The following is a 57082-nucleotide window of genomic DNA, read 5'->3' as shown; positions in this document are numbered from 1 at the left end:
ACAATTTCGGCAACGCTTTGCCAGCCAATTTCGGGATCCCGCATTCAATCCGCTGGGCGCCGAGCTCGAGCGTATCGCCTCAGCTGCTTGGGATGCTTATACTAACGCGCGCAAAAGTCCTCTGACAGTCAAGGCTGGCGAAGAGTTCGCCGACCCCGAATTTGAACTCGCCTCCGATTGGCTCGGAGCATACAGAGCAATCGAAGCCGCCCGCCTTCGCCACGATGACCCTTCCGGTCCGACGCGGCTGTTGCTTGTAAACGGCTCATCGCGCAGCGAACATACTTGTCCCGGCGAAATGTCGAAGAGCTGGCGGCTGGCTGAAATTGCCAAGGCGAGATTTGATGCAGCGGGGGCGCATACATGCGTGCTCGACCTCGCCCGCCTTGCATCCGAGTATGGCCGCCATATTCATCCCTGCAAGGCATGTTTCTCGACGGCGGCAGCGCTCTGCCATTGGCCATGTTCCTGTTATCCAAACTACGCGCTGGGCCAGACGCAGGATTGGATGAATGAAATCTATCCCATGTGGGTCGAAGCCCACGGGGTCATGATTATCGCGCCGGTGAATTGGTATCAGGCTCCGTCAGGATTGAAACTGATGATGGATCGTCTTGTCTGCGCCGATGGCGGCAACCCGGATCCGACCCGGACCAAAGGCAAGAACGTTTCGCTCGCCAAGGAGCTCGAACTGGCGGATTGGCCCTATCCGCGTCATTTAGCGGGCCGCGTATATTCCATCGTGGTGCATGGCGATGTCGAGGGCGCAGAAACCCTCCGGCGGATTCTCTCCGACTGGCTTAGCTCCATGCATCTCGAGGCGGCGGGCGCCGTCGCTGAGCTCGATCGCTACATTGGCTATTGGAAGCCGTATGCAACGAGCCACGAGGAACTCGACGCCGATACGGCCATGCAGGAAGAAGTGCGGCTTGCGGCGGATACTTTGATCGCCGCCGCCAGGACCCATAAAACAGCACCCCCGGCCAAATTCCTGGCAAGGGAGCCACGCCAGAAATAGCGACTGCGACGAATGCTTGGCCGACGCTCCCGTCTCGCGCATATAGGATTGATCAACCGGTCGACCGACAATAGGTTCTCACTTCGTTTCAGCCCGCGAGAACCGACGATCTGAACATACTGTTGCGTTCGGACAGTTCGATCCAGACCCAAGTCTCCAATGAAATGCCGTAAGTGGTGCCGAGCATTTCAGGTCTCGGATTGAACTGTCAATCGACACACCTCAAGGCCTCTATGTGCCAGACATGACCTTCGTCGACTTCCTCCTTGCCTACGAACCCCCGATCCGCCTGGGGGCTTTCGCCAGCGTCTTCGCCGCGATGGCGCTTTGGGAACTGCTGGCGCCGCGGCGACGCCAAGCCGTGGGCCGCCTCCAGCGCTGGCCCAGCAACCTCGGCATCGTCGTGATCGACACCTTGCTCGTTCGCTTCACCTTTCCGGTTGCCGCTGTCGGCGTGGCTCTGGTTGCCGACGACCGCGGCTGGGGGTTGTTCCGGGCGTTGGGAGCGCCAGCTTGGCTCTCGCTCATCGCTGCGATCATTCTCTTGGACCTCGCCATTTACCTGCAGCACGTACTGTTCCATGCCGTGCCGGCGCTGTGGCGGTTACACCGCATGCATCACTCCGATCTGGAATTCGATGTGACCACCGGCGCGCGTTTCCATCCGCTCGAAATCCTGCTGTCGATGGTGATCAAGATCGGCGTCGTCGCCGCGCTCGGGACGCCGGCGGTCGCCGTGCTACTTTTCGAAGTGCTCCTCAACGCTACCTCGATGTTCAATCACGGCAACGTCCGCCTTCCGAAGAGGTTTGACGAAGCGCTGCGCTGGATTCTCGTCACGCCCGACATGCATCGCGTTCATCACTCGGAGGCGCCACATGAAACCAACAGCAATTTCGGCTTCAACCTGCCCTGGTGGGATCGGCTGCTCGGGACCTATCGCGATCAGCCGGCGGCCGGTCACGAGGGCATGACAATCGGCATTGAGCAGTTCCGCGACCCGAGCGAACTGCGCCTCGACCGCATGCTTCTGCAGCCATTCCGAGATGACGACCGCAGCTATCCGTTGGGCCGGCGGGGCCCTGCCTCATGACGCCGCAGATTCACGTGCTGGTGTAGCGGCCGACGAGCTCGAATCGCCAACCGAATCCAAGAGCCCTCGATGGGCGCTCGAATGCGTGGTCGCCAATCTTCTCGACGAGGCGCTTCGAGCGGAGCCGGATGGCGGCGCCGTCCAGGTTCGCGTCCTTCCGACGGCCACAATTGAGGTGATCGATCATGGCCTGGCGTCGCGCATCGGATCGCGAAAAAATATGCGAACCTTTCTGACGGAGCGACAGGGAAGGAGCGGGCGTTGGTCTTGGGGTGTCGATTTCGAAGAGACCCATCGAACGGATGTGAGGATCGATCTTCGTCGGAGCCACGCCTGGCGGCGGCGCGACATTCAGGATTGAAGGGATGCGACGCTGGCAACTCCCGAGTTGACGGCTTCGGCGCTCAATCGCGCCTGATATCGGCGGCGTGCGCGAAGATCCCGACGGACGGACCGACCTTCACGTCTTAGGCGCTTCTCACCTTCGGCCGGCCGGCCCAAGCGCAAGCACGACGCCAAAAGGCGGTTACCGCCGCGATCATGAGGTGGACGACGGGAAGTCCGCATCATGGCCACAGGGGCGCCCTGCTGTAGACGCTGGTCGCCGCGTCAAGCGGACTGGCGTCCGCCACAGTTTTGCGGGCCGAGGAGTCCGTGATATCAATCGCGCAGAGGACGACAATGAAGCAGAACTGGCTGCGCCTAATCGTCTCCGCGATGGTTGTCGTCGCCGCGCTCTCGGGCGCGGCGTCCAGTTTTGCTGCGCCAGTCGCGAATTCATGTGTGGGAATGTCGGCGGCAGAGGATTGTCCGGACCATCCGGTCGACCACACGGCGGCGCTGCGACACTGCGATTCTCTCATCTGCGGGGCGATTCAGCTCGCGCCTCACGCGACTTTCACGCAAGCGCGCAGGGCGGAAGTCGGGCTGCGGATGCAGGTTCCTGACGACGCGACGCATCGAGGCGTCTCAAGCCCACCCAGCCTTCGTCCGCCGATCTTCTAAAGCAGTCCTAGCGCCAATTTTTCCAGCGCCTCGGCGCTTCGACGGCAATGTCGCCGAATCCCTTGCTTTGCGCTGTTTAATCGGCCCCCGCCGTCGTGCGCGCATTTGCGCAGCATCGTCGCGCGACAGCTATTCCAGCAGCACCAGCTTCCGAGAGGAAGCAAGAGATGACGCTAATGTCAAAGAACAACAGGCAGCTTGCCAGTGGCGTGCTGCTGGCGCTCCTCGTAATTGGCGTAGGACACGCCCGCGCAGCCATCGACGACTATGCTTTTGAGCTGATCCAGTCGACGCTCAAGAGGGGACAAGGAGTCATTGACGTGCGGTTGATTCACAAGCCGGACGGGAAACTCGTGTCCGACGCCGTCATCTTCGCCATGAGGCTCGACATGGCGCCGGACGACATGGAAGCGATGACAAGCGCCATTGAGTCGACAAGACCCCCGCAGCCTGGTCTCTATCGATTTAAGGTAGACCTAACCGACGAGGGACGTTGGCGCATCTCCCTTGCGGCGAAGCTTCAAGGAGAGATCGGAACGCTTCAGAACCGTCTTGTCTTTCGAGTTACGCGATGATGCAACGTCTCCGTTTGCCTCTAGTTGCAGCCCTGCTCTTGAACCTATCAATCGCGTCCGCTTCGGCGGCCGATCGTGACCTTCCCGGCGTAACGGCCGAGAGCGTCGTTGCTTTGGCAAAAAAACTCAGCCCCGAGGTGGCGGCCGCGGTTCTCGACGCGGACTCCGCCGCCCAGCGCGTCGGCGCCGCCGGCGTCCAGCCAGATCCCGTGGTCACGTTACAAGCTTGGGACGTGAACAGTCGTGGCGTGCGTGAGCGGTGGATCGGCGCCCAGCAGACGTTCAGGCTTTGGGGGAAGACTGATCTGGAGAGGGGCGTCGCAGAAGCGGACGCCGACGCCGCCTGGCATCGCAGTCATGCAATTGAGATTGACCTCGTCGCACGCGTCAAGACCGCTTTCGCTCAATACAACGCCGCGCAGCGCGCAGTCGCGTTGTCGAAGTCGCTGAAGCAACGGGTCGACCAACTGCTTGAGCTATTTCGCCTGCGCTATGGCGCAAGCTCAGTCGAGCAGGAGGATGTCATCAAGGCAGAACTCGAAGCCGCCAACGCGGCCGCAGATGTCGCGCGCCGCGAAGGGGAAGCGAAATCGACGGCCGCCAGGTTGAACGCTTTGATCGGGCGCGACGCGCGCTCGCCGCTTGGCGCGCCCAAGGGTTTTCCCTCTCTCAAAACAAAACTGACGCTTGCGGGCGTTCAGGACCTCGCACGCGCGTCCAACCCGCAGCTCGCCGCCACGCATGCTCAAGTGCGATCCGCAACGACGGCCAAGAAGCTCACCGATCTGAATTACTATCCGGACATCACCGCTGGCGCGAACTTCGTGCAACGCCAGACCGGCGAAAACAGCGGCATGTTTATGCTGGGTTTTACTGTGCCGCTGCAATATGAGGCGAAGGACGCCGAACAGCGGGCGGCGAGCGCCAGCGTTGGGGCCGCGCAGGCGCGCAACGAGGCGCTCCGCATCCGCCTAGACGGCGAAGTCGCTGAGGCATGGTTCCGGCTCGAGGCCGTCCGCAAGGCGATCAGGATATTCGAACAACGACAGCTCCCGCCGGCGAAACTGTCGATCGAAACGGCGCGCAGCGGATTCGACGCGGGCACGACGAGCTTGGCCGCGCTCCTCGACTCTGAGCGTCGCTTGCGCGCCATCGAGCTGGAGCTCCTCGGCTTGAAAATCGAGGAGCAGAGCAGATACGCCGACCTCGAACGCCTCGCGGGAGGTTCGCTATGAAGGGCGCGAAACTTCTTTTCGGGGCGGCCCTCGCTGTGGGGGCATTCGTCGGCGCTGGCGTCGTGCTTTGGCGCGCCAAGGAGCCGGTGCGCGCGCCTACCGAGATTCATGCCGGAACCGGGCCGGTGATCTACTACCGGGATCCGGACGGGCCCTTCTATTCCGCCGAGCCGAAGAAGAACGCAGCGGGCAACGACTATGTCGCCGTCCGCGCCAGCGAAGACGTCTCCTTCGAAGACAAGCCGACTGCGCCTGGCCATCAGGAAAGCCGCGGCCGTCGCATCCGTTATTACCGCAACCCGATGGGCCTCCCCGACACCTCGCCGGTTCCAAAGAAAGACCCGATGGGTATGGACTATGTGCCCGTCTATGAAGACGAGACGCAGGACGCCTCCACGGTCGTCATCAGCGCCACCAAGTTGCAAAAGACGGGCGTACGTTCGGAGCCTGTCCAGCGGCGGATGATCGCCGTTCCTGTTCGGGCGTCTGGCCGCGTGGACTTTGACCCGCGACGCATGTCGGTCGTGTCGCTTCGTTTCGAGGGATTCGTCGAATCTGTCGAGAAGTTCGCGGAAGGCGATTATGTGCGCAAGGGCCAGCCGCTCATGCGCATCTACGGGCCCGACCTCTCCAACGCCGCGGCCGAATATGTCGCGGTGCTGAACGCCCATTCCTCGGCGCGAATCGAAGGCGCACGGCGGCGACTCGTCAATCTTGGCCTCGACGACGCCATGATCGCCGCTATTGCACGGAGCCGCCGCGTTCCCCGCGTCATCACATGGCCGGCGCCGCAGGATGGCCACGTCATCGAACGCAAGGCCTTAAGCGGCATGCGCGCGGCGCCCGGAGAGATGCTGTTTCGTATTGTCGATCATAGCGTCGTGTGGTTGCTCGCGGATATTCCCGAGCGAGACGTGGAATCCGTCGCCGCGGGCCAGACGGCGATCATCCGCACGAGATCCTATCCGGATCGGCCCATCAAGGGACGGGTCGCGCTTATCTATCCCCATCTGAACATGGAAACGCGCACCGCGCGCGTGCGCATCGAGCTGCCGAATGCGGAAGGCTTGCTGCTCGGCGACATGTACGCCGACGTCGAGATCGAAACCGGCGGCAAGGGGAGGGTCCTCGCCGCTCCGGAAAGCGCGATTATCGATGCAGGCAAGCGACAGGTCGTGCTTCTCGACAAAGGCGAAGGCCGCTTCGAGCCGCGACAAGTCAAGATCGGCCGTCACGGAGACGGCTATGCGGAAATCAAAAGCGGCGTCGCCGAAGGAGACCGCGTCGTTACTTCCGCCAACTTCCTGATTGATGCGGAGAGCAATCTGAAAGCGGCGCTAGAGGCGCTCGATCATGGCGAGGCAGGCAAATGATCGGCCGGCTTATCTCCTGGTCGGCCCGCAATCTCGTGCTGGTGTCGGTTGGGACCTTCTTTGCGATCGCCGCCGGCCTCTATTCGCTGCGAACTCTGCCCCTAGACGCCATCCCGGATCTTTCGGACGTGCAGGCGATCGTCTTTACCGAATATCCGGGCCAGGCGCCACAAGTCGTGGAGGACCAAGTCACCTATCCATTGGCGAGCGCCATGTTGACGGTTCCGCGGTCGAAGGTGGTGCGCGGCTTCTCCTTTTTCGGCGTCTCCTTTGTCTATGTGATTTTCGAAGACGGGGTGGACGTCTATTGGGCGCGTTCGCGCGTGCTCGAATATCTGAGCGCCGTGACAAATCGCTTGCCGGCCGGCGCCTCGCCGGTTCTCGGTCCTGACGCGACGGGCGTCGGCTGGGTCTATCAATATGCGCTTGTCGCAAAGCAAATGACGCTTGCCGAATTGCGCTCGCTGCAGGACTGGACGCTGCGTTACGGCCTCGCGAAGGCCGAAGGGGTCGCCGAAGTGGCGAGCGTGGGCGGTTACGTGCGACAATATAATATTGTCGTCGATCCTAACCGGCTGCGCGCCCTCAACATTCCCCTTTCAAGGATTCGCCAAGCCGTTCGCGCCAGCAACGCGGATGTCGGCGGCCGAACGGTGGAGCTTTCGGAATTCGAGTTTATCGTTCGCGGACGAGGGTATCTGAAAAGCCTCGCCGATCTCGAAAATATCGTTTTGCGTGCCGGCGAGGGAACGCCGCTCCTTCTCAAGGATGTCGCGCGCGTTGAACTCGGACCGGATGAGCGGCGCGGCGTCTCCGAGCTCAACGGCGAAGGCGAGGTGGCGAGCGGAATCGCCTTGCAGCGTTATGGCGCCAACGCCCTGACCGTCATCGACAATGTTAAGGCGGCGCTGGCGCAGATCACGCCAAGCCTTCCCAAGGGCGTTGAGATTGTCCCGGTCTACGACCGTTCCGAACTTATCCACGCCGCGATCGAAACCCTTCGCGGCACGCTTGTCGAGGAAAGCGTCATCGTCGCGCTCGTTTGCGTTGTCTTCCTTTTGCATTTCCGCAGCGCGCTGATCGCGATCATCATGCTGCCGGTCGGCGTGCTCATGGCCTTTGCGGCGATGAAGACGCTCGGGCTCGGGTCCAACATCATGAGCCTGGGGGGCATCGCCATCGCCATCGGCGCGATGGTCGACGCCGCGATCGTGATGATCGAGAACGCTCACAAGCGGCTGGAGCGAGCCGCGCCCCATACGCCGCGCCTCGACATTTTGATCGATGCAGCGACTGAAGTCGGTCCGGCGTTGTTCTTCAGCTTGCTCATCATAACGGTCTCCTTCCTGCCAATCTTTACGCTGGAGTCTCAGGAAGGTCGGCTTTTCAGCCCGCTGGCCTTTACAAAGACCTTCGCCATGGCGTCAGCGGCGCTGCTATCCGTTACGCTCGTGCCGGCGTTGATGGTTGTTTTCATACGCGGCAAGATCGTCTCAGAGGAAAGAAACCCGATCAATCGGGCGCTGATATCTGTCTACCGGCCGATCATCCGCCTGGTCATGAACGCGAAGGTTCCAACGATCCTTCTGGCCGTCGGCGCTCTCGTCGTCACGATTCTTCCCGCGCGCCAGCTCGGTTCGGAGTTCATGCCGGCGCTCAACGAAGGCGCGCTGCTCTATATGCCGACGACCCTCCCAGGTATTTCCGTGACCAAGGCTGCGCAACTGCTGCAGACGCAGGATCGGATCATTAAATCCTTTGCCGAAGTGAGGTCAGTTTTCGGCAAGGCCGGCCGCGCATCGACGGCGACCGACCCCGCGCCGCTCGAAATGTTCGAGACCATCATCAATCTCAAGCCGAAGGATGAATGGCGGCCTGGCGTCACGATCGACAGCCTCGTCGCGGAGATGGACGCCGCATTGCAGTTCCCAGGCGTTTCCAACGCTTGGACCATGCCGATCCGCAACAGGATCGATATGCTCGCAACCGGCATCAAGACCCCGGTCGGCGTCAAAATCATGGGCAATGATCTTTCGAAGCTCGAAGGGCTCGCGCGGCAGGCGGAAAAAGTCATTAGGGGCGTGCGTGGCGCCGCGTCCGCCTATGCCGAGCGCGTGATGGGCGGGTATTATCTCGACATCGAGCCGGATCGCGGGGCGCTTGCGCGCTATGGACTGATGATCGACGACGTGCAGGCCACAATTACGACGGCGCTCGGCGGCGAAGTCGTGACCACCACGGTCGAAGGACGCGAGCGCTATGGCGTCAACATCCGCTACCCCAGGGACTTTCGTTCAAGCCCTCGAGCGATTGCGAGCGATGTCCTCATCTCGCTTCCCGGCGGCGGAACCATTCCGCTTGGCGAGGTCGCAAGGGTTGAGCTGGTCCGCGGCCCTACCTCCATCCGCACGGAGAATGGACAGCTCGCCGTCTATATCTTCGTCGATATCCGAGACCGTGACATCGGCAGTTTCGTGGCCGAGGCCCGCAAAGCGGTTAGTGACGCAATCGATTTTCCAGCGGGCTCCTATGCCGTCTGGAGCGGTCAGTTCGAATATCTGCAGCGCGCCGAGACACGCATGCGCATTGTCGTTCCGGTCACGCTCGCAATCATATTTTTGTTGCTCTATCTGAACTTCAGGCGAATTACCGAGACATTGATCGTCATGCTGTCCCTGCCTTTCGCCCTCGTCGGCGGCGTCTGGCTGATGTGGCTCATGAAATTCAACATGTCCGTCGCTGTGGGCGTGGGCTTCATCGCGCTCGCCGGCGTCGCCGCTGAAACCGGCGTCATCATGTTGATTTATCTTGACGCAGCCATGAATGAAGTCGCGGACGCGCGCGCCAATCAGGGTAAGGCGTTCACAAAGGCGGATCTTCGCGAAGCCATCATGCTCGGCGCCGTTGAACGGGTGCGCCCCAAGATGATGACGGTCGTCGCCATCATGGCGGGCCTCGTGCCGATATTGTGGAGCACGGGCGCCGGCTCTGAGGTGATGCAGCGTATCGCTGTCCCGATGATCGGCGGCATGGTCTCCTCCACATTTCTGACGCTCATCGTGATCCCGGCGATTTATGCGCTGATCAAAGGCATAGGATTGCCCGTAACCGGACTTGAAAAGAGCCAAGAAATGCTGGCTTTGAAATCCGAGTCGCCGCAAGCTGGGTTGAACGTCTGAGCTATTACGAAGGGCTGGACAAATCCGTGAAAGGAATTCGTCGGCCTCTCTGAGTCTGTCCGATCTTGACGCCTCTTCACGTTCCGACATCACTTGGCGCGCGCGGCCTTCGGCCGTGCGGCCGGGCCTCTTCACGCGAGCTCTACTTCAAATGCGGACTACGAAATCCCAGCCGGCGCAGGCCCCTGTGCACGTCGGAATCCTTCATGAAAAGGTTCCACAACAGGCCTGTGCGATAATTTTCGATCATCGCGACGATCGGCCCTTGATTGATCGCAGCATAGATTCCGGAGAACCAATTTGCGCCTTCACTGAATGCATCGGCAAAGCCGTACCGACCCCAGAGTCGTTCGCCGAGTCCATCGTAAAAATAGCGCGTCGCGCGCATTGCAGGTTCAGGCGTATAGGGAAAGCTTGATAAAGCCGCAGTGGGCGCAATCACACCATTGTCCTCATCGGGAGCATGACGTTTGCAACAACGCCCGGCGACGTTTGTATCGCAGCAACCAACAATGCGGACGTCTATACCTGGCGCATGCACATTGTAGCCCTCAGGATCGTCACTCGCCGTGAGGCCCCAGCTCGATGGCCCATAACCCTGATGATTTTCGGGATTTTCGATCGTATGTTCATAATTGATCCGGACATGATGCAGGTTCTGCCGCCAATAATCAGCATAGCCGTCTACGAGCCCACGCGGGTCGAGGCCGCAAAACGAATAATGACTGAAGAACAGCGGTCCGCCATAAGGAGGGCCAAGCGGCAGTTTGATGCCATAGTAGCTGCGACCATTTAGAAAGCTGCGGCTCTGCGCCCATCCGTCGTGATAAACTGAAGCATCTATCGCGTAGCTCGGTGAGGCGGCGGCGAGGACATAAGTTATCAGGCATTCATTCCAGCCACGTATTTCATGAGCAAGGCTGAAGCCGTTATTGGGACTCCAATGCCAGGTCAGCACCCGACATCCCTCTCGGCTGTGCCAGTTCCATTCCACGTCGAGCCACAGGCGGGTGATGCGCGCCCGCAAGCCCTTCTCCGCAGCCGACTCACAATCAAAATATTGCCGAGCGCACAGCAGACCCTGAAAAAGCAGGGAGGTCTCGACGATATCGCCGCCATCATCCTTTCGGCTGAAGGGCACTACCTCGCCGCTACGACCATTCATGAAATGCGGAAAATGGCCATGATAGCAAGTTACTCGTTCGAGGAAGTTGACCATGAGTGCGAGCCGAGCAACAGCCTCCTCTCGTTCGATCCAGCCGTGCTCCGCCGCGACGATGATGGCCATGATCCCGAAGCCCGAACCGCCAGTGGCTATTATATCGTCATCACGATTCGAGGAAACGCCGATGTTGTCGCGCGCCAGCCCGCTGACGGGATGACCTCCGTCCCAAAAATAACGAAAGGTTTGTCGCTGCACGAGTTCAAGGAGCTCCACATCTGAAAGCAGCTCCCGAGGTCGCAGGGCGTCTTGACGCTTAGCCATAGTTGGCATGCTCAAAGGTTCCGTTCAGCGCATCAGAAGATGTGGTTCGCGTCCGAGAACAAAAAAAATGTGAATGCTGAACATCGAACGACGGATTGCTCATTGATCGCTACTATCTGACAAAGCTCAGGGAGACGCGGCGATTCTTCCTTCGTCCGTCTTCGGTGTCGTTGCTCGCGATAGGATGCTCCTCTCCATACCCCTTCGCCTCGACGCGTGAATTGTCTGTCCCCATGCGAATCAGTTCCCGGCGTACGAATTCGGCGCGCGCCTGTGAAATTTTCTGGTTAGCTTTTGCGTTGCCAACGTCGTCGGTAAAGCCGCCAATAATGGCGTGCGCCTGAGGATAGGCGGCGAGAATCTTGGCGATGTTGCGCAGCTGCTCTTGAGAACCCGGTCGGGGCGACTTCCGACCCGAGTTGAAAACAACATGGTCGAGGTCGAACCAGGTGACTTTCTTTGATTGAGCGGTTCGATTCTCGAGAAAATCAAGCAATCTTGCCTCGACGTCGCTTTCAGAAAGCGTCAACTCGACCCCATTGGGAAGAACTTTCGCGACGCGTTCGCCAACAGCGGCATTCTTATTCGCCGCCTCGGCCTCATGCTCTTTCGTCGGCTCGTGAGGCGTCGAGATCTGCGCCTCTGTTTCGCGAGACGATGACGGAGCCTCTGTTGGCTGAGGCTTTGCCGCCTGAGGCGCTGGAGCAGTTTCGAGGGTGTCGGTTCCCTTAGGCTCAACCAACTGTGGACCGTGAAGCTGAGGCGCATAGGCGAAGAGCAGGGCGCCGAAGACGATGAGCGCGGCGATCGACGCGACCCATGCGGCGACCCAGCGAGACCGCCTGGGTGCAGGCAAACGCGACGAGGTAAGTTGCTCGTCAGGATTAACGTTGCGCAAGCGAAGTGAGTTGAGGATGACACTGAGCGATGAAAGCGTCATGGCGGCGGCGGCGATGATTGGGGACAGCAACACGCCAAAAAATGGGTAAAGCGCGCCAGCCGCGACCGGCACGCCCGCAGCATTATAGATGAAAGCGAAAAAGAGATTCTGTCGGATATTTCGCATCGTCGCCGTCGACAGACGCCGCCCTCGAACGATACCTCGAAGATCGCCCTTCAGCAGGGTTACGCCGGCGCTTTCGATCGCCACGTCAGTTCCGGTCCCCATCGCGACGCCTATGTCTGCCGCCGCCAGCGCTGGAGCGTCATTAACGCCGTCGCCCGCCATGGCCACGATGCGTCCCTGCTCGCGCAGGCGCGTCACAACCTTGCTCTTGTCCTCTGGCAGAATCTCGGCCTCGACTTCCTCTATGCCAAGGCGTTTTGCGATGGCGCGGGCAGTCGTCCAATTGTCGCCAGTGAGCATGACGACCGAAACGCCGTCATCTCTCAATGCGTGCAACGCGGTTGGGGTTGTCGCTTTGACGGGATCTGCGATTGCAAGGACTCCCGCCGCCTTGCCATCGATCGCGACGAAGATTGCGGTGGCCCCGTCTTCGCGGAATCTTTCTGCTTCCTCAACGAGATCAGTCGCATCGATCCCATTTTCATCGAGAAATCGTCGAGTGCCGATGACAAGCGACCGTCCTTCGACCTTTCCGATCACCCCCTTGCCGACCGGCGCGTCAAAGCCGTCCGTATCCGCAAGTTTCAGATTTTTTTGGATGGCCGATTGAACGATGGCCATCGCCAGCGGATGTTCGCTGCCGCGCTCGACACTCGCCGCCAATCTCAAGAGATCGTTCTCTGTAATCCCCGCAACTGGATGGATGGCGATTACCCGCGGATGGCCTTCGGTGAGCGTACCGGTCTTGTCGACGACGAGCGTGTCAACCTTTTCGAGACGCTCCAACGCTTCGGCGTCCTTGATGAGAACGCCAGACTGCGCGCCGCGTCCGACGCCGACCATGATCGACATGGGCGTCGCCAAGCCAAGCGCGCAGGGACAGGCGATGATGAGGACGGAAACGGCCGCGACAAGGCCGTAGCTCATCCGCGGCTCAGGGCCAAGAGCAGCCCATGCTATGAAAGCGACCGCCGCCACGGCGATGACCAGCGGCACGAACCAACCCGAGACCTGGTCGGCAAGCCGTTGAATCGGTGCGCGACTTCTCTGCGCGGCGGCGACCATCTCGATAATGCGCGAGAGCATCGTGTCGCGACCGACTTTGTCCGCGCGCATGACAAAGGCGCCAGTCTGATTCATCGTTCCGCCTACGAGTCGATCGCCGACGGTCTTCGTAACGGGCATCGATTCGCCGGTGACCATGGACTCGTCGACGGAGCTGCGTCCTTCGAGCAGCTCGCCATCGACGGGGATCTTTTCGCCCGGTCGCACCCGCAGGCGATCGCCCACGACGACCGTTTCGAGCGGCACGTCCTCGTCGGAGCCGTCCGGCGCTATTCGCCGCGCGAATTTCGGCGCGAGGTCGAGCAACGCACGAATAGCTCCTCCCGTTTGCTCACGGGCGCGCAGCTCTAATACCTGTCCGAGCAGAACCAGAACGGTGATGACCGCAGCCGCCTCGAAATAGATCGCGACAGAACCGTCCGCAGCCCGAAACGCGGCCGGAAAGACAGACGGGGCAATCGTTGCGATGGCGCTGTAAAGCCAAGCGACGCCCGTGCCCATCGCGATGAGCGTGAACATGTTCAATTTGCGGGTAATCAGCGACCGCGCCGCGCGGACGAAAAATGGCCAACCCGCCCAAAGAACCACCGGCGTCGCCAGAGCAAATTGAATCCAGTTGGAAAGCTGTGGCTCAATAAAACGATGCAGTCCAAAAAAATGTCCGCCCATTTCAAGTACGAGAATCGGCGCGGTAAGAGCGAGACCGATCCAGAAGCGACGCGTCATGTCCACAAGTTCGTGGCTCTGCCCAGTTTCGGCCGACGCCACAATGGGTTCGAGGGTCATTCCACAGATGGGACAAGCGCCGGGGGCAAGCTGACGAATTTGGGGATGCATGGGGCAGGTGTAAATCGTCCCCGAAGCTGCAATCTGCTGAGCTGGAGGATAAGTATGAGCTTGGTCACGGTCTTGTCTCGCCGCCTCACGCGAGCCATGGTCGTGATGATGAGGGTGATCCATAGAATTATATCTATTCAGGCCCATGAACTGCTCAAGGCGGCAACCATTGAGAAGCCGCGCTTGCCCCCGTATCTCGAATTAGAGACGTCGTTCTATTTGCCCAAAAAATGGGAGCTATATACGAGTTTGACCTAACCAAAAAAGTAGGCTAGTATCTCCAAATCGACGGAGACGAGCCGTGCTTACGAATTTCGATAGCCTCTACAGCCTCTTTGATGCCTTCCCCGATGAGCAGTCTTGCGTCGATCATTTGCGGTCGATCCGATGGCGCGATGGGGAATTTTGCCCCTACTGCGGCGGCCATAAAATCTACCATTTCAGCGACCGCAAGACGCATAAGTGCGGCGAGTGCGGTCAGCGCTTTTCGATCAAAGTGGGCACGATCTTCGAAGACACCAAGCTGCCGCTGCGCAAGTGGTTTGCGGCCATTTGGATGATCACCAACCATCCGAAGGGCATTGCGTCTGTCACGCTCGCCAAGGATTTGAAGATCACGCAAAAGAGCGCGTGGTTTATGCTGCATCGCCTGCGCCATGCGGCGCGCACGCCTTCATTCAACGCGCCTCTGAAGGGCGACGTTGAGGCCGACACTACGTTTGTCGGCGGCAAGGAAAAGAACAAGCACGCCAAGGACCGCAAGGGCGGCAAGCAGGGCGGCGCCGGCAAGGCGGTTGTGCTCGGCATTGTCGAGCGCGACGGCGAGCTACGCGCCGAGCACGTCGCCGATCACAAGGCCAAGACGCTTCAGGGGAAGGTCCGCCAGAATGTCGCCAAGGGGTCGGCTGTGCTGACTGACGAAGACATGGCTTTTGTCGGGCTCGACAAGGATTACAACCATCTCGCCGTCAATCACTCGGCTGGCGAATATGTGCGCCTCGGCGGCTTCGTCCATACGAACAACATCGAAGGCGTCTGGGCGCTCCTGAAGCGCCAGATCGTCGGCGTTCATCATTGGGTGTCGCCCAAGCACCTTCAGCGCTATGTGGACGAAATGACGTGGCGCTATAACCGCCGCGATATGAAGCCGTCGCCGCGCATGAATGACATTTTCACCTGCGTCGAAGGCCGCCTGCGCTATCGCGAGTTGATCGCATGACGAACAAGGGCAAGAAGCTGGAGCCGCCCCTCAAGCTCAATATGAGCTTTGGGGAAACTCTGGCTCGCGCGCTCCAGACCGCCCCCCAAGAAGTCGAAGAGAGCATCGAGCGGGCGAAAACGAAAAAACCGCTGGAGCCTAAGCCCCAGCGGCGAGTTACTAGTCCACGGTCCAAGGTCCGGGATTAGCCGTAGCACCTCCAGTACTCGCGGACGCTGTGAAGGTTTCCATTTTTGGAAACTCTCACGTGGGCGCGGACCTTATGGCACTTTTTCAGTCTTCTCATTCGATCTCTCCAGATGGAGAAATCCTTGAGTCGAGAGGGAAGAGCCGCTATAATACTCAACGCAACTATGAGGGCGGACTCTGCCCTCCTCCCGTGCGAGGATCGGTAATCTGACACGGGGGCTGCGACAGGCCCGGAGACGAGGATCAGTCGTCTGCCGGGCCTTTACGCGTCTACAGCCGGCCCAACTCAAAATTTATATTCATCACCGCATTCACGCAAGATGAATCTTGCTGGACAGCGCTTTTTGTATGATACTGCCCCTGAAAGAAGGGGCAGCCAATGGGGGATACAGCATTAAAGAATGCGCTTCAGCGCCTCAATGAGATTTCTATGATTATCGCATCGCTCGATGCTCGCATCTCAGCACTCCAGAGCGAAAAAGAACATATCGAGAAATTCATTGATGAGTGGCATAAGTTCGCTAGTCTCGGAGACGATACCGGAATGGGCAAGGTGCCGGGTATCGCGGAAATTGGCGAATTGCCGGAGATGAGTTTGGCTGTCGAAGCCAGAAAAAAGCGGACTGTTGGAAATCCGAAAAAGGAGGAGGTAGCAGAGGCTTCGCGTGAGATTATCAAAGAGCGAGGCCACCCCGTATCACGGTCCGACTTATTTTCCGCTCTTAGGGAGCGCGGCATAGAATTGCGGGGATCGGACCCAGAAATGGTTTTGAGCACAATGCTTTGGAGGATGAAAGACAAGGTAGTACGCCTCAAAAATGGCGGCTACTGGCTAACTGAATGTCCTTGGTTCGAATCCGGCTATGAGCCAGATTATGAGACTGTCAACTAGCCTACTGAAGGTGCGGGATTGCTGCCCCACAAATTTCTTTCACGTGAGCAATGGGAAGCAAAGCTTCGCCGGAACGGGTGCAATCCGCTTGACGGCAAACCCAAACTGGCAACCGCAGAATGGTGGCTTGCCCCCGGCAATGTTCCGTTCCTAGTCCCCGTCGAAGATGACGGGAGCAGCGAGTTTTGGGCGATTGATAGGCTGGTCAAAATGTTTTGTTGGGATGCAGACGAAACCAGACACTAGTTGCAATCAGCTAGTGCAAGATACGACTTCTCTGTGCGACTGAGGTGTTGCGCGGTTGACGCAGGGTCTATCACCCCCGCGTGCTGCAATTCTTCTCGCAAATCACCTATTAGAACCGCCCGCACCGGCTTGCCGTGGATATGAGACAGAATGCCCTCTAGAGCGGGCTGAACGTCACCTAGAAGCAATTCGGCGTCAGAATGGGAGAGCACAAATCCAGGAACATCGTCGCTGTACGCGCGAAGGCCACCGTCTTCACGGCGCTCAAACACCACAGTGATCTCACGGGCTCCACTACCCACTTGTTCCCCCAACTATCAACACAGCACGCTTGACATTTCGCGAATCTGGTACAGTCCAGATTCGGCATTATATGGGCGTGACGTGTCATAAGCAACAGCCGGGCCACTGTCAGCCTAAAATATGCGCATGGTCTCATATTAAACGATTCTGGCAGGGTGCGAGGCGTACGCGTAAATGAACGCGATCCTCGTCCGGCAAAGAGTGCCTTGCGCAAGCGCAGAGGGGGCGCCTTCCCCTGCCATTGGCCAGAATATGCCACGGTCACGCCGCTGGGTCAAACTCGTATATAGGCCCCCAAAAAATCGCGACCGTTTGGGTCAGCGCAAACATCCCCGCACCCAGGCTGGCCTTGGCCTAGGCAACACCCTTCTCCAAGGCGACGCCAAAGAGATCAAAACTGACAGCCTATTCGATTGCGGGTCAAGGAAAGGCCGAGAAAGCCGCGCAACCCTTGCTGAAGCCTTGCTGAAAAAATTTTATTTGGACAAACAATAGTAAAAACAAATTGTTAAATACATTTACGCCGCGACTGAAAATCGCAGTGTCGGTGGTTCGATTCCGCCCCTGGGCACCACCATAACTGACTAAAAGCAAAACATTTTCAGATCTACATGTTTTGTGGCGGGCGGGCTGCCCTGCGGGCCGGGGGCGCACTGGGGGCACAAAACCGCTCGGTTCTCCCCGGACTGTACCGGACTGAGCATCATCAAATAGTCAGGCTTTGTTCAACGTTCATTCTTAGCGAAGAACCGACTCGACGATAACTAGTGGTGAAAATCAATAGCGTCTTGCATCCGCGCTTCGGCGAACTGAGCTGCCTCTCCAACTCTCGATAAATTCCGAGTGCTCACCTAGTGTCCTGATTCAGAAGTTTCTATCCAGCTTTGGCTTGGAGGTCGAGGGTGCGACGGCAGAAGCGTTCGATGGAGGCCAGAATGTCGTCGGCTGACTTGGTCCAGCGCAGCGGCTTCGGATCAGCGTTCTGTTGGGCGAGGAAAGCCTTGATGGCGGCGATGAGGTCTTTGACGGACTTGTGCGCGCCTCGCTTGATCTGCTTTTCGGCCAGCAGCGCGAAGAAGCGTTCGACCTGATTGATCCACGACGACGATGTCGGCGTGAAATGCATGTGCCAGTGGGGCCGCTTGGCGAACCAGTTGCGGATCACTTGCGTCTTATGGCTCGAAGCGTTGTCCATCACGACGTGAATGTCGAGGCCGGCGGGAACGTTGCTCTCCACTTCGTCGAGAAACTTGCGGAACTCCTGCGCGCGATGGCGCGGCATGCATGTGCCGATCACACTGCCAGCCTTCACGGTCGTCTCAGCCGTGACAGCAGCGATGAAGCCGGCAAAGAGCGTCGTAGTGCCGTGGCGGTCGTAGTCGTGCGTGCGCCGCTCGACTTGTCCAGGGCGCATCGGCAGCAGCGGCTGCGTTCGATCAAGCGCTTGTATTTGGCTCTTTTCATCCACGCATATCACCAGCGCCTTGTCGGGCGGATCGAGATAGAGGCCAACGATGTCGCGCACTTTCTCGACGAACTGCGGGTCGGTCGAGAGCTTGAAAGTCTCGGTGCGATGCGGCTGTAGGGAGAATGCACGCCAAATGCGATGAACCGACGAAGTCGACACGCCCGATGCTTTCGCCATGCCGCGCGTGCTCCAGTGCGTCGCGTTCTTGGGCTGCGTTTCGAGTGTCCTGGTCACGATCTCCTCAACGCGGTCGTCGCCGATCTTGCGTGGCGCGCCACAGCGCGGCTCATCGTCGAGACCATCGAGACGGTGCTTGGCGAAACGCTCGCGCCATGTGCGCACGGTCTGCCGCGTTACACCGACCGCAGCCGCGATCTCGCAGTTGTTGAGCCCGTCAGCGGCCCGCAACACGATCTCCGCGCGTTGCGCATGCCCACGCGCCACCTTGCGTCGCCGGACGAGCCTTTTGAGGTATTCCCGTTCGTTCTCGCTGAGCTTGATCTTGCTCGCTTTGGTCGCTCCGTCCTTCGCCATGCCGCCCTCCCGAATCCCGCCTGGGCCGAAGGAATCACAATCGCGAAAACGTGGCTAGTAATTTCTGGGACAGGACACTAGCATGCAGCCTCCGTTCTAGCCGGAAGAGGAACCATCTGTGCTGGTTCGGCGTTCATCTGATGTTCCGGCTAACGTGCTACGAAGCGGCGGGGCATATGCTCGTTTCCGCAGCCTTGGAGGGGCATATGTTCATATCCTTAAAACAATTGCTGAGAATTGGGCTTTTGTTCACCGCCATTGACGTGGCATTGGTCCTCTTTCCGGTGACGGCTCATGCGGGTTCCGGCTTCCTGAGAGCGATGGTCGCGGGTGCGACCGGAGCCAACAGGGTCGCCGTCCTCGTCAACATCGACAAAACAAGACAACAAATGACAGTTTATGTGGATGGGGTAGAAAGATATGAATGGCCGGTATCAACTGGCCGAGCAGGATATTCAACTCCATCGGGAACCTATACTGCCACCTCGATGAACGAAATTTGGTATAGCAAACAGTGGGACAACGCCCCCATGCCCCATTCCATTTTCTTTATAAAGGACGGTCATGCCATCCACGGCAGCTTCGAAGTAAAGAATCTTGGCAAACCCGTCTCGCATGGCTGCGTGCGTATCTCGCCTAAGGATGCCGCCATTCTTTATGCGCTGGTGAAGGAGAATGGCCTGGAGAATACGCGGGTAGTGGTGACCGGCGTTACCCCGGGCGGCGAGTATAAAGTCGCTGAGGATGAGACAAGTCCGCGCGGCGCGTATAAGGTTGATAGGGGTCAGACACGTCCGCGCGGGGTCAAGCGCTCAGTTGGCGTTCCTTATTACGATGGATCCCAGGGTGACTATGGATCGCCATGGCCATGGACCTATTCACCTTGGTGAAGGCCAACGGCTTATAGGAGACGGCCTCGGAGGAGCGCGTTGGCGAACAAGCGACAATGCCGCTCACCGGGATCGGCGACTAACACTGGGCGCAGCGCCCAATAAAGCGTTCCGGGTTGATACGGTCCCAATACTCCCAGCGCAGAGGCGCATGGTGGCCTCGCGGTTTTTGCGTCTAAAGGTGTAGTTGCCAGCGCCGTCGAGCACGCCTGTCGTGCTCAGCGCCGTAACTAGAAAATTACCGTAAGAGGTAATCCGCCCAATCTGTCTCAAAGGCCCTGACGCCGGACATGAGTTGCCGGGAACGTCCTTTGGCGCAAAGCGGACGGGGCTGAGGGTGAACCCGCCAGATGACCTCGTGCCGGACAATTTTGGTCACGCGGGTTTTTGGCCCAAACGAGCTCGCCCGCACGTCGTCAGTGGCGGCAACGGCGGGTTTCTATGTCGCACTACTGCCATTGCTGCGTAGGATGTGTGTCGGACTCTATGGGCGTCGCTATGCCGGTGAGCTCAGCGCACAACGCGAAGAATTCTCCTTTTCGAGGTCATTCAAGCGCGCGCAGATACAGTCCTGCAAGTAGTAGCGCTTAAAGCTCGCCATACCGAAGGCTTTTTGTCCACACGCCTTTGGCCGACTCGCGGACGAACCAAAGGCTATCAAGATCGGTCATGGAATTTGGCGCGTGGTGATCTGGTCTTCATCCGAGGCGTTTCGAAGCTTTAACCAGACATTTGGGTTTCTTTCTGATTGTCGCTTGATGAAACGATAGCTGGTTCCGGCCCAAGGCAGCATTTCGTCAGTCAGGTTATCGAGAACGAAGTCGCCATGGTCGGTCCTAACCATCAACACTGCGTGAGCATCCCCCAACGGATTGCGCACGATGGTCAGCAACAGCGCTTGAAGAGGAAATCCCTCTTCAAGGAGCATTTTCCGCTTCAACAGCGCGTAGTCCTCGCAGTCCCCATTTCCGTTGTCGGGATAACTCCAATGTTCTTCCCGACTCCATTGTTTGAGATCCGACGTTGGAATGATCCAAGTGTTCACCCAGCGGTTTATTCGATTGATGACGCTCATGCTTTTTGATGTCAGGCGCAACGGCTCCGTCGACCCGCTCTTCTGGATGCACTCGCTTGGGTCATGGTGACAGAAGTCTTGCCACCCAATCGGGCTCGACGTCTCCGTGCGCGCCTCGGCAGGGGATGATTCCGGAGGCGTCATCGCCGCCAAATATGCGGTAGCTCCGAAAATTGCTAGGGCAGAGCCGGCGACGGCATTGCGGAGGACCTTGAACATCGCTGGAAGCAGCCTGAAAAGTGGATTACGGCTTCAAGGTACTCGCTGATGCTAAATAATCGCTTGTTCTCTGGCTCGATTTGTTGGCAGCGGCCGCGTCAGAATGTCGTTTTTGAAGGCGGGTTATCTCATGGCACATTTCCGCGGCCTATCGACTCCGCTCGGTGGCGCGCCGCAACAATTATAAAATGCTTGTAAACTCTTCCTGCCTCGACTCCACAACGTGATCCGTCAGGAAATCCGTTCGACACCTTCCGCACTTTTTCGACCAAACGATGAGTTGAACATGACCGAAGCCTCCCCTCTATACCGCGTCGTTCTGGTCACTGGCGCCTCAAAGGGAATCGGCCGGCTCTGCGCGGAAAGGCTTGTGGGCGAAAATTGGCGCGTCTTCGGAGGGGCGCGGACCAAGACATCTCTCGACAACGTCGAAATGATTCAAATGGACGTCAATGACGACGCATCCGTTAAACAAGGGATCGAACACGTTCTGGAAAAAGCCGGGAGAATAGACGCCATCATCAACAACGCCGGATTTTCGATGCGCGGTTCTGTCGAGGATGTTTCCTTGGATGAAGCGAAAACCATTTTCGAAACAAACTTTTTCGGGGCCCTGAGAGTGTGCCAAGCCGCAACACCCGCTCTGCGGGAAAGCCGTGGCTGCATTATTAACATGAGCTCCCTCGCGGGCCTGATTGGGTTGCCCTTTACCGCCCACTATTGTGCAAGCAAAGCCGCACTGGAGGCATTGAGTGAAAGCCTGCGTTTAGAACTGCGGCCTTCCGGCATCCGTGTCGTGCTTGTCGAGCCGGGAGACTTCAGAACCAACATTCAAAATGCGCGCCGGATCTCGGAAGCGACGAAAAAGGGCGTCTATGCGGGAGCGTTTGACGTCTTTCTGCAAAAAAGGCGCGCATTCGAAATTAAGGCCTCGACGGCAGAACCGGTCGCGATTCTGGTCCAGAAAATATTGGACGATCCAGATCCGAAATTACGCTATGTCGTCGCGATGCCGAGCCAGCGCATCCTGCCAATTCTCAAACGCTTCATGCCGCAAAACGCCTTTGAATGGGCTATGATAAAAATCCTCTCCCGATAAAATTATGGTTTAGCCGGAGAAACGCCGTGAATCGCGTGAGACCAACTCGCATTGTCGATCTCTCGAAGGAAATCGCTTACAATCATAAAGACCCCTTTTCATGCGTGTTAAGATTAAACATCACCGCCATTGGAAGGCGCGATGGCTCGTACGCGCTCTAGGGTTGCCGTTCAGGCTTTTCCCGAAGGAGTTCGCGGGGTGGGCCGACGACACGATTACACATATGGGCGTTCATTCCACAACGCATGTCGATGCGCCATGGCATTTCGGTCCGAAACTATTGGATGGTGGCAAGCCGGCTGCGATCCATGAAATGCCATTGGAGCTCTGCTTTGGGCCAGGGGTCAAATTCGACATGCGCCACAAGGCGAACGGGGAGGAGATCACCGTCGACGACATGGAGTCGAGCCTGAAGTCGAGCGGCGCGATGCTCGAGAAGGGTGCAATCGCACTGATTCAGACAGGCCGTGACCGCTTTCAGGGTTCCAGAGAATATTGGAAGACAGGCATGGGGATGAGCGCGCTCGCGACCGAATGGCTGATTGATCGGGGCGTTTCCGTTATGGGGATCGATCAGTGGGGATGGGATTTGCCGTTTCACCACCAGATCAGGAAATCGAAAGCGACGAACGACGCCACAGTCTTCTGGCAGGGACATCTCGTTGGTCGGCGAAAGCCGTATTGGCAGTTGGAGCAGCTGCGGGGGCTTGATCAGCTCCCGAGCCATGGCTTCGATATCGCGGTGTTTCCGCTCCGAATCAGAAACGCTTCGGCAGCGCCAGCTCGCGTCGTTGGATATCTCTATTAGGAACGGCCCGCTTGGGCGTCATAATCAGTCCGTTGCCGCCTTCGAAGACGTTCCGGCTATTTATGATTCTCGGCGGTGTCGTGCCGAGCGGAAAACATATTGCTCATTCAAGCTTCAATATGTGCCTTGTGTTATCTACGGACCAAGATTTAAAGTGGCTCAGAAAGCTCTGCCCCAACAGAATCTCCGCTTCACCGGACGCAATTGCGGCAGTGACATTTTCTACCGTTTTGCCGCCCACTTTCAGGGCGCGGATTCTGAACCGAGCAGAAGGAACCTTAGACCCATCAGCGAGGGCATAGGTCTGTTGTCCCAAGAAATCGTCGCTGGTGATTGTCCCGGTTCGTATTAACGTAGAGACAACGTCCGCAGGAACGCTCACTTCACTGGCGCCGCTATCAACGATAGCTTTAAGGGTAATCATGTCGTTGAAACGGACAGGGACGACAAAGACGCCTCCCTCTTTTATCATCGCGATTGACTCTAAGCCACCTTGCGGCCGGTATTGGTCCCTTGCGATTGAATTTCCTGAAGGGGAAGGCCTGTTGAGTAAGGAGGGTCCATGGCGAAAAATCGAAGGGTGCCTTCTCCCTCTCGGTCATAACTTGCCACCCAGACGAAGCCCTGTTCTCCTGAGACACTATAAACAGGCAAGCTCACCCGAGCTGATTTGTAAAGGTCCCCCAGAAAATCGATTAAAATCCCGCGATGCGGTGACTTGCCTTGCGCCAGCACCGAACGGTCATCAGAACAAAGACCGGTCGCGACAAGAGCGGAAAGAATAACCGTCGCTACGCCGTCAAGGTCAACATCGGAACCAAGCGCAAGTATTGCTGTGTGATCGATGCAAAGTTTTTCGACAGCTGATTATAGAATGATGCGCGGCCCACACACACTGAATGCTGGGCCGCGGCTTCTTCAACAAGAGGAGAGCTGCATATCTTTTAGCTAACGAGCCGCAACCGGATTTTCGATCCGGTGATTTGGTTGTGGGTATCATTTGGCGCGTTCGGCGAGGTGCGTGTATTCGGGGTAAGATGAAAATATTTAGGCAGGACTCCGAGGGCCAAGCCAATGAAAAAGTCCAAAACGGTTGCAAGCCCCGCGAAAAGAAAAGCCCGGACTAAAAAAGGGAGGGGCCAAATCGATCCAGCTTTGGATCTTTTCAAGGAACATGATGTCGATCTGTTAAAGATGCTCGCTTCCGGTCAAGGGGCGTTCGGCGCAGAGGATCCAGTCGATCTATTTTATGAATATTTGGAAGCTTGCAGACAGCGCAGCCTCGACGGCGATGAGGAAAGCGATTTATTGGCTGACCTCCTTGATAGCTTGTCCGAGCTTAAAATTGATTCCAACGGAGGAGACCCGGACGGCCGCGAAAAAATCCAGGCCGTTTACGGTCTGTTAGACGATGCGATTGAGGGCCATTTGCTGCAAGCGCCCGATTTGATGATGACAGGGAAAATTCTTTCTGACGCCGGATGGGATATTCCCGACAGCCTGAAGCAGGCCATGGCTGAGGCACTACAAGCTGCCCCGCCCGAAATGGAAGGCGGCACTGAAGCCAACCTCGTTTCGTCTTTGCTGGAAGTGGCCGATCAGGCAGGTCAAAATCCATTTGACGTCTACGAATATCTGAATTCCTTTTTAGCTTGTTTTCCGCCAGAGGCCGCTGCGATGATGCTGTCAGAAGTCATCGCCGCAAATAATGCCGTCATTAATCAGGCCGTCGCGGGGTTTCTCTTGCATCCTGACGCTGCCTTGGCGCAGTCAGTCGCTGAGGCCTTGGCTGCTTCCGCGAGCAAAAGTCCGGTTCAGAGTTCCCTGATTGAACGCCTTGTCCGTATGCGGCCTTGGCTGTTGCAGCACCGACAAGCACAGCTCGACACAGCCATAAAGGCTATGCGGTTGAACGCCCTCCCTCCGGAAAAAGCGGAGGCGCCAAAGATCATCAAATGTTATGCCTCGGTCTGCGATGGCTCGGGAACGAGAAGCGTGTTTGTCACGCAAAGGTTCGGCATTCGCTACCAAATTGCCACCGTGATGATGAAACCTTCTGGCGTTGCGGACGCGATGGTTATCTCGGAACTATCAAAGTCAGAAATGGACGCAATGGTTCGTGAATTGAAAACGTCTCTTCCGGTAATGGAAACAGAATTAGGCGGGATAAGTCGGTTGCTGGCCCTTGCAATTGCTGACAACCTCACTCACGGAAATCCGCCGCCGTTCAAGTTGGTCGAGGTGGTGGAGAGTCTCTGCATTGGCCCGCTGCACCCCGATCATGCTCAGGCCGCGGAAATCATAAACGGTCTCCTGGCAGATCTCCCGCCCGAGCAATCAAACCCGACAGCCGTGGCAAAAGCTCATGCAGATATTCTCGACAGCGAATTTGCTTATCAGTGGTTCGAAGCTGGCGAGGCGGTGGAAGACCTGCTCTACCCCGTGAAAGGCTTCAAACAGCGCGTCGAAAAACTTATGAAGGCTCATCTACCCGAACGACGGGCTTTTTGGGCGCGTCAGTGTGCGATTTCCGCCCTTGTGATGCACGGGGACAAAAAAAGTTGTCTTGCGTCTTGGAGGCAATTGGCTCTTGTTGGGCGTGACATTGCCTCGGACCTGCCGCTAGGTCACATACCGCTGATGAAGAAGATAGCCGAGCTCTCCGTGCAGGCTTTTGAACAGCGACGGTAGGGTGACTGGTTGACTTTAGGAAACGTAATCGCCGTAGCGATACGGAGCGCAGAGTTCTAGGGCGGTGCCGTTCAGGATCAAAGGGGATGTCCCGAAAAACATTGAAAATGGAGGAGCGGCGTTGCTCGCCTTGAGCTGCGAATAGTGGCGCTGCGGCAGATCGCGGGATTGCCAGACTTGAACGCCGTCCTATATTGACCGCGTCGCGAAGGCGCGACCTGCAAAGACTAAGGCAAACCTGAAGGAGAAAAAGAAAGGGGAAAGCCATGACGCAGGATTTCATCGTCACCGATCAAGCAAGCGTATGGTTGTTCGAGCCCCTTAGCGAAGCTGCGCAAAGGTTCGTACGCGAGAACGCGTACTTCGATGAGTGGCTATGGGAAGGTCAGCGCTACGCGGTTGATTTTCGCAGCGCAGGAGCCCTTGCCGAGGATCTAGTTGATGAGGGCTTCCAAGTGGTGACGAAGCACTAAGCCTCGCTGGCGGCGAATCGACAAGCCTCGCGCAAGAGATAACCACGCCTCGCGCCTCGCCCCTACGGACGGGGCGCTTTTGTATGGCTTTAAAATCAGCGGTTCAATCATTGCGTAACGGATGAGAGCCAAACGTCGCGGTTGGTTTCGTATGCATCCGGCGTGGGCCGCAGGGGCTGATCTCGCGCTGCGTCAGGCGTCCGCGCTCGATTTCAAGTCCTTGTGGATTTCGATGAGTTCGACGAGAGTTTCGATGCCGAAGTCGGTGAATGCGAGAACGCCGTCGTCTCCGATGCCGTAGACCCAGATGACGCCGTCCTCGGCATCCATTTCGAGAGCGACGTCGTGGATGAAGTCGACGCTCTCACCGAGACGTGCGGCGACGCGCTCGACGGTCGTGACGTGATCGACCTTGTTGACGTGCATGCTCAGGCCGCCAGCGCTGATGCCCGCTGAGCCGGCGGGCGCCAGTTCCACGGAAGCAGTTCATCAAGCCGGTGCGCGGGATGGGCGGCGATGCGCGCGAGGACATCGGCGAGCCATGCCTGCGGATCAACGCCATTCATCTTAGCCGTCACGATGAGGCCGTACATGGCCGCGGCGCGCTGTCCGCCGCGATCCGATCCGCAGAACAACCACGACTTTCTTCCCAAAGCGATGCCGCGCAATCCGCGCTCGGCGGCATTGTTGGACATGCAGACGCGCCCATCGTCGAGGAACAGCGTGAAGGCCGCCCAGCGCTTCAGCAAGTAGTTGATCGCCTTGGCCAGATCATGCCCGCGCGAGAGCCGGGCAAGCTGTTCGCGCATATAGGTCTCGAGTGCGTCGACAAGAGGGCGGCTCGAGGCATGTCGAACCGCAACGCGCTCCTGAGGGCTCCTGCCGTTGATCGCCCGCTCGATCGCAAACAGCGCGTCGATGCGACGAACAACCTCGATCGCGATCGGCGAGAGCGGTATCTCCTTCTTGCCGGAAGCCTTGCGACGCGCATTCTCCTCGAGATCAGCCATGGCGAAGAACGGTCGGCGTGCGTGAACCCAACAGGCCGCCTCCTGGATCGGACCCGGTTTGCGGTCCGCCAGATAAAGCTTGTTGTAGCCGTCATAGGCGTCGGCCTGCAGGATGCCGGCATAGCCCGCCAGATGGGTTTGCGGATGTTCGCCCTTCCGATCGCGCGAGTAGTAGAAGATCGCGGCCGGCGGCCCGGCGCCGCCGAACGGTCTGTCATCGCGAACATAAACCCAGCAACGCCCGGTGTCGGTCTTGCCCTTCGCCAGCACCGGCACTGTGGTGTCGTCCCCGTGCAACCGTTCGGCGGCCATTACATGGGCCTCGATGAGGCGACGGAGGGGATCGAGCGCCACGCAGACGGCGCCAACCGCGTCGGCCATTGTCGACAGCGCGATCGGCGCGCCCTCCAGCGCATAGCGCTCCGCCTGGCGGTTCAGCGGCTGGTGCTGTCCGAACTTCTCGAACACGATCATCGCCAGCAGGCTCGGCCCCGCCCACGCCCGCGGCACCGGATGGAACGGCGCCGGCGTCTGCGTGATCTTCTCGCAGTCCCGGCACGAGAACTTCTCCCGCACAGTCTCGATCACTTTCCATTGACGCGGGGTCGTCTCCAGCGTCCGCGTCACATCCTCGCCGAGCTTGCGCAAACGCGCGCCCCCACAGCATGCGCACGCGGTCGGTGGATCAATCACCACGCGCTCGCGTGGCAAATGCTCGGGGAATGTGTTGCGCTCCGGCCGCTTGCGCGTGAACCCCGCGACGGTGGTCGTTCTAGCGACAGCGTGCTCCGCGGCCAGTTCGTCTTCCGTCGCGTTTGCTTCCAGTTCTTCGAGTTCGAGCGACAACTGATCGAGCAGCCTTGCCGAGCGCTCCGACTTCTGCCCGTGAATCTGGCGCTGCAACTTTGCAATCTGAAGCCTCTGCGCGGCAATCAGCGCCATGTCTTCCGACGCTTTCGCCCGCGCCACGGCCAGCTCCGCTTTCAGCGCAGCGTTTTCGTCGAAAAGGGCTTTGGCCGCAGCATCCATGAAGCGAAGTGAATCACAAAACGCGTGATTTGTGGCGCCCCAAAATGCAGTCACCCCAGCTTTTTGCGCCTCACCCCGCGCTTTGCGGCCTGAAGGTGAGTTGCGGATTTCGCCAGTCGATCCCTTCCAGCATATAGGCCATCTGCCCGGCCGAGATCGACACCGCGCCCGCGCTCGCCGCAGGCCAGATGAACTTTCCCCGGTCGAGACGCTTGGCGTAGAGCGACAGGCCGATCCCGTCGTGCCAGAGGATTTTGGCGAGATCGCCACGGCGTCCTCGGAAGATATAGAGATCGCCAGCATGCGGATCGCGCTTCAGCTGCTCCTGAACCTGAAGCGCCAAGCCCTGCATGCCGCGGCGCATGTCCGTGTGGCCCGTCGCGATCCAGACCCGGCAGCCCGCCGGCAGCGGGATCATCGGCGCAGCGCCTTCACGACCCGCGACAGCGCGGCTGTCTCGACATCGGCCCACACAATGATCCGATCCCCCTCGGCGAGCACGATCTCCATCTGGCCGGTCGACCCTGGAGCGGAATATTCCGACGTCGCGTCCGGCGTGATCGTTACGGGCAGGATCGGTGCGCGTTCCTGCGGCGTGGCCAGCTCGACGCCAAACTGCCGACGCCAGGTGAAGAGCTGGTTCGTGTTGAGGTCGTGCCGTCGCGCAACCTCGGCGATCGAAGCTCCATCCTCGAGGCTCTCGTCGACGATCCGGCGCTTCTCATCGAGAGACCAGGACCGGCGCCTGCGCCGGAGAGCCGGCGAATCGGCATCGTTGCGCGACATCGGCGATAGTGTCCGCTTGTAACAGTAGTGGACACGATCGTCGCGCCACCCGTCACGCAGCTATCTCAAAAACCGCAATCAACGCCAGGCGGCCCCCCGCGGAGGCATACGGAAATTGTCATGATCCTGGAATTACATCGTCAGGGCGTCTCTGTGTCCGCGATCGCGCGCCAGCTCGGAATCGACCGGAAGACCGTCCGCAAGCACATCGCCGCGGGGCTGACGGCGCCCAGCTACAAGGCGCGGCCGCCGCGCGAACGCGCGATCGCAACTTTCGAGGCCTATCTGCGGGAGCGCCTCGTCGCCTATCCGGCGCTGAGCGGCCGCCGGCTATGGCGAGAGATCAAGGATCGCGGATATGCCGGCGGCTACACTGCGGTCACCGACTTCCTGCGCGAACTTCGGCCGCCGCGCTCGAAAGGCTTCGAGGTGCGCTTCGAGACGCCGCCTGGCGAACAGGCTCAGGTCGACTTCGCCCGCTTCGATGTCGAGTTCCTCGACGAGCTCGGCGTCAAGCGGATCGTCTGGCTCTTTTCCATGGTCCTGGGGCATTCCCGCTTCATCTGGGCGCGCTTCGTCCTGCACCAGGATATGCAAAGCGTCCTACGCTGCCATATGGCCGCCTTCGAGGCGCTCGGCGGCGTCCCGCGCGAGATCCTCTACGATCGCATGAAGACGGCCGTTATCGGGGAAGACCCGGATGGCCTCGTTGTCTACAATCGCGCGCTACTGGATCTGGCGCGCCATTACGGCTTTCAGCCGCGCGCCTGCAAACCCTACCGCGCCAAAACGAAGGGCAAGGTTGAGCGGCCCTTCCGCTACATCCGGGAAGACTTTTTCCTCGGCGGCGCCTTCCGCAATCTTGATGACCTGAACGCCCAGCTCCGAATCTGGCTCGATACGATCGCCAATCCGAGGGTCCACGCCACGACCAGGCGCGTCGTCGATGAGGCTTTCGCCGAAGAGAAGGCGTCGCTCAAGCCGGTGCCGTCGACGCCCTATCAGGCGGTGCTTCGGCTCGAGCGGCGCGCGTCGCATGAAGGCATGGTCAGCGTCGGCGGCAATCTCTACAGCGTCCCGGACACGACCCGGCGACGCGTCCTTGATGTCCATGTCTTCGCCGACGCCATCCGCATCTTCGAGGACGGCGAATTGATCGCCGCCCATGCGCCGCTCGAAGGCCGCGGCGAAAAACGTCTCGATCCGGCGCATCGCAGAATGCCGTTGCAAGCGTATCGTCGCCGGCCGCCCGACGCATTGCCGTCCCTCATGCTGCGCGCCGGCGATCACGCCGCGAGACGCCCGCTGGCCTTCTATGACGCGGTGGGGCGCCGGCTGGCGATGCAGGGAGGCTCACGATGAATGCAACGCCCTCCGCCGTCATCGACCGCGTCAAACGCAATCTCGTCGGCCTGAGAATGCCGCGCGCCCTCGAAATCCTCGACATCACCCTGCGCGGCATCGAGCGTGGCGAGACTACGGCGCTCGACGCGCTCGACATTCTGCTCACCGAAGAACTGACGCTACGCGAGAACCGCCGCGTCCGGATGGCGCTCCAGATGGCGCGCCTGTCCGCCGTCAAGACGCTCGCCGGCTTCGACTTCGCCTTCCAGCCGTCGCTCGACAAGAGCCGCGTCATGGCGCTCGCCGAATTGCAGTTCATCGATCGCGCCGAAGCGGTTCATCTCATCGGACCGCCCGGCACAGGCAAAACCCATCTCAGCCTGGCGCTCGGCGTCGAGGCGGTTAAAGCCGGCCGCAGCGTCTACTTCGCCTGCCTCGCCGACATCATCACAACATTGGCCAAGGCCGAACGCGAAGGGGCGCTGCGGGAGAAGATCCGTTACTTCTGCCGCTTCTCGCTGCTGATCGTCGACGAGATCGGCTATCTGCCGGTTACGCCCGGCGGCGGCAATCTGTTCTTCCAGCTCGTCAACGCCCGCTATGAAAGGGGCGCCATGATCCTCACCTCGAACCGCGGCTTCGCGGAATGGGGCGAGATCTTTGGCGATCCAGTCGTCGCCACGGCGCTCCTCGACCGTCTCCTGCATCACGCCGTCGTCTTCCAGATCGAAGGCTCGAGCTATCGCCTGCGCGAGCACGCCGACCTCTTGCCCGAACATGTTCGGACGAAAGCCAGCATCCAACCCGCGCCAATCCCGCCGACCCTGCGTCGTCGCGGACGCCCGCCAAAAAACGGAGGCGCCGATCAAGACCTCGGCTGATCGCCACGCCCGCCAACTGGGGAATTTTACTCCGGCGCTTCTGGGGAAATTAACATCGGCATTTACACCTGCGACTAATCCGCATCCTAATAATATCACAACTCCCGAGGCTTCCTTACTTCAGTTTCATTTTATCCGCGCCTTGGAAGGCCTCCATCAATATCCTGCTTTGACGAACAACCAGGAGCGCTGCTGCGATGTCTTCCTGTCTCGACGGTTATGACAGTTTCGCCTTCACCCATAAACCTTGGACCCGAACCGTATTCCGACGGGGAAAAGGGCCAGCAGTGATTGTGATCCATGAAATTTTTGGCCTTCACCCCCTTGTGGTGCGGCTTGCGGATCGCATCGCAGCGGCCGGACTGACCGTTTACTTGCCAACTCTCTTTGGAGAGCCTTGTCGGCCCTTTTCGACGCTGTATCAGATAAAAAGCACGGCAACGGTGCTCTGCATCCGACGCGAGTTCACTGTTTGGGCAAGCGACAGGTCGAGTCCCATCGTCGAGTGGTTACGCGCCCTGGCCCGTCACGCTCAGAACGAGAGCGGCGGGCGAGGCGTTGGCGCAATCGGCCTTTGTCTTACGGGTGGTTTCGCCCTTGCAATGATGACCGAGCCGGCAGTTGTTGCGCCGGTTCTCGGGGAACCGTCTCTGCCCGTGGCGATTTCACCTTCACTGCGACGCGCCATAGACGCATCACCTGAAGAGATTGCTTGCGCCCGACGAAGGCTTGCTGACGAAAATTTGTCCATGATCGGTTTGCGGTTTCGAGGCGACCCATTTGTTCCCGACGAAAGATTCGAAATGCTCCGGCGTGAATTTGGAGAGCGATTTGAAGCTATCGAACTCGACCCCACAGATGCTAACCCTGAAGGCCCGCGCCCGACTCACTCAGTTCTTACTCTTCATTTGCGAGACGACGATCCCGACGGCCCAACGCGAAAAGCCGAAGCGAAAGTCATCAGCTTTCTTCGAGAGCGCCTTGGCGTAAAATGATCCTTGCTGGCCTTGCTGGTAACGAATCAACATCGGATCTCGTGACTTGGTTACGACCCGATTTCGATTTCAGAGCATTTGTCCCCAATGTGCGCTGAAAGAGTCAACGAAGGAAAATTCGGAGTTGATCGTGGCCCAAGAATACCCTGACTTCATCCCAATGCTCCAACTCCAACTGCTCCACAGGGGTTTTCGAAAGAGATGAATTACTGGCTGGATTTATTCACTCCACACACGTGGGAGCGGTTTCAGGAGAACGGCTCAAATACCAGTGGGTTCCGTCCTCGGCAGCGAAAGACGGCTTTTGAACGTGTGCAGAAGGGCGATCTGTTTCTTTGTTACTTGGTAAAACTATCAAGGTGGTGCGGCGTTTTAGAAGTTATGAGCAACGCGTTCGAGGACACCAGTCCGATTTTCGCTGACCCAGACCCTTTCACGATCAGGGTTCAGGTAAAACCTCTGATTATCCTTGATTTTGAGCATTCTATACCAGTAGAACTTCCAGATCTTTGGAACAATCTATCATTTACACGTGAGCTTAAAGCAGGAAGTTTTGGCTGGGCGCAATCTGCTAAGCTTCGTCAATCGCTTGTAAGCATCTCTCACCCTGATGGTGATGTCATCAAAGCCGCCTTGGAAAACCAAAGAGCTAAATCGGTTTCCTATGCGTTGGACGCCGCCGATCTCCGCCACGTGAGAAATCGCGATGTCGTCCGCACAGAACGGGGTGAGATTGAGGTGGTCGTTCCTGAGCGAGAACAAGCCACCCCCCAACCAGGGGAACTGGTTTCTGAAGTTCGGACCTCGCACACTGTTCAGGCAAAGCTAGTGTCCTGTCCCAGAAATTACTAGCCACGTTTTCGCGATTGTGATTCCTTCGGCCCAGGCGGGATTCGGGAGGGCGGCATGGCGAGGGACGGAGCGACCAAAGCGAGCAAGATTGAGCTCAGCGAGAACGAACGGGAATACCTCAAAAGGCTCGTCCGGCGACGCAAGGTGGCGCGTGGGCATGCGCAACGCGCGGAGATCGTGTTGCGGGCCGCTGACGGGCTCAACAACTGCGAGATCGCGGCTGCGGTCGGTGTAACGCGGCAGACCGTGCGCACATGGCGCGAGCGTTTCGCCAAGCACCGTCTCGATGGTCTCGACGATGAGCCGCGCTGTGGCGCGCCACGCAAGATCGGCGACGACCGCGTTGAGGAGATCGTGACCAGGACACTCGAAACGCAGCCCAAGAACGCGACGCACTGGAGCACGCGCGGCATGGCGAAAGCATCGGGCGTGTCGACTTCGTCGGTTCATCGCATTTGGCGTGCATTCTCCCTACAGCCGCATCGCACCGAGACTTTCAAGCTCTCGACCGACCCGCAGTTCGTCGAGAAAGTGCGCGACATCGTTGGCCTCTATCTCGATCCGCCCGACAAGGCGCTGGTGATATGCGTGGATGAAAAGAGCCAAATACAAGCGCTTGATCGAACGCAGCCGCTGCTGCCGATGCGCCCTGGACAAGTCGAGCGGCGCACGCACGACTACGACCGCCACGGCACTACGACGCTCTTTGCCGGCTTCATCGCTGCTGTCACGGCTGAGACGACCGTGAAGGCTGGCAGTGTGATCGGCACATGCATGCCGCGCCATCGCGCGCAGGAGTTCCGCAAGTTTCTCGACGAAGTGGAGAGCAACGTTCCCGCCGGCCTCGACATTCACGTCGTGATGGACAACGCTTCGAGCCATAAGACGCAAGTGATCCGCAACTGGTTCGCCAAGCGGCCCCACTGGCACATGCATTTCACGCCGACATCGTCGTCGTGGATCAATCAGGTCGAACGCTTCTTCGCGCTGCTGGCCGAAAAGCAGATCAAGCGAGGCGCGCACAAGTCCGTCAAAGACCTCATCGCCGCCATCAAGGCTTTCCTCGCCCAACAGAACGCTGATCCGAAGCCGCTGCGCTGGACCAAGTCAGCCGACGACATTCTGGCCTCCATCGAACGCTTCTGCCGTCGCACCCTCGACCTCCAAGCCAAAGCTGGATAGAAACTTCTGAATCAGGACACTAGTTCAGCTCGGTGCGATTTTGGGCTTCACGGTCTGGGTTCCATCTGCGGACAGGGGCAAGATTTTTGAGCTTCTTTCGCAGAAGGTGCAGAGCAAAGTCGCAACGAACTTGCCGCTCAATTACGACAGCACAACTCTTAAAACCATCGAAAACATTGACGTGATTTGGCTGGAACGGCGCTCAGTTGCAAGAGCGTTTGAAGTAGAGCACACGACCTCAATCTACTCCGGCTTACTTCGCATGGCCGATCTGCTCGCTTTGCAGCCAAGAATTGATATCCGACTGCACGTCGTGGCTCCGGCTGAACGGCGCGACCAAGTTCGCCGGGAGATTTTGAGACCTGTTTTTTCCGTGATGGAGGGGGGAGCGATGGCCGATAAGTGCTCCTTCTTGTCATACCACGCGGTAGATCAGCTGTTGGCGTTAAAGGGTCTGTCTCATATGAATGAAAGCATTCTTGAGGAGTATGAAGAGTTTTTCGATGAAGCTTAGTTAAGGTTGAAATGCGCCTGGTACGACTAGCTTCGCTGAAAGAGGACCTCGCGTCCAAGTCCCTCTTTGGTCTGCACGATGGGCCGACAGCCATGGGGCAACTCTGCTCCGTGACTCAACCCGAGTTCCATCGCCAGCTCAGGATCGAGACAAACATGGCCTAGTGGATAAAATCTGACGATTGAGTCCTTTGAGGGATTCCTATCGCTTATTGCGCGTGCGAGTCTGGGTGATGCGCACGGGAATCTCCATCACGTTGTCGTCGGCCGATCGGAAGCGGCTTCAGACCATCGTTAAGGACCGGAACGCGGCTCAAAAGCATGTCTGGCGAGCCGGGATCGTTCTGCTTTCCGCCGACGGCGTCGGCACGAACGAGATCATGCGCCAGACCGGCACGTCGAAGACCTGCGTCTGGCGCTGGCAGGCGCGGTTCATGGAGGAAGGCGTTGACGGCCTTCTTCGCGACAAGACCCGCCCGTCTCGCGTTCGACCGCTCGGGCAGGACGTCGCCGAACGGATCGTCGCCTTGACGCAGCAAGAGCCGCCTTGCGAAGCGACGCATTGGACCGGCGCGATGATGGCGAAGGCCGTCGGCGTTTCCGTCAGCTCGGTTCAGCGCATCTGGCGCGCGCACGGGCTTCAGCCACACCGCCTGCGCCTGTTCAAGCTCTCCAACGATCCGGACTTCGTCACGAAATTGCGCGATGTCGTCGGGCTCTATGTCGATCCGCCGGCGCACGCCATCGTGCTCAGCGTCGACGAGAAGAGCCAGATACAAGCGCTTGATCGCACCCAGCCCGGTCTGCCGATGAAGAAGGGCCGCGCCGGAACCCTGACGCATGACTACAAAAGGAACGGAACGACCACGCTGTTCGCCGCGCTCAACGTGCTCGACGGCAAAGTGATTGGCCGCAACATGCAGCGTCACCGCCATCAGGAATTTATCCGCTTCCTCAACGCCATCGAGGCGGAGGTTCCCGCCGGCAAGCTCGTGCATGTGATCCTCGACAATTACGCCGCTCACAAGCACCCTAAGGTGCGCCGATGGCTCCAGCGCCACGAACGCTTCACCTTCCACTTCACGCCGACATCGTGCTCCTGGCTCAACGCTGTCGAAGGCTTTTTCGCCAAGCTCACAAAGCGTCGGTTGAAGCGCGGCGTCTTCCGATCGATCGTCGACCTACAGGCCGCCATCCATCGCTTTCTAGAAGAGCACAACGAACAGTCCAAACCCTTCACCTGGACCGCCGATCCTGACAAAATCATCGCCGCCGTCAGACGCGGGCATCAAGTGTTAGATTCGATCCACTAGTGTCCTGATTCAGAAGTTTCTATCCAGCTTTGGCTTGGAGGTCGAGGGTGCGACGGCAGAAGCGTTCGATGGAGGCCAGAATGTCGTCGGCTGACTTGGTCCAGCGCAGCGGCTTCGGATCAGCGTTCTGTTGGGCGAGGAAAGCCTTGATGGCGGCGATGAGGTCTTTGACGGACTTGTGCGCGCCTCGCTTGATCTGCTTTTCGGCCAGCAGCGCGAAGAAGCGTTCGACCTGATTGATCCACGACGACGATGTCGGCGTGAAATGCATGTGCCAGTGGGGCCGCTTGGCGAACCAGTTGCGGATCACTTGCGTCTTATGGCTCGAAGCGTTGTCCATCACGACGTGAATGTCGAGGCCGGCGGGAACGTTGCTCTCCACTTCGTCGAGAAACTTGCGGAACTCCTGCGCGCGATGGCGCGGCATGCATGTGCCGATCACACTGCCAGCCTTCACGGTCGTCTCAGCCGTGACAGCAGCGATGAAGCCGGCAAAGAGCGTCGTAGTGCCGTGGCGGTCGTAGTCGTGCGTGCGCCGCTCGACTTGTCCAGGGCGCATCGGCAGCAGCGGCTGCGTTCGATCAAGCGCTTGTATTTGGCTCTTTTCATCCACGCATATCACCAGCGCCTTGTCGGGCGGATCGAGATAGAGGCCAACGATGTCGCGCACTTTCTCGACGAACTGCGGGTCGGTCGAGAGCTTGAAAGTCTCGGTGCGATGCGGCTGTAGGGAGAATGCACGCCAAATGCGATGAACCGACGAAGTCGACACGCCCGATGCTTTCGCCATGCCGCGCGTGCTCCAGTGCGTCGCGTTCTTGGGCTGCGTTTCGAGTGTCCTGGTCACGATCTCCTCAACGCGGTCGTCGCCGATCTTGCGTGGCGCGCCACAGCGCGGCTCATCGTCGAGACCATCGAGACGGTGCTTGGCGAAACGCTCGCGCCATGTGCGCACGGTCTGCCGCGTTACACCGACCGCAGCCGCGATCTCGCAGTTGTTGAGCCCGTCAGCGGCCCGCAACACGATCTCCGCGCGTTGCGCATGCCCACGCGCCACCTTGCGTCGCCGGACGAGCCTTTTGAGGTATTCCCGTTCGTTCTCGCTGAGCTCAATCTTGCTCGCTTTGGTCGCTCCGTCCCTCGCCATGCCGCCCTCCCGAATCCCGCCTGGGCCGAAGGAATCACAATCGCGAAAACGTGGCTAGTAATTTCTGGGACAGGACACTAGTGTCCTGATTCAGAAGTTTCTATCCAGCTTTGGCTTGGAGGTCGAGGGTGCGACGGCAGAAGCGTTCGATGGAGGCCAGAATGTCGTCGGCTGACTTGGTCCAGCGCAGCGGCTTCGGATCAGCGTTCTGTTGGGCGAGGAAAGCCTTGATGGCGGCGATGAGGTCTTTGACGGACTTGTGCGCGCCTCGCTTGATCTGCTTTTCGGCCAGCAGCGCGAAGAAGCGTTCGACCTGATTGATCCACGACGACGATGTCGGCGTGAAATGCATGTGCCAGTGGGGCCGCTTGGCGAACCAGTTGCGGATCACTTGCGTCTTATGGCTCGAAGCGTTGTCCATCACGACGTGAATGTCGAGGCCGGCGGGAACGTTGCTCTCCACTTCGTCGAGAAACTTGCGGAACTCCTGCGCGCGATGGCGCGGCATGCATGTGCCGATCACACTGCCAGCCTTCACGGTCGTCTCAGCCGTGACAGCAGCGATGAAGCCGGCAAAGAGCGTCGTAGTGCCGTGGCGGTCGTAGTCGTGCGTGCGCCGCTCGACTTGTCCAGGGCGCATCGGCAGCAGCGGCTGCGTTCGATCAAGCGCTTGTATTTGGCTCTTTTCATCCACGCATATCACCAGCGCCTTGTCGGGCGGATCGAGATAGAGGCCAACGATGTCGCGCACTTTCTCGACGAACTGCGGGTCGGTCGAGAGCTTGAAAGTCTCGGTGCGATGCGGCTGTAGGGAGAATGCACGCCAAATGCGATGAACCGACGAAGTCGACACGCCCGATGCTTTCGCCATGCCGCGCGTGCTCCAGTGCGTCGCGTTCTTGGGCTGCGTTTCGAGTGTCCTGGTCACGATCTCCTCAACGCGGTCGTCGCCGATCTTGCGTGGCGCGCCACAGCGCGGCTCATCGTCGAGACCATCGAGACGGTGCTTGGCGAAACGCTCGCGCCATGTGCGCACGGTCTGCCGCGTTACACCGACCGCAGCCGCGATCTCGCAGTTGTTGAGCCCGTCAGCGGCCCGCAACACGATCTCCGCGCGTTGCGCATGCCCACGCGCCACCTTGCGTCGCCGGACGAGCCTTTTGAGGTATTCCCGTTCGTTCTCGCTGAGCTCAATCTTGCTCGCTTTGGTCGCTCCGTCCCTCGCCATGCCGCCCTCCCGAATCCCGCCTGGGCCGAAGGAATCACAATCGCGAAAACGTGGCTAGTAATTTCTGGGACAGGACACTAGCACTACTTTGGCAGTTTAGGCTCGACGTGTTTGGCGAGCAGCCGATCACAATGCGGACATCGCGTTGGGGGAGGTCGCGCGAAGATGTCGAGAATGGCCTGCCGGATGGCTGGCATGCTCGGTTGTGGCGGCGGTCCCCCGATTCTTTTTTTTCCGCCCCGCGGCTTTAAGGCGGCGGGATTGGAGGAAGGCGTAGGCGATCATCGTCATCAATGCGTGTCGATGCAAACCGGTCCAGGACCGACCTTCGAAGTGATCGAGGCCGAGTTCCTCCTTGAGCTGCTGATGCGCCTGCTCACAGATCCATCTGGCTTTGATCGAGGCGGCGAGCTTCTTCAGGCTTGTATCTGCTGGCAAGTTCGACACATAGTATTTTTGCTCGCCCGTCGACCGGCGTTCGCCGACGAGCCAGACCTCGTCGCCCGGCATGCACTGCATACGATTGTCGCGCATGCGGTGCTTGTGGCCATCCGCTACGCGAATACGTCGAGCCGCGAAGAGACATGTCAGCCGGCCTTTGGTTCCCCGCCGCCAACTGACCTTTTGCCATTTCTCGCCGGCTAACGCCGCTTCAGCGGAGACCGGCGGTTGATCGGGGATGTGATATTTGCGGGGCTTCCCTGCTTTTGCGACAGGGAACGCCAGAGCGACATCTGCCGGGTAGACGTTCTGGCGTCGCGACAGCCCCACTGCCCATAGTAGACCACGCGCGCTCAGAGACTGACGGAAAGGCCCGCTGGAGCCGTAACCTGAATCTGCAAGGACGCAGCCGAAACGCACGCCCGAGGCGATGACGCGGTCGATCTCCTCGATCGCGATCTCCGGCTTGCTCAGCGCGCCCCGCCTGTCCTCTGGGACGCGCGCCCGCGTCATGCGCTCGGGATCATTTGTCCAGCTTTCGGGCAGGAAGAGCCGCAGACCCACCATCACAGGAACCTCGCGCGACGCCAGGGTGAGCGAGACCAGCGACTGACAATTGGCGGTCTTTCCCAGCGACGATGCATATTGCGGCGCGACGCCGACCGAATACGCGCCCTTTTTCGGCAGGGCCGTATCGTCGACGATCAGCCACGCGTCGACGCCGCCGACCATCCTGTCGGCTTCGACGAGCAGCGCCTTCTCCAGCGGCGCGGCGTCCCATACGCCGCTGGCGATGAAGTGATGAAGCTGGTCGTATCCAACGTCGCCGTCGCACGCTGCCATGGGCTGCATGCTCTTGCGATCACCCGCGCCTATCAGCCCTGCAACATACACTGGGCACATCCGCGCCCGCGCCTTGTGTCGTAAAGCGCCAAGGAAAGGCGTCAGCCACCGCTCGAGATCTGACTTCCAAGTCTCGTCCATGGTCGGCCCTCCCGAAAGCCGACCTCCTATGAATCACGCAATGCGCGTCGCGGGAATCCCAAAAAAGCCTGACCTCTCAAAAATCTGCCAAAGTAGTGCTAGTGTCCTGATTCAGAAGTTTCTATCCAGCTTTGGCTTGGAGGTCGAGGGTGCGACGGCAGAAGCGTTCGATGGAGGCCAGAATGTCGTCGGCTGACTTGGTCCAGCGCAGCGGCTTCGGATCAGCGTTCTGTTGGGCGAGGAAAGCCTTGATGGCGGCGATGAGGTCTTTGACGGACTTGTGCGCGCCTCGCTTGATCTGCTTTTCGGCCAGCAGCGCGAAGAAGCGTTCGACCTGATTGATCCACGACGACGATGTCGGCGTGAAATGCATGTGCCAGTGGGGCCGCTTGGCGAACCAGTTGCGGATCACTTGCGTCTTATGGCTCGAAGCGTTGTCCATCACGACGTGAATGTCGAGGCCGGCGGGAACGTTGCTCTCCACTTCGTCGAGAAACTTGCGGAACTCCTGCGCGCGATGGCGCGGCATGCATGTGCCGATCACACTGCCAGCCTTCACGGTCGTCTCAGCCGTGACAGCAGCGATGAAGCCGGCAAAGAGCGTCGTAGTGCCGTGGCGGTCGTAGTCGTGCGTGCGCCGCTCGACTTGTCCAGGGCGCATCGGCAGCAGCGGCTGCGTTCGATCAAGCGCTTGTATTTGGCTCTTTTCATCCACGCATATCACCAGCGCCTTGTCGGGCGGATCGAGATAGAGGCCAACGATGTCGCGCACTTTCTCGACGAACTGCGGGTCGGTCGAGAGCTTGAAAGTCTCGGTGCGATGCGGCTGTAGGGAGAATGCACGCCAAATGCGATGAACCGACGAAGTCGACACGCCCGATGCTTTCGCCATGCCGCGCGTGCTCCAGTGCGTCGCGTTCTTGGGCTGCGTTTCGAGTGTCCTGGTCACGATCTCCTCAACGCGGTCGTCGCCGATCTTGCGTGGCGCGCCACAGCGCGGCTCATCGTCGAGACCATCGAGACGGTGCTTGGCGAAACGCTCGCGCCATGTGCGCACGGTCTGCCGCGTTACACCGACCGCAGCCGCGATCTCGCAGTTGTTGAGCCCGTCAGCGGCCCGCAACACGATCTCCGCGCGTTGCGCATGCCCACGCGCCACCTTGCGTCGCCGGACGAGCCTTTTGAGGTATTCCCGTTCGTTCTCGCTGAGCTCAATCTTGCTCGCTTTGGTCGCTCCGTCCCTCGCCATGCCGCCCTCCCGAATCCCGCCTGGGCCGAAGGAATCACAATCGCGAAAACGTGGCTAGTAATTTCTGGGACAGGACACTAGCTTGACACCATCTTTGTGGCATTTTTCGACGACAGCCCCAATGACTGCAGCAGCCTGCTCGACGGTATGATTTGCAAACTTGATCGGGACGGGTTTTCGGCTGATCTGGATGAGCTGGGATATCGCGATTGCAAGTTGGCTAGTGTCTGCCATCGCTTCGGGCCTTTTTGCTGCGAAAAGCATTTCAATAATGCTTCGTTGATAATGGTTCCCGCAACAAGAATATTTCGATGCCCCACCATCCGATGTTTCAGCGAAAGCATCTGGCGTTTGATGATTCGACTCGGACGCAATGCAATCAACTCTCAACGTCTCGGTTTCCGAGCCCGTCACCCGGATGTAACCTCATCGTCGCTTCCTCTGAGTTGGGGAAACCGAATTACGACGGCAGCTCTACCGCTGCGCGAGTTAATTCGCCGACGCCCTGTTCCGGTTAGTACATACCGACCCCTGTTGTCGTCCCAGAGCATTAAATGATGCTGCAATGCTCTTTCACGCAGGATCATTGTCATGGGATCATGGACATGCTCCGGGGCGATGTCGCCGTGCACATCCACCTTCTTGAGCGCCTCGATAAGCCGGTCTTCGAGCTTTTCCTTCATGTCGTCTTATATCTGGAAGGAAACGGGCCTCTTATCAAGAACGCTCGGAATGATTCTCCACCCGACCTCTCCGTCGAAAATGGTTGCGGGGGGCCACTAGGCTTCCTTCAGATCCAAGGGTGCACGATGAGCGGCACCGTTCGAGGCAAAACGGCTCCTCGGGCCGGTCAAATCGTCAAAATTGCTATGCAGTCCCTATTTTGGTTCTCGTTCTTGCCCGTTACGCAGGCTGGAAAGATACGCGGCGATCTGCCGGATTTCCGTTTCCGTGAGTTCCAGCCTCGGCATACCGCCGGGATGAGCGATGTTGCTTTGAGTGGATAAGAGGAAGACCCTCAGATTTTCGTATGTCGCCTTGGATCCCCTCGCAATCTCGGACAACGGCGCTCCCATGAAAGATGAGGCGTGCTCTTTGCTCGTTTGTGACGGCATGGCATGGCAAGGCGAACAGGTCTTTGAGAACAATTCTCTACCCGGCTGAACATCCAATGGGTCGAAGGGAGCTGCCGTTGCTTGCAGTGAGAGCGCCGCGCCGACGGCGACGAAAGCAATGGTCGGATAGATACTCTTGTTGGCCACAGGTTGACTCATGCATCGTTGTCGTCGAATCGGATTCAGACTGCAACTGCCGGGGAGCGTGGAGCTCCCCAGCTTCGGCTGGCTCGTCATGCCTGCGGAGGCGCGCCCGTCTTGATTTCGATTGTCTTGGGGCTTTCGACCACCTCAGCAGGCTTCGTCACGGTGACATGGAGAACGCCCTTATCCAGGTGGGCCTCAATCGCTCCGTCCTTGGGGGTAAAGGGTAAGGAGATAGAACGGTAGAACGAGCCAAAGCTGCGTTCCTCGATATGCCAATCCTTTTCATCCCTCTTCGTTTCCTGCTTCTTCTCGCCGGACACGGTTAGCTGATTGCCCTCAAGGTTGACCTTGATGTCCTTTTCCTCAACTCCAGGAAGCTCTGCCGTGATCTCAATCGCCGTGTCGGTTTCCGCAACGTTCACCGCCGGCGCCCCAGCTCCAAGCGACAAACTCGGCAGGGTCTTGTCCGCCTCCCTAAACCAGTCTTCCATTTCCCGACGAAAAGCTTTGAAGGGGTCTGCCGCTAATTCCGCTCTCGACCACAAACTTGGCAGCCTCATTGAAAACCTCCTTGAATGAATTTTTGACGCGGATCCAGCTTAATGATCTGCTGACGGCTATCTAATCTGACTATTCGTCGCATCAATGGCGCACGGAACGCCACGTATGAAATCCGCTTTACCTAAGCCGACGATGCGTTCAGGTCGCCGGTGCGTACTGAGTCGTCGCATATGGATGCACTGCTTCTCTGCGCCGCCACTTCTATCGTGATGACCGAATGCGCGTGTTGCTCTGGCGCCAAAGAACCGCGCTAAAAGGACCGCTGCGAGGCCGGTAACAAATATTCTGTCGAAAGTTTCCGCGCCGCCGATTGAAGCAACCGGCGTCCCGAGACCCTGAATTTTATCGAAATTCAGGATGTCCGCTCCGATCAACACCCCAAGGCTCCCGCCCGCATGCGCTAAGGGAGCGGCGTCTTCCCAGGAGACATTTGCAGCTATGGTGACTGCGGCTAGCGGCGGGAAAGATATCGACAGAGCAATCCTTGCTCTTTGAGCTCCGCTATCACGTCGGTTAGCTCGTCAAGAGCTTCGGATGAGCCCTCTGATCTTGATGTATCCAAAACAAACTATGCATATCGCGATGAGCGTGGCAGTCAAGACGGAACGCAATAACATGGCGACCCCTCCTGTACCGTATTCTGGTACGCGATGCATCTAGCGTCATGCAGATCAGAGGCAGAAAGAGGGCGATTTTTGCCTAGCTCGTTAGAAAAGCATACGATTCTTTAGGACTGTGACAACTGCGCAACTACTTCCGCCTAATCGTCGCCTTCTCAATTGGGTGATTGCGATGCAACATAGCGCTTCTTCTATCACACCCATGAGCCATCGCCTCCGTAATTACTCGCTTATCCTCGGCGGCGCTCAGGGCTTGTACTGGCTCTAGGGCACCTCGAAAAATTCCCTCTTCCAACCGTTACGCAAATCAGATTCAAACCTCGCAGGCTCTGAACGTAGGAGTTTGGCCCATGGCTGCGTGTTTGCGAGGCCCTATAAGACGGGCAGGGGGCTCGGTTCCACTAATTTTAGACTGATCCGGTTAGACAAAATGCTGCGATTTCCTTAGTTTTTGATTCGAATTAGACAAAACCAAACTCCGCAAGCCATTGATATTATGAAAAAAGCACGAGCCTGAAAATCGCAGTGTCGGTGGTTCGATTCCGCCCCTGGGCACCACCATAACTCTATGAAATGAAAACATTTTCAGATTTATCTGTTTCGGGCTGATGGGCAGCTCTGCGGGCCAGGGGCACAGTGGGGGCACAAAACCTCTCGGCTGTCCCCGAACGCCGATGGACAGGCGTACTCCAGCACGAGATCGCTCAGTCGCACACTTTGCCGAAAGTTCGTCGTGCCTATGGATTCCCGCAGTCCCACGAAACTGAAGCGTGAGCACCGTGTCCAGCTGTCTAACCAGAGCATTGGGATCTTGCGTTGGGCTTTACGATCTCACCGACTGTAAAACTACCAGGGTCAATCGTCAGCACGGAAATTGCAGCTGGGTGAGAATTAAAAGGCACGTAAAAGCATTAGTTTGGCTTTCTATGCGGGGAAGTTTATGGCTGACAAAAAGAATTTGCCACTGAGCGATTCAGAAGATGTCGGCGACGATCAAATCGCTTGCGAAGAGGCAATCGAATATCTTCCAGTTGCAATTGCTAATCTAATTCCCTTGTCACCGGGGAAAAACGCGATCCAGGCTGCTGCAGCCGCTTATGCACATCTGAAGTTGAAATATCCAAGCATTATTGCATCAACGGCCGACGCTACAGAATACTTGAAGACAATCGATGCCGGTGATGAGCAGGAGCATCCGGCGCATCGTCAGTTGCTGGACATTGCGCATGTATATTGGCATCGGCGTAGCCAAAGCCAAATTTCAATGCAGAACTAGGAAAAATTAACAAGGCTGCATTAAATTTGCAATCTTTTCTTAAGCGTGCGCCTCGGTCAGTTCGGGGATGTCCCGAAGAATGTTGAAAATGGAGGAGCGGCGTTGCTCGCCTTGAGCCGTTAGGCTCGGGGTGCTGATTCCACGAAAGGAAAGCAACGCCATGAAGGAACATACCACATCGACGGCGATTCCCACGCATGCGCTGAAAGCCGAAGCGCTGGCGAGCATGTCGGCGAGCTTCGAGCGGTTCTGCCTTGCCGCCGGGGTCGAGGCGCTGAACGAGATGATGGAGCAGGATGCGGCGGCGGTCTGCGGCGAGCGTCACGAGCGGGGCGAACGGCGCAAGGCGCATCGCTGGGGGAGGACGAGAGGCAAGATTGGCTTCCACGGCGGCAAGGTCGAGATCGAGCGCCCGCGCGTTCGCGGGCTCGATGGCAAGGAACAGGTTCTGCCGAGCTGGGAAAACGCCATTAACGAAGATTTGCTCGGCAAATGGGCGATGAACCAGATGCTGATCAACGTCTCGACGCGCAGGTTCAAACGTTCGGTTCGCCTGCCCGAGGGAGACGTTCCATCGCCCGAGGGGGCCGGGCTGTCGAAGTCGGCGACGTCCCGCCGTTTCGTCGCGCTGTCGGCTTCGCGCATGAAGGCGTGGATGGAAAGCAGGCTCGATGCACTCGATCTGCTGGCGATCCAGATCGACGGCATTCACATGGACGAGGACCTGATCCTCGTCGCGGCGATCGGCGTCGACGCGAACGGCGACAAACACCCGCTCGGCCTCGTCGAGGGCGCGACGGAAAACGCGACGACCGTGCAGGCGCTCATCGACAATCTCGTCGAGCGTGGGCTCGATCCCAGCGCGCCGCGGCTCTTCATCATCGACGGCTCGAAAGCACTGTCCAAGGCGATCCGGCGGACCTTCGGACGCGACGCGGCGATCCAGCGTTGCCAGGTTCACAAGGCGCGCAACATTCTGGAGCGCTTGCCCAAATCCATGCACGCCTCGGTGAAGCGCGTCTTGCGGCAAGCCTGGGAACTGGACGACGCCGACAAAGCCGAAAAGCTCATTCGCAATCTCGCGCGCCGTCTCGAACGCGATTGGAAGGGCGTTTCAGCTTCGATTCTGGAAGGCCTCGACGACATGCTCACCGTCACGAGGCTGAAACTTCCGCGGGAGCTGCGCCGATCGCTCGCCTGCACGAACATCGTCGAGAACGTCATGAGCACGGTGCGCCGCGTCTGCCGAAACGTTAAATACTGGCGGTCGGCATCGATGGCCCTGCGCTGGGCCGCCGCCGCCATGCAGGAAGCAAGCAAAGGCTTCCGGCGATTGAAGGCGCACAAGCATCTGCAAGCTCTCCGAGCCGCTCTGGTGCAGCGAAACGCAAAGGCCGCGTCAGCGGCGCACCTTGTTCAAACCGCCGAGGCCGCATAAGATTTGTCACGCAGCAGCCGCTTCGCGCTTTTCAACAGCGACCGGGACATCCCCGTCAGTTCATTTCCTCCTTGACAGGAACTTCAAGTTTGCCGTGAGCGATTCTCATTCCAAGCTTCACGCGTTCGAAATTTCTCTTGAAGAGTTAATCGTGGCATCCGGCACGAAAGTCCACCAAGAAGGCCCTCGAGGTGCGCGGCCAAAAGTTCATGTGCGATATTTGGCCTCAAAACTAATTGAGTTATGGGAGGAGTCGGGAAATGAATTCAAATGGCGATTTGATACCGGAGTACGCACGGGTGACGCCTCGGGCGATGAATTTGTCAGCGAGAGCGTGGAATTTGTCTGGGTACTCATGTCTCAGATCGACTCCAATCTGACGAAGAGCGAAGTTATAAAAGCGCTCAAAGAGCTATCAGCCCAACGATCTAACCCGCCATATTCACCGGAGCGGCTCGAAAGCTGAGGAATACGATGTAAATTCAGAGCCTTGTAGCAGGGTTGGCGTGTGGCAATTTTTGCCACGGGCACTTTCCGCCAAAACCCGCATTCATTGCACTTCGTGACTGAATCCGCTGCGATGAATAAGAGGGGCTAAAACAGGCTGTTGAAAAAGCCAGCGCTTGGCCTTGAGGACGGCTCCGTCGCCGTTGTTATAGGCGAAATCGATCTTAATGGTTCCGTCGTCGAGCAACTCGGCGGATCCTTCCCCGGCGACTTCGCCACTCTCGTCGAAGCCACGCCTCACGAAGAGGTGCGACCGTATTCGATATCAAGCGTTGCCTGCATGGCGCCGAGACGATTTCGCCGCGTCCGTCGGTGCCGATGACGATGGCCGCCGGTTCACACAGATCGACATAGCCCCGATTCCAAATATAGGCTTGGACGATCTGCCATCGACCGACAAGCCCACACCCTCGCCAGCGCGCTCATGTCGCCTCCATCAGCTTCGGCAGCCGGATCAGATTATAGGCGGCGGCTGCGAAGGTGAAAGCGAAGCCCACCCTGTCGCAACCCCGCAACTTTGTCTTCTCCTGCAAGGCGAACGTCTTGATCCAGCCGAAGCCTTCTTCGATTCTTTTGCGGATGCGCTGGCTGGGGTCGGGACATCTGCAACGGCAACCGCATCGACGACCGAGGCCGGTGCCAAAACCGCTATTGCCCGGCATATGAGGATTGTGACCGGGTGGCGCTAAAGGGCCCTCGTGCCTTGACCGCCCACTCAGAACCTTGATCTTGACAATAGGAATAAAATCCTCTATATTGTGCTGGCGAGCATTTCGCTTCGCTGAGCTGATAGGAAAAGCCACGTGAGAACTCGATTGAAGCCGTCGCTTCGACGGCCACCACGCGCACCATCGACTGTTCGACCGACACGGGGGCCTCTGGCCCCCTTCGTCTTTTTTGGAGGGCTGCCATGAGCGCCAAGCCGATTCACGCCGCCCAGCATGACGCCACGCCTGTGCTGATCGTCATGGGGCTCGACGACACGCGCAAACCGCACGCTTCCACCTTCGACGAAGAAAGCGCCGAACTGGCCAAGAAGGTGGCGGGGCTGATGGGCATGAGGGTTGTGCCCGTCGATACGGCCGAGCTTCAGGCGCTCGCGGCCAAGCTACCCCGGGGGCGGGTGTTCGCCAGCGGGCGGGCTTTCGTGCCCTTCGTGCGGGCGGGGCTGTATCAATCAATCGCCGCCGCCGGGCTGCCCCCCAAGGGCCCGAAACTGGCCTGTACGGCCTCGGCAGGCTCGCCCGAGGGCCATGGGGGCGCTGTGGGCGGCAGCGGGGCGGGCCGTATGGCTCAGGTAAAGCTGCCTGGAGGCTGGGGCGACATCGGCGTCGGCAGCGTCGTGCTCGCCACGACCGGCCCCGACCAAGGCTGGTATGAGGCAGAAGTAGTCGAAACCCACGACGACCTTTTGACGCTGACTTGGTGCAGTTGGCCCGAGGAGCCGCAGTTCCTTCGAAAGATATCGCAGGTCGGCCTGCTGCCGCCAACGGCAAGCTTCTGACGCCAAACGTGGCGGCGGCCCCCCTAGGCCGCCGTCGTATTGGTTTGGTTCGACAATTCGCTCCTCGACCGAGGGTGTGGCATGGGGGCGTTCAGTTGCGATGGGGGACGCCCGGCGATTTCGCGACCGTTCAACGCAAGCGCGATCTTCTTGGCGTCAGGAATCCATTGAACGCTTGGCGACTGGCTAGACGAAGAAGTTGAGGCGAGAAGACTTTGGGGGCAGTCGGTCGGCTTCTTGACCGGTCACAATCAACGGAGGCGGCTGCGGAACGATGACAATCGCCGAACCTGTTTTCTTCGACTGCGAGGCTTCCGATCTGGACGGCTATCCGATCGAAATCGGCTGGGCGTTCACCGATCCCGGAACGGGCGACGTCATATCCGAAAGCCATCTCATTCGGCCGCCAGCGGAGTGGCCGGTCAAGGCCAGCTGGGATCGCGCCGCCGAAAGATTGCATGGAATCACGTTTGAGCAATTGTGCCGCGACGGTCGCCCGGCCTGGGAGGTCGCCCAGCGTATGAACCTCGTGCTGCAAGGGCGGGAACTCTTCTCCGACGCACCGCATGACGAAGCTTGGCTCCGTCTTCTGTTTGACGCCGCAGGCTGCGATGTGACTTTCACGATTCGCAGGACCGACGCTAGAATTCTGATTTCGCAAGCCGCCGCCGATAGTGGATTGGATGAAGCGGCATATGCGCGCGTGAGAACTCAAGCGACCGAATTGGCTCTGCACTGTCACCGCGCCGAAGCCGATGCGCGCCACTTGGCCGTTCTCTGGAATATCGTTACCCGAAAAGAATTTTAGCGCTCTCGCCCAAGCGGCGACGCAATGGGGATTCCCAAGGAAAAATTTCAGAAATCCACGGTTGTGCCCTTAGGTAGGAATGACCGAGTCTCGTCACGACTTGCCCTTCGTCAACGGCTCCTTCGCGCCGATTTCGTTGAAAAAGTCTGGGAGATAGGGTCGTCGGCCTCCGCGGAGGCGTTTTTCAGCATTGGACTGCGCGTTCATCGGCGTGGTGGCGGCGACGCCGCCATAGTGTGCGGCTTATGCCGCCATTTCGAACTCTGGGGGCCTCAACCGCGCGAGACGTCGCAAGTTTTGCGCGGTCGCGGCGAGCAGGAACTCGTCCTTTGCGCCACATGGACCCCGTAGCCGCAAGCGCCCGAGTCGCAATATGCGTTTGAGATGGGCGAACAGCATCTCCACCTTTTTGCGTCGCTGACAGGCCGTTTCAAATTCGGGCGTTCCAGCAAGCGCCCGAGCGACATCGCGGGAATCTTCCTCAACGTCACGTGGAATCTTCCGCGCCACAGCATTCGGGCAACATCTCGCTTTGAGTTCGCAGACGTCACAATCCTTCTTGCTCGCGCGGTAACGACGCGTGCCGTCAGCCCCGACGCCGGTGCGCGGAGTGGCGTAGGCGCGCCGGAACTGAACCAGCTTTTTTCCAGCCGGGCAGATATAGCAGTCGGCCTCGGGATCGAACGTGAAGTCCGAACGCGAGAACGTGCCGTCGGTTCGCGTCGACTTATCGAAAACGGGAATGTACGGCGTGATCCGCTTCTGCTTGACGAGCCAGGCGAGATTATCCGCCGAGCCATATGCGGTGTCGGCGACAAGATAACCCGGCTTCAGGCCGAAGCGCTCTTCGGTGCGCTCTACCATCGTTCTTGAAGCGCCGACCTCGGCCTGTCGGATGGCGCGCGTCGCTTCGACATCGACGATCACGCCGTGATCCGTATCGATCAAATAATTGGTCGCGTAGGCGAAGAACGCGTGGCCTTTATGCGCGCCGGTCCATTGCGCCGCGGGATCCGATCGCGCGATGAACTTCGGCGTCACGGGCGAAGCCGCGCCGAACGCGGCGTCATCAAGCATTGCAAGATATTCCCGCGCCGCGCGGCACGCGTCATCTTTGATTTCGTCGGGGTTCCAGTCGCTGCTCGGAACTGAGCGCTGCTTGTTGGCGTCGGCAGCGATCAGGCTTGCATCGACGGCGAAGCCGTTAGCGCTGACAAGGCCCTCTGCCACGCAACGCGCGACGATGGATTCAAAGAGCTGGCGCAAGATGTTGCTCTCGCGAAAGCGGCCATGCCGGTTCTTGGAAAACGTCGAATGGTCTGGGACTTTGCCGTCAAGGCCGACGCGGCAGAACCAGCGATAGGCGAGATTGAGATGCACTTCCTCGCACAGGCGGCGTTCGGACCGAATGCCCAGGCAATAGCCGACAAGAAGCATGCGGATCATCAGCTCCGGATCGACTGAAGGGCGGCCAGTGCTGCTGTAGAAGGGCTTTAACGCGGCGCGAATGCCTTCGAGATCGAGATGCCGATCGATCCCGCGCAATTGATGGTCCTTTGGCACATGGTCGTCGAGGCAAAAATCATAGAAAAACCGAGCGGCTGCTGTCTGAGTCCCCATCATCGCCGCTTCTCCTGCAAATCAGCAGGGAAAGTGAATCACGAGCCATGGCGTGCGGCAACGTCGAGTTTTTCAACACAATCCGCCATTTGCTGACTTTCTCGGGATGCCGAAACGATGCTCGTCAGAATCTTCCAGCTTTTTCCAAGCCGACACTTCCGGTGAGATTTTTGCAGTAGCCGCAAGATCAGCGGCATCGAGATGAAGACGAGAATTATTCTGTCCGAAATGACGCCAACGAAAAGGCTCATTCCTCTCACAAAAACAACGCTGGTTGGGATGCCCTGCGGCGGACCTCCGCGAAGTCCCGCACGGATTCAATTCAGGACCTCTGGCAACCGGGGGTGATGGCGCATGCTCAAGCCGTTCAAGCTGTTCGTAGTTGCACTTGTCGCGCTTTCGCTAGCGTTGGACGCAGCTCTGGTGCCCGCTTTCGGCGGCGGCTTTGGAGGCGGCGGAGGCGGCTTTGGCGGCGGCGGACATGGGTTTGGCGGCGGCTTTGGGGGATTGCCCGGGTTCAGTGGCGGACGCGGCTTCGGCGGGGGCCATGGCTTCGGCGGGGACCATGGCTTTGGCGGTCCGCGCGGCTTCGGCGGAATACCCCGCTTTGGAGCCGGCGGGCATGGCGGCTTTCGTGGCGGCGGACATGGGTTTGGCGGCGGCTTTGGGGGATTGCCCGGGTTCGGTGGCGGACGCGGCTTCGGCGGGGGCCATGGCTTTGGCGGTCCGCGCGGCTTCGGAATACCCGGCTTTGGCGGCCCTCGTGGCTTTGGTGGAATACCCGGCTTTGGCGGCCCTCGTGGCTTTGGCGAAATACCCGGCTTTGGCGGCGGGCGCGGCTTTGGCGGACAACGCGGCTTTGGTGGCCCGCGTGGCTTTGGTGGAATCCCTGGCTTTGGCGGCGGGCGCGGCTTTGGCGGACAACGCGGCTTTGGTGGCCCGCGTGGCTTTGGTGGAATCCCTGGCTTTGGCGGCGGGCGCGGCTTTGGCGGCGGACACGGTTTTGCGAGCCCGCGCGGGTTTGGCAGACAACGCGGCTTTGGCGACCCGCGCGGATTTGGTGGAATCCCCGGCTTGGGCGCTGTGGCGGGCGGCGGTTTCGCGCGAAGCGCCGGCTGGGGCGGTTACGGTGGAGGCTGGGAAGGTTACGGTTGGGGCGGCTATGGCTGGCCCGGCTATGGCTGGGGCGGCTATGGTTGGCCGGGTTACGGTTGGGGGCTGGGCGTGGCCGCGCTCGGGCTTGGGTTGGCGAGCGCCTATTCCGCATATCCGCCGGTGGCCTTCGTGTATCCCTACTATGCCTCGCCCTTCTACTGGGCCCCGTATCCGCTCTATGGCTGGGGCGGCTATGGTTGCTGCGGCTGGGGCGGTTACGATTGGGGATTGGGCCTGGCCGGGCTCGCGCTTGGCCTAGGGCTGACGAGCGCCTTCTCGTACCCGCTTTATGGCAGCCCCTTTTACGGCGCGCCCTATCCACTCTACGGCTATGACGTTCCGCTCGCCTATGCGCCGCCGCCGTACGTTTACGGCGTGGGCCCGGTCTATGGTTATGGCGATGAGTCAGTGGGCTATGACTATGCGCCTGTGACTGCCGTCTCCTATGGCGTGCCGCTCTGGTGAGCAGCCGAAAGATCATTGCGCGGTCAGCGATGGCGGCGGGCGCGACGTCGGACCCATAAGAGGAAGCATCATGAGATCAAGCAAACTCGCAATCGCGTCAGCGGCGCTACTGAGCGTTTTGGGCCCCGCCGGCGCGCAGGACGCGATCAGGCAAGGGGGCGCGGCGACGGCGGGGCAGGCCATGATGTGCCGCGCCTATGAACGCGTCGAAGGTCAACTCGCCTACATAAAGACGGAGCTCAGGATTACGGCCGCGCAGGAGCCTCAGTGGAACGTCTTCGCCAATGTTTTTCGGGCGAATAAGGAAAAGCAGTACCGGAGCTGCAGATTGGCGCAGGAGCAGAGTCGCTCGATGATGTCCGCCAGCTTACCGGAGTCGATCAAGATCAAGGAAGATCACTTGAGCGAAGAGCTCGAGGCCTTGCGCGTGTTGGACGCGGCGCTACAGCCGCTCTATGCGACCCTGAGCAAGGATCAGAGGAAGACCGCCGACGAGATCTTAAAAGGATCGACCTGATCAGGCCAACGGCGGCGACCGCCACTGCACGAAATCACCCGGGCGGGATCATTCCGTTGCAGGGGGGGCGGCATCATCTCGGAATCGGGGGGCGCCTTCATTCCGGAATCGATGGGCGCCATCATCTCGTTTTAGGGGGCGCCTTCAAGCGGAATCAGCACGGCGTTATGAAAAGCGGATTTGAACGTCTTTGCCGAGTTCTTTGAGCATAGCCTGGAAGGGGGTCTTGAACCTGAGACATTTTTAGGCGTCAGGATTGGCGGTCATGACGATGTCGTGGATTTCGACGCGCGGCGTGAAACACTTTGGATTCCTGCATCTCGGGCTCGCGAGCCTTTAACGTAATTTTAGGTAAATGCCCGCGAGGCTTGTCTCCATGGCCCGAAGCCATCCAAGTAGCGGGTAGGAGCTCTTGCATGTCCCGTCCTGTGGACGACCTCGTTGCCGAGGCCCGCGCTGCCGCCGCCTATCGCCAGGATGCGTTTGTGCCTGACATTGACGTGGGAGCGACTGGCGCCGCGTTCCGCTCAACGTCATCCAAGAGGGCCGAAGAAGCCTTCGCGCGCAAGTCGCCCCCACGATTCAAACGTCTCTTGACTTATGGTCCGCGCACCGCGCTGGCGGCCGGCGTGTTGGGTTGCGCCTGGATGGCAGGATTCTATCTTTTTGGCGGTCAGTCTCAGTTTTACGCGGTGAAGCCTCAGTCCGACCCGGCCGTCGCGGCTCAAGAGAGCGTCGAGCGCGCCGAGTTGGTCCGCATCCAGAAAAAAATGGCCGAGGATATTCGCGGTCTCCAAACCAAAGTCGAAGCTGTGCCCGCCGCGCGAAGCCTGGGTGCGAAGGATGCTGCCGTCCTTGAAGACTTGAAGAGGCGTCTCGACGCAGTGAAGAGGGAAACCGGCGCCGCGATTGCTGAGCTAGCCGGTAAAGTCGAGCGCATGCAACGCGAAGCCACGTCGAAGGTTTCACGGGTTAGTGAGCAGCGCAATCAGACAGAACGCAAGATAGTCGCTCCGCTTGCTGCCTCATCACGACCCGTCGACTCAGATTTAGCAGTGGGGACTCTCCAGAAGCGGGTCGGAAAACAGCGGGGCGACGCCTTCGATCCATCTCAAAGGCCTGGAGCCCCAGGAATTCCTCGCCCGCTTGGAAGCCCTAACCATGGGCGGTAGCGCCGGCGCCTGTTTCGCAGTGGGGCGCGGGGATTTCAGGCGCACGCGGCGGTTCTTTTGTCCGCCGCGTCCGACTCAATCGCAACTTGCGCAATTTCTCCCGACGCCAAAACTTTTCGCCCCAACGCAATGCTTCAAGGCACCACAGAAACGGATTACTGGCAAGGATCTGTCGGGCTCAGTGAATCACCGCTAATGGGATGGACCGGCTGCTTCCCCGGAGTCTGGAAGGACTTGCCCGCGAAGGAGCCGGAGAAGCAGTCCATGAAAGCTATAATCCAGAGCGCCGCGCCCATCACTAGCGCCGACAGATGACGCGCCACGGCTGGACGTGGAGCCGCTGCCTGCAATTCTCGTGGTCCAAGGCAAGAGCGATGCGCGAGCGCCTGACCGCCGACCCCGACAAGACCGAGCGCCACATGACCCGGCCGACGGTCGAGGGCGTCGCCGCGATGTTCGCGGCGATCACCGCGTGGTGACGCCGGAAGAATGGGCGCGGCTCGCGGCTCGATTTGCTTCGCTAGAGAATTAGCCCGCCGAGGGCTGGCGCACAAATTAAGGTTAACGCTGCGTGTGCGCGGGCGCACTTCGGGCGTCGCCCGCACTTGCTACTACGCTTCCATCGAACAACGGATGGAGGTCTTCATGTCGACTTACTTTGATTGGGAAGTCGCTCAGGAGTCGGCGCGCAGGCAGCTTCGCGTGTCGATTTTAATGGTAGCCGCCATGGCGACCGCAGCGTTCGTGATCGGCTTTCTCATGCCTGTTAATTCCGCGCACAGGGCGACGCCGACGGCGGCTAACGGCGTTTTTGCTGGTCGCCTGATCACGGTGTCGGAATAACCGGCGCCGCTCAGCGAGCGGCGGAACTTGCCTTTCAGGCGGCTACCGCCGGCTCGATCAGCGCAGGATCATCGTCGCCGACGCCCGCGCGGTTGACGCGTGGCGAGACCTGCAAGGCGCGCCGCTCGCTACAGGAAGAGCCGGTCGCCCGCCCGACGTCGGAAGGAATCATTTCCGGCAATCACCGGGGGCAATATATCAGCGGACGGTCTGATTGGGGCTGCCGGTAACGTTACCCGGAAGCAATGCTCGTGTGATCAATTTCCCAACCAGTCACCCAGAACTCCACCTCATCGCCGTTCATATCAAATGTTCGGAAGCAATGCCGCGCTTCAGGGTCTTTGATAGCGGGATAATTTAACTCATCAGCCAGCCACCCGATATGTGTCTCGGTCGTATCGCTGCTGTTCGCTGAGAAAACAAGCATGAAAGCGTGCTCGGCGTTAGCAGATCGAAGCCTGCCGACATCATAGTGGATATGCGTAAGTTCCCGCTCGTTGGTGGGGCTCATCCACCGTTTCATTTCGACCACCGCGAACCGGTTGCGGCTGTTCGGGTCTTTGAGCACCAAATCATTAGAGGTGACTTCGATAGAGGCAGCCAACCGGAGGGAGGATACAGTCGCGCGCGCAACAACGAACTGATAGTAGTGTTCGTTATTGAACCTCAAAATGCCAGCTTTTTCATTATGATATGCGGCTGGATTGCTGGCGGCCGCCTTACGGAGAAAATGATCTTCCGCCTCTAATGCAGCTCCGGCGATTTTGAGGAGTTGTTTCAGTTCATCGTGCATTTTGCGGCATCCATCGTGCTATTCGATATGACGCTGGCCGTTAGACCGACAAGCCTCCTACGGTAAGTCTTCACTGAGTCCAGATATCGCGCCCGCTCGTGAGCGGTTCATGAAAAAGCTTGCAGCCAAGCAGGTGGCTGGGGTTGTGGTGCGGAATTCAATAGGGATTTTGGCGCAACGCCAAGCTGCTTTACGTTCCTAAACTTTGCGGCGTTAAGAAAGGAGCGCCTGACGTTGCAGGATCATGCGACGCTCAATTTCTTAAGAAAATGCTATCCCCCGCCGTGCATCCCGGAGCAACTACGCTCAATCTTATTGAGACTCAGAAGCTCGAGTCAGTGAGCGCGTGCTTGAAGACATTTTTGTGATCAGTTCATCGAACTTCTTAGTGTGCGCCGAATTAATGTGCGCCAAAATTTCATCGTGCAATTGCTTTAATAGCTTTGCAGAGTCGAATAGGTCTGCTTCTTTTGAGGCCGTTGATTTTTCGATTTCTTGCGACAAGACAAGCCTCCAATGTTGGAGCAGGCAAGTAGCCATATGCAAGCCATTAAAATACAGATCAAATGGCAAATTAATGGCATTCTTTTTCATGGAGTCTCGCCATGCTCTCCAATAAAGCAGCGCGCGTCTTGGTCGTCATTATGCTACTAGGCACAGCGCTGATGCTAACCGTTGGCTCATGGCGACTACTGATGCATCTAGAGCTACTCCACTAGAGCCTGGCGCCGGAGGCTTGATTACCGTCTAGCGCTTGCCGTCACTTACGCGAATCTCTCGTATCTCCATGTGCCGCTCCAGCTACACACCAGCGGCACGCGCCGCGCCGGGATATGGGCGACGATTGGTTTGGGAATCGCGCATGGCCGCGCAGCCCAACTGGTGGGGTGAAACAGTGGCAAAGGAAAAAAGACCGTATGCATCCGGCGTGGGCCGCAGGGGCTGATCTCGCGCTGCGTCAGGCGTCCGCGCTCGATTTCAAGTCCTTGTGGATTTCGATGAGTTCGACGAGAGTTTCGATGCCGAAGTCGGTGAATGCGAGAACGCCGTCGTCTCCGATGCCGTAGACCCAGATGACGCCGTCCTCGGCATCCATTTCGAGAGCGACGTCGTGGATGAAGTCGACGCTCTCACCGAGACGTGCGGCGACGCGCTCGACGGTCGTGACGTGATCGACCTTGTTGACGTGCATGCTCAGGCCGCCAGCGCTGATGCCCGCTGAGCCGGCGGGCGCCAGTTCCACGGAAGCAGTTCATCAAGCCGGTGCGCGGGATGGGCGGCGATGCGCGCGAGGACATCGGCGAGCCATGCCTGCGGATCAACGCCATTCATCTTAGCCGTCACGATGAGGCCGTACATGGCCGCGGCGCGCTGTCCGCCGCGATCCGATCCGCAGAACAACCACGACTTTCTTCCCAAAGCGATGCCGCGCAATCCGCGCTCGGCGGCATTGTTGGACATGCAGACGCGCCCATCGTCGAGGAACAGCGTGAAGGCCGCCCAGCGCTTCAGCAAGTAGTTGATCGCCTTGGCCAGATCATGCCCGCGC

The 57082-nt window shown here is 59.0% G+C and carries 53 protein-coding genes and 3 pseudogenes (2 of these 56 only partly in view); 30 read left to right on the top strand and 26 right to left on the bottom strand.

Annotated elements, in window-relative coordinates:
* The 7 genes from AC0X69_RS10170 to AC0X69_RS10140 all read left to right on the top strand — a co-directional run.
* A protein-coding gene (locus tag AC0X69_RS10170) for a flavodoxin family protein (RefSeq protein WP_482613355.1) crosses the window boundary here: on the top strand, positions 1 to 1018 show its 3' portion. It extends 56 nt beyond the left edge of the window; 1018 of the gene's 1074 nt are visible here — the last part of the coding sequence; the start codon falls outside the window, past its left edge; the stop codon is at positions 1016 to 1018.
* Between the two features lie 244 nt (positions 1019 to 1262).
* A complete protein-coding gene (locus tag AC0X69_RS10165; protein WP_482607351.1) occupies positions 1263 to 2111 on the top strand; it encodes a sterol desaturase family protein in 849 nt (282 codons plus the stop codon).
* Positions 2112 to 2792: 681 nt separating this feature from the next.
* The gene (locus AC0X69_RS10160; protein ID WP_482607350.1) at positions 2793 to 3116 is read left to right on the top strand and encodes a hypothetical protein; all 324 of its coding nucleotides are present in this window, start codon (positions 2793 to 2795) and stop codon (positions 3114 to 3116) included.
* A gap of 167 nt (positions 3117 to 3283) precedes the next feature.
* Positions 3284 to 3691: a FixH family protein gene (locus tag AC0X69_RS10155; RefSeq protein ID WP_482607349.1), complete on the top strand. Its 408-nt coding sequence runs from the start codon at positions 3284 to 3286 to the stop codon at positions 3689 to 3691.
* Entirely contained in the window at positions 3688 to 4926 is a 1239-nt protein-coding gene (locus tag AC0X69_RS10150) for a TolC family protein (protein ID WP_482607348.1), read from the top strand. The genes AC0X69_RS10155 and AC0X69_RS10150 overlap by 4 nt, the downstream gene beginning before the upstream one ends.
* The gene (locus tag AC0X69_RS10145; protein WP_482607347.1) at positions 4923 to 6299 is read left to right on the top strand and encodes an efflux RND transporter periplasmic adaptor subunit; all 1377 of its coding nucleotides are present in this window, start codon (positions 4923 to 4925) and stop codon (positions 6297 to 6299) included. Before AC0X69_RS10150 ends, AC0X69_RS10145 begins: the two co-directional genes overlap by 4 nt.
* Positions 6296 to 9478: an efflux RND transporter permease subunit gene (locus tag AC0X69_RS10140; RefSeq protein ID WP_482607346.1), complete on the top strand. Its 3183-nt coding sequence runs from the start codon at positions 6296 to 6298 to the stop codon at positions 9476 to 9478. The genes AC0X69_RS10145 and AC0X69_RS10140 overlap by 4 nt, the downstream gene beginning before the upstream one ends.
* Before the next feature lie 142 nt (positions 9479 to 9620).
* On the opposite strand, the gene AC0X69_RS10135 is transcribed toward AC0X69_RS10140, so the two are convergent.
* From AC0X69_RS10135 to AC0X69_RS10125, 3 genes and pseudogenes are all read right to left on the bottom strand, one after another.
* Positions 9621 to 10964, bottom strand: a complete 1344-nt coding sequence (locus AC0X69_RS10135; protein ID WP_482607344.1) for a glucoamylase family protein — start codon at positions 10962 to 10964, stop codon at positions 9621 to 9623.
* A 112-nt stretch (positions 10965 to 11076) separates the two neighbouring features.
* Positions 11077 to 11376, bottom strand: a pseudogene (locus tag AC0X69_RS10130) (OmpA family protein); the annotation flags it as partial.
* A 474-nt stretch (positions 11377 to 11850) separates the two neighbouring features.
* Positions 11851 to 14079: pseudogene (locus AC0X69_RS10125) on the bottom strand (copper-transporting P-type ATPase); the annotation flags it as partial.
* Between the two features lie 154 nt (positions 14080 to 14233).
* Here AC0X69_RS10125 and AC0X69_RS10120 point away from each other — a divergent pair.
* Entirely contained in the window at positions 14234 to 15151 is a 918-nt protein-coding gene (locus tag AC0X69_RS10120) for an IS1595 family transposase (protein ID WP_482607342.1), read from the top strand.
* 568 nt (positions 15152 to 15719) lie between these two features.
* Positions 15720 to 16232 carry a hypothetical protein gene (locus AC0X69_RS10115; protein WP_482607341.1) on the top strand — a complete coding sequence of 171 codons (513 nt, stop codon included), beginning with the start codon at positions 15720 to 15722 and terminating at the stop codon, positions 16230 to 16232.
* Positions 16233 to 17655: 1423 nt separating this feature from the next.
* Here AC0X69_RS10115 and AC0X69_RS10110 read toward each other — a convergent pair.
* The gene (locus AC0X69_RS10110; RefSeq protein ID WP_482607339.1) at positions 17656 to 18783 is read right to left on the bottom strand and encodes an IS630 family transposase; all 1128 of its coding nucleotides are present in this window, start codon (positions 18781 to 18783) and stop codon (positions 17656 to 17658) included.
* A 206-nt stretch (positions 18784 to 18989) separates the two neighbouring features.
* Here AC0X69_RS10110 and AC0X69_RS10105 point away from each other — a divergent pair, with 206 nt between their 5' ends.
* Positions 18990 to 19673 carry a L,D-transpeptidase gene (locus AC0X69_RS10105; RefSeq protein WP_482607338.1) on the top strand — a complete coding sequence of 228 codons (684 nt, stop codon included), beginning with the start codon at positions 18990 to 18992 and terminating at the stop codon, positions 19671 to 19673.
* Positions 19674 to 20340: 667 nt separating this feature from the next.
* Here AC0X69_RS10105 and AC0X69_RS10100 read toward each other — a convergent pair.
* On the bottom strand, positions 20341 to 20967 hold the full coding sequence (locus AC0X69_RS10100) for a transglutaminase-like cysteine peptidase (RefSeq protein ID WP_482607336.1): 627 nt from the start codon (positions 20965 to 20967) through the stop codon (positions 20341 to 20343).
* 286 nt (positions 20968 to 21253) lie between these two features.
* Here AC0X69_RS10100 and AC0X69_RS10095 point away from each other — a divergent pair, with 286 nt between their 5' ends.
* Together AC0X69_RS10095 and AC0X69_RS10090 are read left to right on the top strand one after the other, a co-directional pair.
* Positions 21254 to 22066, top strand: coding sequence for an SDR family oxidoreductase (locus tag AC0X69_RS10095; RefSeq protein WP_482607334.1), 813 nt, complete (start codon positions 21254 to 21256; stop codon positions 22064 to 22066).
* A 100-nt stretch (positions 22067 to 22166) separates the two neighbouring features.
* Positions 22167 to 22874, top strand: a complete 708-nt coding sequence (locus AC0X69_RS10090) for a cyclase family protein (RefSeq protein WP_482607333.1) — start codon at positions 22167 to 22169, stop codon at positions 22872 to 22874.
* Positions 22875 to 22977: 103 nt separating this feature from the next.
* Here the strand turns inward: AC0X69_RS10090 and AC0X69_RS10085 are convergent, their stop codons facing one another.
* Complete coding sequence (locus tag AC0X69_RS10085; RefSeq protein WP_482607332.1) at positions 22978 to 23346, bottom strand: retropepsin-like aspartic protease family protein; 369 nt, start codon at positions 23344 to 23346, stop codon at positions 22978 to 22980.
* 602 nt (positions 23347 to 23948) lie between these two features.
* On the opposite strand from AC0X69_RS10085, the gene AC0X69_RS10080 reads away from it, so the two are divergent.
* Together AC0X69_RS10080 and AC0X69_RS10075 are read left to right on the top strand one after the other, a co-directional pair.
* Positions 23949 to 25565, top strand: a complete 1617-nt coding sequence (locus tag AC0X69_RS10080; RefSeq protein ID WP_482607330.1) for a Y4lR C-terminal helical domain-containing protein — start codon at positions 23949 to 23951, stop codon at positions 25563 to 25565.
* Positions 25566 to 25831: 266 nt separating this feature from the next.
* Positions 25832 to 26038, top strand: coding sequence for a hypothetical protein (locus AC0X69_RS10075; RefSeq protein ID WP_482607328.1), 207 nt, complete (start codon positions 25832 to 25834; stop codon positions 26036 to 26038).
* Positions 26039 to 26230: 192 nt separating this feature from the next.
* On the opposite strand, the gene AC0X69_RS10070 is transcribed toward AC0X69_RS10075, so the two are convergent.
* The 4 genes from AC0X69_RS10070 to tnpA all read right to left on the bottom strand — a co-directional run bounded on the left by AC0X69_RS10070 (position 26231) and on the right by tnpA (position 28863).
* Positions 26231 to 26464, bottom strand: coding sequence for a hypothetical protein (locus AC0X69_RS10070; RefSeq protein WP_256032252.1), 234 nt, complete (start codon positions 26462 to 26464; stop codon positions 26231 to 26233).
* A gap of 2 nt (positions 26465 to 26466) precedes the next feature.
* On the bottom strand, positions 26467 to 28077 hold the full coding sequence (gene tnpC, locus AC0X69_RS10065; RefSeq protein ID WP_482607327.1) for an IS66 family transposase: 1611 nt from the start codon (positions 28075 to 28077) through the stop codon (positions 26467 to 26469).
* Between the two features lie 70 nt (positions 28078 to 28147).
* Positions 28148 to 28495 carry an IS66 family insertion sequence element accessory protein TnpB gene (gene tnpB / locus AC0X69_RS10060; RefSeq protein WP_482607326.1) on the bottom strand — a complete coding sequence of 116 codons (348 nt, stop codon included), beginning with the start codon at positions 28493 to 28495 and terminating at the stop codon, positions 28148 to 28150.
* Entirely contained in the window at positions 28492 to 28863 is a 372-nt protein-coding gene (tnpA, locus tag AC0X69_RS10055) for an IS66-like element accessory protein TnpA (RefSeq protein ID WP_256035853.1), read from the bottom strand. Before tnpA ends, tnpB begins: the two co-directional genes overlap by 4 nt.
* Before the next feature lie 120 nt (positions 28864 to 28983).
* On the opposite strand from tnpA, the gene istA reads away from it, so the two are divergent.
* From istA to AC0X69_RS10020, 7 genes are all read left to right on the top strand, one after another.
* Positions 28984 to 30225: an IS21 family transposase gene (gene istA / locus AC0X69_RS10050; protein ID WP_482607324.1), complete on the top strand. Its 1242-nt coding sequence runs from the start codon at positions 28984 to 28986 to the stop codon at positions 30223 to 30225.
* Positions 30222 to 31088 (top strand): IS21-like element helper ATPase IstB, encoded by an 867-nt coding sequence (istB, locus tag AC0X69_RS10045; protein WP_482607322.1) that lies wholly within the window; start codon positions 30222 to 30224, stop codon positions 31086 to 31088. Before istA ends, istB begins: the two co-directional genes overlap by 4 nt.
* Before the next feature lie 197 nt (positions 31089 to 31285).
* Complete coding sequence (locus AC0X69_RS10040; protein ID WP_482613278.1) at positions 31286 to 32083, top strand: dienelactone hydrolase family protein; 798 nt, start codon at positions 31286 to 31288, stop codon at positions 32081 to 32083.
* A gap of 201 nt (positions 32084 to 32284) precedes the next feature.
* A complete protein-coding gene (locus AC0X69_RS10035) occupies positions 32285 to 32935 on the top strand; it encodes an EVE domain-containing protein (protein WP_482613277.1) in 651 nt (216 codons plus the stop codon).
* A gap of 54 nt (positions 32936 to 32989) precedes the next feature.
* Complete coding sequence (locus AC0X69_RS10030) at positions 32990 to 34117, top strand: IS630 family transposase (RefSeq protein WP_482607591.1); 1128 nt, start codon at positions 32990 to 32992, stop codon at positions 34115 to 34117.
* A 40-nt stretch (positions 34118 to 34157) separates the two neighbouring features.
* Positions 34158 to 34631: a type II restriction enzyme NmeDI-related protein gene (locus AC0X69_RS10025; RefSeq protein ID WP_482613276.1), complete on the top strand. Its 474-nt coding sequence runs from the start codon at positions 34158 to 34160 to the stop codon at positions 34629 to 34631.
* A gap of 232 nt (positions 34632 to 34863) precedes the next feature.
* Positions 34864 to 35943: an IS630 family transposase gene (locus AC0X69_RS10020; RefSeq protein WP_482613275.1), complete on the top strand. Its 1080-nt coding sequence runs from the start codon at positions 34864 to 34866 to the stop codon at positions 35941 to 35943.
* A 19-nt stretch (positions 35944 to 35962) separates the two neighbouring features.
* Here the strand turns inward: AC0X69_RS10020 and AC0X69_RS10015 are convergent, their stop codons facing one another.
* The 7 genes from AC0X69_RS10015 to AC0X69_RS09985 form a co-directional block, all read right to left on the bottom strand.
* A complete protein-coding gene (locus tag AC0X69_RS10015; protein ID WP_482607591.1) occupies positions 35963 to 37090 on the bottom strand; it encodes an IS630 family transposase in 1128 nt (375 codons plus the stop codon).
* Between the two features lie 100 nt (positions 37091 to 37190).
* Positions 37191 to 38318 (bottom strand): IS630 family transposase, encoded by a 1128-nt coding sequence (locus AC0X69_RS10010; RefSeq protein WP_482607591.1) that lies wholly within the window; start codon positions 38316 to 38318, stop codon positions 37191 to 37193.
* A 126-nt stretch (positions 38319 to 38444) separates the two neighbouring features.
* Positions 38445 to 39743, bottom strand: coding sequence for an IS701 family transposase (locus tag AC0X69_RS10005; protein ID WP_482613274.1), 1299 nt, complete (start codon positions 39741 to 39743; stop codon positions 38445 to 38447).
* A 121-nt stretch (positions 39744 to 39864) separates the two neighbouring features.
* Complete coding sequence (locus AC0X69_RS10000; RefSeq protein ID WP_482607591.1) at positions 39865 to 40992, bottom strand: IS630 family transposase; 1128 nt, start codon at positions 40990 to 40992, stop codon at positions 39865 to 39867.
* Between the two features lie 878 nt (positions 40993 to 41870).
* Positions 41871 to 42254, bottom strand: coding sequence for a c-type cytochrome (locus AC0X69_RS09995; protein ID WP_482613273.1), 384 nt, complete (start codon positions 42252 to 42254; stop codon positions 41871 to 41873).
* Positions 42255 to 42340: 86 nt separating this feature from the next.
* Positions 42341 to 42814, bottom strand: coding sequence for an Hsp20/alpha crystallin family protein (locus tag AC0X69_RS09990; protein ID WP_482613272.1), 474 nt, complete (start codon positions 42812 to 42814; stop codon positions 42341 to 42343).
* A 57-nt stretch (positions 42815 to 42871) separates the two neighbouring features.
* Positions 42872 to 43255, bottom strand: a complete 384-nt coding sequence (locus AC0X69_RS09985; protein ID WP_482613353.1) for a DUF1614 domain-containing protein — start codon at positions 43253 to 43255, stop codon at positions 42872 to 42874.
* 1120 nt (positions 43256 to 44375) lie between these two features.
* On the opposite strand from AC0X69_RS09985, the gene AC0X69_RS09980 reads away from it, so the two are divergent.
* From AC0X69_RS09980 to AC0X69_RS09970, 3 genes are all read left to right on the top strand, one after another.
* The gene (locus AC0X69_RS09980) at positions 44376 to 44711 is read left to right on the top strand and encodes a hypothetical protein (protein ID WP_482613271.1); all 336 of its coding nucleotides are present in this window, start codon (positions 44376 to 44378) and stop codon (positions 44709 to 44711) included.
* A gap of 160 nt (positions 44712 to 44871) precedes the next feature.
* A complete protein-coding gene (locus tag AC0X69_RS09975; RefSeq protein WP_482609394.1) occupies positions 44872 to 46149 on the top strand; it encodes an IS256 family transposase in 1278 nt (425 codons plus the stop codon).
* 94 nt (positions 46150 to 46243) lie between these two features.
* Entirely contained in the window at positions 46244 to 46615 is a 372-nt protein-coding gene (locus AC0X69_RS09970) for a hypothetical protein (protein WP_482613270.1), read from the top strand.
* Positions 46616 to 46699: 84 nt separating this feature from the next.
* Here the strand turns inward: AC0X69_RS09970 and AC0X69_RS09965 are convergent, their stop codons facing one another.
* Together AC0X69_RS09965 and AC0X69_RS09960 are read right to left on the bottom strand one after the other, a co-directional pair.
* Positions 46700 to 46843 carry a hypothetical protein gene (locus AC0X69_RS09965; RefSeq protein WP_482613269.1) on the bottom strand — a complete coding sequence of 48 codons (144 nt, stop codon included), beginning with the start codon at positions 46841 to 46843 and terminating at the stop codon, positions 46700 to 46702.
* Between the two features lie 235 nt (positions 46844 to 47078).
* Positions 47079 to 47246: pseudogene (locus AC0X69_RS09960) on the bottom strand (transposase); the annotation flags it as partial.
* Between the two features lie 320 nt (positions 47247 to 47566).
* Here AC0X69_RS09960 and AC0X69_RS09955 point away from each other — a divergent pair.
* Complete coding sequence (locus tag AC0X69_RS09955) at positions 47567 to 48160, top strand: hypothetical protein (protein ID WP_482613268.1); 594 nt, start codon at positions 47567 to 47569, stop codon at positions 48158 to 48160.
* A 274-nt stretch (positions 48161 to 48434) separates the two neighbouring features.
* A complete protein-coding gene (locus tag AC0X69_RS09950; RefSeq protein WP_482613267.1) occupies positions 48435 to 48968 on the top strand; it encodes a hypothetical protein in 534 nt (177 codons plus the stop codon).
* A 243-nt stretch (positions 48969 to 49211) separates the two neighbouring features.
* Here AC0X69_RS09950 and AC0X69_RS09945 read toward each other — a convergent pair whose 3' ends face one another.
* Positions 49212 to 50591 carry a transposase gene (locus AC0X69_RS09945; protein ID WP_482613002.1) on the bottom strand — a complete coding sequence of 460 codons (1380 nt, stop codon included), beginning with the start codon at positions 50589 to 50591 and terminating at the stop codon, positions 49212 to 49214.
* A gap of 399 nt (positions 50592 to 50990) precedes the next feature.
* Positions 50991 to 51587 carry a hypothetical protein gene (locus AC0X69_RS09940; RefSeq protein WP_482613266.1) on the bottom strand — a complete coding sequence of 199 codons (597 nt, stop codon included), beginning with the start codon at positions 51585 to 51587 and terminating at the stop codon, positions 50991 to 50993.
* 75 nt (positions 51588 to 51662) lie between these two features.
* On the opposite strand from AC0X69_RS09940, the gene AC0X69_RS09935 reads away from it, so the two are divergent.
* The 4 genes from AC0X69_RS09935 to AC0X69_RS09920 all read left to right on the top strand — a co-directional run bounded on the left by AC0X69_RS09935 (position 51663) and on the right by AC0X69_RS09920 (position 54740).
* Entirely contained in the window at positions 51663 to 52208 is a 546-nt protein-coding gene (locus AC0X69_RS09935) for a hypothetical protein (RefSeq protein WP_482613265.1), read from the top strand.
* Between the two features lie 70 nt (positions 52209 to 52278).
* Positions 52279 to 52725 (top strand): Spy/CpxP family protein refolding chaperone, encoded by a 447-nt coding sequence (locus tag AC0X69_RS09930; RefSeq protein ID WP_482613264.1) that lies wholly within the window; start codon positions 52279 to 52281, stop codon positions 52723 to 52725.
* Positions 52726 to 53141: 416 nt separating this feature from the next.
* Positions 53142 to 53897, top strand: coding sequence for a hypothetical protein (locus AC0X69_RS09925; protein WP_482613263.1), 756 nt, complete (start codon positions 53142 to 53144; stop codon positions 53895 to 53897).
* 645 nt (positions 53898 to 54542) lie between these two features.
* Positions 54543 to 54740: a hypothetical protein gene (locus AC0X69_RS09920; RefSeq protein WP_482613262.1), complete on the top strand. Its 198-nt coding sequence runs from the start codon at positions 54543 to 54545 to the stop codon at positions 54738 to 54740.
* Between the two features lie 34 nt (positions 54741 to 54774).
* On the opposite strand, the gene AC0X69_RS09915 is transcribed toward AC0X69_RS09920, so the two are convergent.
* The 5 genes from AC0X69_RS09915 to tnpC (AC0X69_RS09895) form a co-directional block, all read right to left on the bottom strand.
* Positions 54775 to 54912, bottom strand: a complete 138-nt coding sequence (locus AC0X69_RS09915) for a hypothetical protein (RefSeq protein ID WP_482613261.1) — start codon at positions 54910 to 54912, stop codon at positions 54775 to 54777.
* A gap of 60 nt (positions 54913 to 54972) precedes the next feature.
* Positions 54973 to 55533, bottom strand: coding sequence for a hypothetical protein (locus AC0X69_RS09910; protein WP_482613260.1), 561 nt, complete (start codon positions 55531 to 55533; stop codon positions 54973 to 54975).
* Between the two features lie 312 nt (positions 55534 to 55845).
* Positions 55846 to 56127 (bottom strand): hypothetical protein, encoded by a 282-nt coding sequence (locus tag AC0X69_RS09905; protein WP_482613259.1) that lies wholly within the window; start codon positions 56125 to 56127, stop codon positions 55846 to 55848.
* A 364-nt stretch (positions 56128 to 56491) separates the two neighbouring features.
* Positions 56492 to 56725, bottom strand: a complete 234-nt coding sequence (locus AC0X69_RS09900; RefSeq protein ID WP_256032252.1) for a hypothetical protein — start codon at positions 56723 to 56725, stop codon at positions 56492 to 56494.
* 2 nt (positions 56726 to 56727) lie between these two features.
* Positions 56728 to 57082 carry the 3' end of an IS66 family transposase gene (tnpC, locus tag AC0X69_RS09895; protein WP_482607327.1) on the bottom strand. 1256 nt of this gene lie beyond the right edge of the window, so 355 of the gene's 1611 nt are visible here — the last part of the coding sequence; the start codon falls outside the window, past its right edge — the gene reads right to left on this strand; it ends in the stop codon at positions 56728 to 56730.

The sequence above is a fragment of the Methylocystis sp. Uni0008 genome, assembly GCF_056838045.1.
This window is presented reverse-complemented; position numbering and strand designations above follow the sequence as displayed.

Coding starts and splice junctions, on each gene's coding strand:
- AC0X69_RS10165 (WP_482607351.1), top strand. CDS start 1,263: ATGACCTTCGTCGACTTCCTCCTTGCCTACGAACCCCCGATCCGCCTG.
- AC0X69_RS10160 (WP_482607350.1), top strand. CDS start 2,793: ATGAAGCAGAACTGGCTGCGCCTAATCGTCTCCGCGATGGTTGTCGTC.
- AC0X69_RS10155 (WP_482607349.1), top strand. CDS start 3,284: ATGACGCTAATGTCAAAGAACAACAGGCAGCTTGCCAGTGGCGTGCTG.
- AC0X69_RS10150 (WP_482607348.1), top strand. CDS start 3,688: ATGATGCAACGTCTCCGTTTGCCTCTAGTTGCAGCCCTGCTCTTGAAC.
- AC0X69_RS10145 (WP_482607347.1), top strand. CDS start 4,923: ATGAAGGGCGCGAAACTTCTTTTCGGGGCGGCCCTCGCTGTGGGGGCA.
- AC0X69_RS10140 (WP_482607346.1), top strand. CDS start 6,296: ATGATCGGCCGGCTTATCTCCTGGTCGGCCCGCAATCTCGTGCTGGTG.
- AC0X69_RS10135 (WP_482607344.1), bottom strand. CDS start 10,964: ATGGCTAAGCGTCAAGACGCCCTGCGACCTCGGGAGCTGCTTTCAGAT.
- AC0X69_RS10115 (WP_482607341.1), top strand. CDS start 15,720: ATGGGGGATACAGCATTAAAGAATGCGCTTCAGCGCCTCAATGAGATT.
- AC0X69_RS10110 (WP_482607339.1), bottom strand. CDS start 18,783: ATGGCGAAGGACGGAGCGACCAAAGCGAGCAAGATCAAGCTCAGCGAG.
- AC0X69_RS10105 (WP_482607338.1), top strand. CDS start 18,990: ATGTTCATATCCTTAAAACAATTGCTGAGAATTGGGCTTTTGTTCACC.
- AC0X69_RS10100 (WP_482607336.1), bottom strand. CDS start 20,967: ATGTTCAAGGTCCTCCGCAATGCCGTCGCCGGCTCTGCCCTAGCAATT.
- AC0X69_RS10095 (WP_482607334.1), top strand. CDS start 21,254: ATGACCGAAGCCTCCCCTCTATACCGCGTCGTTCTGGTCACTGGCGCC.
- AC0X69_RS10090 (WP_482607333.1), top strand. CDS start 22,167: ATGCGTGTTAAGATTAAACATCACCGCCATTGGAAGGCGCGATGGCTC.
- AC0X69_RS10085 (WP_482607332.1), bottom strand. CDS start 23,346: ATGATAAAAGAGGGAGGCGTCTTTGTCGTCCCTGTCCGTTTCAACGAC.
- AC0X69_RS10080 (WP_482607330.1), top strand. CDS start 23,949: ATGAAAAAGTCCAAAACGGTTGCAAGCCCCGCGAAAAGAAAAGCCCGG.
- AC0X69_RS10075 (WP_482607328.1), top strand. CDS start 25,832: ATGACGCAGGATTTCATCGTCACCGATCAAGCAAGCGTATGGTTGTTC.
- AC0X69_RS10070 (WP_256032252.1), bottom strand. CDS start 26,464: ATGCACGTCAACAAGGTCGATCACGTCACGACCGTCGAGCGCGTCGCC.
- tnpC (WP_482607327.1), bottom strand. CDS start 28,077: ATGGATGCTGCGGCCAAAGCCCTTTTCGACGAAAACGCTGCGCTGAAA.
- tnpB (WP_482607326.1), bottom strand. CDS start 28,495: ATGATCCCGCTGCCGGCGGGCTGCCGGGTCTGGATCGCGACGGGCCAC.
- tnpA (WP_256035853.1), bottom strand. CDS start 28,863: ATGTCGCGCAACGATGCCGATTCGCCGGCTCTCCGGCGCAGGCGCCGG.
- istA (WP_482607324.1), top strand. CDS start 28,984: ATGATCCTGGAATTACATCGTCAGGGCGTCTCTGTGTCCGCGATCGCG.
- istB (WP_482607322.1), top strand. CDS start 30,222: ATGAATGCAACGCCCTCCGCCGTCATCGACCGCGTCAAACGCAATCTC.
- AC0X69_RS10040 (WP_482613278.1), top strand. CDS start 31,286: ATGTCTTCCTGTCTCGACGGTTATGACAGTTTCGCCTTCACCCATAAA.
- AC0X69_RS10035 (WP_482613277.1), top strand. CDS start 32,285: ATGAATTACTGGCTGGATTTATTCACTCCACACACGTGGGAGCGGTTT.
- AC0X69_RS10030 (WP_482607591.1), top strand. CDS start 32,990: ATGGCGAGGGACGGAGCGACCAAAGCGAGCAAGATTGAGCTCAGCGAG.
- AC0X69_RS10020 (WP_482613275.1), top strand. CDS start 34,864: ATGCGCACGGGAATCTCCATCACGTTGTCGTCGGCCGATCGGAAGCGG.
- AC0X69_RS10015 (WP_482607591.1), bottom strand. CDS start 37,090: ATGGCGAGGGACGGAGCGACCAAAGCGAGCAAGATTGAGCTCAGCGAG.
- AC0X69_RS10010 (WP_482607591.1), bottom strand. CDS start 38,318: ATGGCGAGGGACGGAGCGACCAAAGCGAGCAAGATTGAGCTCAGCGAG.
- AC0X69_RS10005 (WP_482613274.1), bottom strand. CDS start 39,743: ATGGACGAGACTTGGAAGTCAGATCTCGAGCGGTGGCTGACGCCTTTC.
- AC0X69_RS10000 (WP_482607591.1), bottom strand. CDS start 40,992: ATGGCGAGGGACGGAGCGACCAAAGCGAGCAAGATTGAGCTCAGCGAG.
- AC0X69_RS09990 (WP_482613272.1), bottom strand. CDS start 42,814: ATGAGGCTGCCAAGTTTGTGGTCGAGAGCGGAATTAGCGGCAGACCCC.
- AC0X69_RS09980 (WP_482613271.1), top strand. CDS start 44,376: ATGGCTGACAAAAAGAATTTGCCACTGAGCGATTCAGAAGATGTCGGC.
- AC0X69_RS09975 (WP_482609394.1), top strand. CDS start 44,872: ATGAAGGAACATACCACATCGACGGCGATTCCCACGCATGCGCTGAAA.
- AC0X69_RS09955 (WP_482613268.1), top strand. CDS start 47,567: ATGAGCGCCAAGCCGATTCACGCCGCCCAGCATGACGCCACGCCTGTG.
- AC0X69_RS09950 (WP_482613267.1), top strand. CDS start 48,435: ATGACAATCGCCGAACCTGTTTTCTTCGACTGCGAGGCTTCCGATCTG.
- AC0X69_RS09945 (WP_482613002.1), bottom strand. CDS start 50,591: ATGATGGGGACTCAGACAGCAGCCGCTCGGTTTTTCTATGATTTTTGC.
- AC0X69_RS09930 (WP_482613264.1), top strand. CDS start 52,279: ATGAGATCAAGCAAACTCGCAATCGCGTCAGCGGCGCTACTGAGCGTT.
- AC0X69_RS09925 (WP_482613263.1), top strand. CDS start 53,142: ATGTCCCGTCCTGTGGACGACCTCGTTGCCGAGGCCCGCGCTGCCGCC.
- AC0X69_RS09920 (WP_482613262.1), top strand. CDS start 54,543: ATGTCGACTTACTTTGATTGGGAAGTCGCTCAGGAGTCGGCGCGCAGG.
- AC0X69_RS09915 (WP_482613261.1), bottom strand. CDS start 54,912: ATGATTCCTTCCGACGTCGGGCGGGCGACCGGCTCTTCCTGTAGCGAG.
- AC0X69_RS09910 (WP_482613260.1), bottom strand. CDS start 55,533: ATGCACGATGAACTGAAACAACTCCTCAAAATCGCCGGAGCTGCATTA.
- AC0X69_RS09905 (WP_482613259.1), bottom strand. CDS start 56,127: ATGAAAAAGAATGCCATTAATTTGCCATTTGATCTGTATTTTAATGGC.
- AC0X69_RS09900 (WP_256032252.1), bottom strand. CDS start 56,725: ATGCACGTCAACAAGGTCGATCACGTCACGACCGTCGAGCGCGTCGCC.